Source organism: Promicromonospora sp. NFX87 (assembly GCF_048564965.1).
In the GTDB taxonomy this organism is placed as follows: domain Bacteria; phylum Actinomycetota; class Actinomycetes; order Actinomycetales; family Cellulomonadaceae; genus Promicromonospora.
The window spans coordinates 4,203,571-4,259,179 of sequence record NZ_CP183413.1 but is presented as its reverse complement, the minus strand read 5'-3'; the positions used below and the strand labels follow the sequence as shown (position 1 = coordinate 4,259,179).

Below are 55,609 nucleotides of genomic sequence, written 5' to 3'. Positions count from 1 at the left end.
CGTCCTGGCTACCTGCTCCACCACGTCGTTCCGGAGGGTGCCCGAGAACGCGACGTGCAGGTTGACGGTGCCCCGCTCCGCGGGATGGGTACGGGTGGCCTGACCTTCGACGGCGATGCGAGTCATACGCGGAGTCTGCCGACTACGCCGCCCCCTGCGCCACCCGTCAGCCGATGGTGCCCTTGCCCACCGTTCCGCGGACCAGGGTCGGCTCGAGTCCGCAGAACTCCCCGTACCGCGCCGCCTCGGCCTCGATCGCGGCCCAGACCCGCGGAGACGGCTCCTCGGTGAGCTCGACGGTGATCTCCACGCTCTGCGCCTTGAGGACCCGCGACCAGCCGCCGGCGATCATCCCGTCGACGGTCACGAGCCCCATGTACAGCCAGCGACTCGGCATGTCTTCCTGGGTCAGCGGGGGCCAGCCCTTGAAGTCGTGGCAGAAGAGCTCGTCGAACACCGACAGCAGGCGGACCGTGCCCTCCGGAGCGGGTTCCGGCAGGTCGCCGTCGGTCCAGAGGGTCATGCCGGCCAGCTCGTGGCGGGTCAGCCCGGCGTCGGCCACCGCCGCGCGGGCCGCCGTCTTGGTGAGAGTGGCCCACCATGCGGCGTCCTCGGCGCGGCACGGGCCGTGTCCCCGCACGTACGCGCGCACCAGATGGATCCGCGCCTCGTCCTCGTCCCAGGCCTTCTGCTCGGGAAGCAGCCGGTAGGTGGCCTGCTTGCCCTGCATGGGACCGCTCGCGACCAGCAGGTCGAGCTCGGCGTGCATCATGACCTGGCCCAGGTGCCAGCTGTCCACCGGCGCCCCCTCCGCCTCGGCGAGCGCCACGCCGATCTCCTTGCGGGTCAGCGGGCCGACCGCGAGAGCCTCCGCGACCACCGCGTGCCGGCGGGGGAGCAGCGAGTGGTCGAAGTCGCGCGGCCGCTCCGCCGACAGCATCGCCCGGCGCACCCGGGGCGCCGTGACGGTCATCAGGGGCGCGAGGTCGCCGGGGACGACGTAGTGCCAGGTGGGACGCAGGATGTGCGTGCGGAGTATCGACCCGTCGGCGAGCGCGGCCTGTACCCCGGCGAGCGTCGCCGGTGTCGCCAGCCGCTGCGCCACGCCCCACGCGGAGGAGTGCAGCTCCTGCGACTGGACGGCGCCCAGCCGGGCGACGACGGCTGGGACGCCGCCCGCGTCGTCGGGCGGCCGCAGCGTGCCCAGGCCCACCGAGGTGAGCCGGGCGCGCTGGATCTCGCGGATGTCAGACGTAGTAGGCATCGTCGCCGCCGTGGCCCGCCGCTCGGGCGCGGCGATGCTTCACCAGGCTTCGGATCAGCATGATCGCCCCGATCACGAACAGGATCATCACGGGGATGATCGCCAGCGGGGCGAGGACGGACAGGAAGCCGAGACCGATGCTCGTGACGTCCTCCGCGGCGCTGACCACCGGCGCCGCGGTGCCACCGGAGACGGTGTTGGCCACGACCCGCCCGCCGGCCTTCGCGGCATGCGTGCCGAGCGCCAGGACGATGCCCGAGACGATCGGGATCCACTGGCCCGACTGCACGAACGTGCTCGGGTCCGTGACCGTCGCCGTCTCCGACATCGAGCCGGCACCGAAGGCGATACCACCGGCGGTGGGCCGGATGACCGTCTGCACCACGTCGTTGATGGAGTCCAGCACGGGGATCTTGTCCGCGACGAACTCCAGCACCAGGAGGACGGTCAGGATCGCCAGGACCCAGCCGTTCTCCAGCCACGCCCAGCTGCTCGGCAGCGTCACGAGGTCCGTGAAGCGCGAGAGCACGCCGAGGAAGATGAGGGGGATCCAGGCGTTGAGGCCCGCCGACAGGGCGAGTCCGGTTCCGGTGGCAAGTTCGAGCATGACTCGAAGTGTTCCACGGCACACCGACACTCCGGGGCTCGAAAGTGTCCGGTGTGCCCGATCTGTTACCAGAGTGCAGCCCGGGGCGGCAGACCCGGCGGGTCGATCACGGACGTGCGTGCGTAACACCTGGAAGATGCGGACCCCGCGTGGAAGAGTTGCTGCTTCACCGCACTGGTGCGCTGCCCGGGAGGCACTTGATGGTCTGGACGATCTTCGCCGTGGCGTCGGTGGTGCTGCTGGGGCTCTCGGCGGGCGTGTTCTACGGGTTCTCGTCGTTCATCATGGGCGGCCTCGCCCGTGCCTCGGACGAGGCCGCCGGAGCCGGCATGAGCGGCATCAACGAGACGGCACTCCTGCCCCCGTTCATGAGCGTCTTCTTCGGCGCGCTCCTCGTCCCGGTGGGTACCGGCATCTGGGGCCTCGTCGAGGGGCACGACGGCGGCGGCTGGGTCCTCGCTGGTGCCGCCGTCTACCTGGTGGGCACCTTCGGCGTCACCATGGCCCTGAACGTGCCCCTCAACAACCGGCTCCTCGCCGATCACGACAAGGCCGCCGGCTGGCGCGCCTACTGGCGGCCGTGGACCGCGTGGAACCACGTCCGCACGGGTGCGGGCGTCGTGGCGACCGTGCTCGCGGCGGTCGGTCTGCTCTGACCGGTCGGCCTCCGGTGGGGGCGTCGGGGACAATCGAGCACATGCCCGCCATCGACTTTCACCGCACCCTGCCCGGATACCAGCCGACACCGTTGCGGGACGTGCCCGCGCTCGCGGCGGAGCTCGGTGTCGGACGGGTGCTGGTGAAGGAGGAGTCCAGCCGGCTCGGGCTGCCGTCGTTCAAGGTGCTCGGCGCCTCCTACGCGACGGCGCGTGCCCTCGCGGAGCGGTTCGGGCTGCCCGCGGCCACGCTGGACGCGGTGCGCTCCGCCGTCCGAGGCAGCGCCGTCCGGCTGTACGCGGCGACGGACGGCAACCACGGCCGCGCCGTCGCGCACGTGGCGGCCCTGGTCGGTGCCGCCGCGACCATCTACTACCCGCCGGGCATCACGGAGGCCGCCAAGAAGGCGATAGGCGCGGAGGGCGCGCAGGCGGTCGAGGTGGACGGGACGTACGACGACGTCGTGGCTCGCGCGGCGGCCGATGCGGCTGCCGACCCGGACGCGGTGCTGGTGCAGGACACCGCCTGGCCCGGGTACACGGAAGTCCCGCAGTGGATAGTCGACGGCTACGCCACGCTGTGCCTCGAGACCGACGACCAGCTCGCCGCGCTCGGCGTCGCCGGGCCCGACCTGGTGGTCGTGCCGGTCGGCGTCGGCTCGTTCGCGCAGGCAGTGGTGAGCCACTACCGCGGAGCGGGGTCCGACGGCGGCACGCTGCTCGCCGTCGAGCCCGACCGGGCCGCCGGGCTGGTCGCGTCGCTGCGCGCGGGCAGACCCGTCACGGCCCCGCCCGGCGAGACGATCATGACCGGCCTCAACTGCGGCACCGTCTCGGCGCTCGCGTGGCCCGTGCTGCGGGAAGGGCTGGACGGCGCGGTCACCGTCTCCGACGACCAGGCGGCCGCCGCCGTCGACGACCTGGCGCGCCTCGGCGTCGACTCCGGACCCTGCGGCGCGGCGACCCTCGCGGCCGCCCGCCTGGTGCTGGGCCAGTCCGGCTGGCGCGAGGCCATCGGCCTGCGGTCCGACGCCGTGGTGCTGCTCCTGTCGACGGAGGGCCGGGCGGCGAACCCCGTTCCCGAGGGTCGGGTCTGACCCCGTCCGTCCGCCCCCCCATCGCCCGCCAGGAGTGTGCTCGTGCCCGTTTCCCTTCCCGCCGCTCTCGAACCGATCCTGCCGCTGCTGCGCTGCCCGTCGTGCGGCGCCGAGCTGTCGCCCGCCGACGGGGCGCTGCGCTGCCCGCAGCGGCACAGCTTCGACCTCGCCCGGCACGGGTACGTCGGCCTGCTGACCGGCGCTCGCGCGACCAGCGGGGACGACGGGCCGATGGCGCGGGCCCGGCGCGACTTCCTGGCCGCTGGGCGGTACGCGCCCGTCCGTGACGCGGTCGCTGAGCTCGCCGCCGAGGCGGATCTCTCCGGTCGCCCAGGCCGCCAGGCGGGGCCGGCCACGGTGGTCGACGTCGGCTGCGGTACCGGCTACTACCTCGCGGGAGTGCTCGACGCGCTGCCCGACGCCGTCGGCCTGGGCCTGGACACCTCGGCCCACGCGCTGCGGGTGGCGGCCAAGGCGCACGAGCGGGCCGCGGCGGCGACATGGGACGTCTTCCGGCCGTTCCCGATCGCGTCCGAGCAGGTCGACGTGGTGCTCGACGTGTTCGCGCCGCGCAACCCGGCCGAGTTCGACCGGGTGCTGCGCCCGGGCGGTGTCCTGGTCGTGGTGCGGCCCTTCGGTGGGCACCTGGCCGAGCTGCGCAGCCAGGTCACGCAGATGGTGACCGTCGACCCGGACAAGGAGCGGCGCCTGCACCAGGCCCTGGACCCGTACTTCGAGCCCGCGCGCACGGTGGAGGTCGAGTACACGACGCCGCTGACCCGGCAGGAGGCTGTTGACCTGGTGCTGATGACGCCGAGCGCGCGCCACGTCACGGAGGCGGAGCTGGCCGACGACGGCGAGCTGCCTGAGCAGGTGACGGTGTCGGTGCTGGCCACGGCCTATCGCAGGCGGTGACCCTGTGGTGTGCTCCGTCGTCCCTGGCTCACGGTCCGGTCTGGTCCGCGGCGGTGGAGGGTAACGGTGACGGCGCCGCGTCGCAGCCGTTCGGTGGCTGTGAGTCGGACGGCTGCCCGGGCCTCTCCGGCCCCGGCGTCGGTCGCGACGCACGCGCCGATGACGCGCACTCGCGCGGACCGGGGGTCGGTCCGGTGCTCGGCGTGCTCGTCGGCATGGTGGGGGTCGGCGCGAGCGAGGCCGGAGCGCCTGGCATGACTCCGCCCGGTTCTGGCCACAGCAGAGCCGTGCCGATCCCGGCACTGCCGAGCAGAACCACCGCGGCCGCCAGCGCCCACACCGCGGAACGACGGCGGGGGAGTGCCGGCCGCTCTCCGTACCGGAGGATCTCCACCCCGGACGACGAGGCGTCGTCCGGCTCCGGCCCTGGCGCCGGCTGCGCGGCGGTACGGGACCGGGTGCGCACCAGGGCGTCGGAACGCGTGCGGGTCAGGTCCAGCTCAAGGTCGACCTGGCTCAAGGCACGCCGCGCGCGGGTCAGGGTGTCATCCGGCTTTCTCATCAGGTCTCCTGACCTTCGGTCACGGTGCGGTAGGCGGCGCGCAGCCGACGTCGTGCCCGGTACACGCGGGTGGCGGCCGACGCCGTCGTGCAGCCGAGCACCTGGGCGATCTCGGCGGTGCTCAGCTCAGCGGCGGCCAGCAGCTCGACGACCTCACGGTCGGTCGGGCGCAGGAGCGCCAGCGCGCGGTGGAGGACGTCGAGCTCGTCCACCAGGCGGGCGTCGTCCGGGCCGGGAGCCCTGGGGTGGCGCAGCGTCCGCTCGGCGAGGGCCGTCCGACGCCGCTCGGCCCGGACCTGGTTGGCCAGCACCCGCCGGGCGATGGCGAACAGCCAGGCCCGCGGGTCGTCGGGAAGCTCGCCCTTGCGCCAGGCGATCGCGAAGACCTCTGCCACGACGTCCTCCGCCTCGGCCGCGGCGAGCCGGGTTCGCGCGTACCTGTGCACCGCGCGTGCGTGGTCGGCGAACAGCGACTCGGTCTGGTCCGGCGTGAGCGGACCGGAAGAGACGTCGCGTGGCTCGGTATGGGTGGACAGGACGTCTCCCGGGGGTGCGGCAGTGGGACGGGTGCGGGCTGCTGCGGGCCTGCGAAACGGTCGGTGTCCGGGAGCGGGCTCGCCATGACACCCGGTCGGTGTCGTCCACGTCACATCACTGCGCGGTGATGGCGTGCGTCCCTGCTCACACTCACCGCGGCGCCACGCATCGCCCCGCTATTCGAACGTTACGAAAGCACGTACGCTATGTTCGATACCTGATGAAGGAGTCGTGATGAGCGCAGACATGGTGACGCACACCTATGTGCCAGAGGGATCGGAACCGGAAGCGGCTGAGGTGCTCAGCTTTCTGGCGGCTCATGCGGAGAAGCGTGGGGCCGAGCCCGTACGCCGGTTCCTGCTGGTCGGCAGTGGTGAAGGTGAGCAGATCGAGCTGCCTGGAACCGTGTACCGCGCCCTGCTGCAGGTGGTCGAGGCGCTCGCTGCGGGTAAGGCCGTCACGGTCTCTCCGACCGAGCCGCAGTTGACGACCCAGCAGGCGGCAGACCTGCTGGGCGTATCGCGTCCGACGGTGGTGCGGATGGTCGAGTCGGGTGAACTGGCTGCGGAGCGCAACGGGAACCGGCGTCGACTGCTGCTGGGCGATGTGCTCGCTTACCGTGAGCGACGTCGGGCGCGCCAGTACGCGATGCTCGAGGCGACGGCGGTGGACCTGGACGACGAGGACGACCCTGCCGAGATGATCGAACGATTGCGTGAGGCGCGAAGCGCGGCTGCAGCGTACCGGCGAGGGTGATCGAATGTTCACGGCGTTGCTGGACACATCGGTCCTGTGGCCGAGCCTGCAGCGGGACTTCCTGCTCAGTATGGCCGCTGAGGGTCTGTATCGGCCGATCTGGTCCCAAGCGATCCTTGACGAGCTGGTGCGGGTCGAGGCGGACAAGCGGGTCCGCCGCGGTGCCGAGCCGGAGCAGGCAGGCGGGGCAGCCCGTCGCCTGATCGACCAGATGGGTTGGGCCTTCGATGACTCGTGCGTCGAGGGTTGGGAGCCGTTGGAGGGCTCCTACGGTCTACCTGACCCGGACGACGAGCATCTTGTCGCGGCAGCGGTCGTAGGCGGTGCCGGCGTGATAGTCAGCGACAACGTCAAGGACTTGCCGGCAAAGCTCCTGCCGGACGGGCTGACGGTGGTCCGCGCAGCTCGGTTTGCGGCGGACTCGGTCTCGGTGTCACCGGAAACCGCTGTGCGGGCACTGGGCAAGATCAGCGCCAGGTACTCCAGTCCGCAACGCACTATCGGCGATCTGCTCGACCTTCTGGACTCACGCTATGGCATGCAACAGGCGACAGCGATGATTCGCGAAGCGCACTGAACTCGGCGTTGCGGGCGGTTCAGCGACGGGTGTCTCTCAGCCTGCTGCCTTGGCTGCGGCCTTCTGGGCCTTCTTGAAAGCGCGGACCTCCAGCAGCGCCTCGGCGCTGGTCACGTCGGCGATCGAGCGGTGGGAGCCCTCTTCGCCGAACTCGCCTGCTGCCTCGCGCCAGCCCTCAGGCTGGACCTCGCGCTGCTTACCGAGCAGGGCGAGGAAGATCTTGGCCTTGCGCTCCCCGTAGCCGGGCAGGGCGTTGAGCCGCTTGAGCACCTCGCGACCGGTCGGGGCTCCGCCGTCGGCGCCGCGCGCGGTCCAGATCTTCGCGGCGTCGCCGTCGTACTCCTCGACGATCGTGCGGGCGAGCTCCTGCACACGACCTGCCATGGACCGGCCGTAGCGGTGGATCGCCGGGGGTGTGGTCGCCATGGTGGTGAACTCGTCAGGGTCGGCCTCCGCGATGGCGTGCACGTCGAAGGAGCCCATGCGGTCGCGGATCTTGGCGGGGCCGGCGAACGCATGTTCCATGGGGAATTGTTGGTCCAACAACATGCCAGTGAGGAGAGCGAACGGGTCCTCGCTCAGCAGCCGGTCCGTGTCGGGGTCGCCGGTGATCCAGAGCTGGGTGGCCATAGCTCCATCTTGACGGCGATCAGTCACTCAGGCCAACTGCGAGAAAACGCCCCGCGGACGTCGGCAACTCGCCGAGCGGCACAAACGCTCAGTCCACTGATCGCTTTCGTGACCAGCGCGCCCGACGTCGCGACACCCGGTCGGCGCCTACGATCAGACAAGAACGACAATTAGGCAGCGAGACCCGGGCAGTTCTCACGGTGGAAGCGGCTGTCGCCGCATCAGAGAGAGGTACTCGACTGATGGGTTCGGAGACGGTTCGGAAGACGGTCGACGCTGTCGACGAGGAGGGCGAGCGGTACCTGCGGGCGCTCTGCGACGAGCACGGCGTGACGGTCGAGCGGATAGGTGTCCGGACTCCGGACCCAGTTCTGCTCCTGGCGCTCGTCGGGCTCCTGCCCGTGGTCTCGTTCGTGATGGAGCGCTGGCACGACCGGTACCTCGGCGGGCAGATCATCGACCTGCGGCCTGGTGCGGAGCAGCTGGCCCGTCGCGATCGCGGGCTCGCGTACGGGTACGTGATCGTCCACGCGGTCGACGGCTCCGTGACGGTTCACGTGCAAGAGCTGCCCAACCAGACGTTCGAGATCGTCAAGGCCGTCGTCGATGCCATCGGTGGGATGGCGGGCAAGGGCGTGCAGGAGATCGCCCAGATCGCCAGGAACCAGGTTGGCGGCCAGGCCTCGGTGGAGATCGAGGACAAGGGCGCATGAGGTATCCGGGCCTGGAGCCGGTCGGCTCCGGCCCGGCTGCATCGGGCTGGGCACTGGCCGGGACCGACCTCGCCGAAGCGGAACGGGTCCTGCGTCGTCAGGGAACCGAGACGATCAAGCTGATCGAAGTCCTGCGAAGGCGTGGGTGCCTACCTCAGGCCGCACAGGTTCTTCAGGCTGCCCGCCGTGCTGGCCCGGAGCACGTGCTGCTGACCTTTGCCGAGGCGAACCTTCGATGGAACGAGAGCGACCTGCAGCGGGCGAAGGCCTGCTACAGCGCTGCCTTTCACGCGTGGGACCAGGCCGGGAACCAGGACGGACGCCTTGCCGCGCAGCTCGGCTACGCGCGCTGCGAGCGGATCACGGTGGGACGGACCGAGCGGTCGACGCTCGACGCCGCGCAGCGGACGGCAGCCGAGGTCCACGACGAGGACCTGCTTGCCGACCTGCAGCGAGAGCGCGCGGCGTGGGCGCTGATCGACGGCGAGCACGATGCCGCTCGACGACTCGCGGGTGGGGCGTCGGAGACTCATCGACGGACCGGTGATCTGTATCTTGCGGGACAGGCCGATGTTCTCGTGGCGCGGGCGTGGAACGCGGGCGGCGACGAGAACCGGGCGATCGCCTTGCTGCAAGAGGTCCGCGAACGGTCCGTCGAGATCGGTTCGGTCGACCTGCGGCTGCTGTCCGTCGTCTTTCTCGGGCAGATCCTCCAGCGTGGTGCCGCGCCCGACTCGGACCGTTGGCAGGCTGCCGAGGCGATGCTGGCCGAGGAGGTCGATGGCGCGCACGACCCGATCACGCGCGCCGAGATACTGCTTCCGCTCGCTCATCTCCACCTGGCGGCAGGAGCGTTCGACCAGGCGGCCGATGAGCTTGACGAGTACATGGAGCTGTACACGGCGGCAGGTGGGAACAGGGTCAGCACGGGCAACTACTACAAGGCGCGGGCGCGGCTCGCGCTGGCTCGTGGAGGTGGTGGCGGGGTCATCCGCTCGGTTCGGCACACCCCTCGCCTGATCGCTGCGGTCAGCGCTGCACGTCGAGACCTGCGTCGCGCGGCACGTTCCTATCGCGACGCGGGACTCGAACCCGGCCGGCGCAGCATCGAGTGGCACATCGGCGTGCTCGACCTGATGGCTGCGGGACGGCCCTTGAAGCGTCGGGCGTCGGCCGACGTCGCGAACCAGTTCGACATGGCCCTGGAGAAGCTCGTCCAGGGAGAGAGGTTCCGGACGACAGGGCGGTGGAAAGCCGCCCGGGCCGCCTATGTCGAGGCCGAGTCCAGGGCGATCGCCTGCGAGGCGACCGCGATGGCGGTGGCCGCGACGGCGTGCCGCGCGGAGGCCGCTTATGCCGCGGGTGCCGCGGACGAGGCGCTGGATGCGATCCGATCGATGTTGCGTCACTCGGAAGCGATCAGGGGAGCTGTCTCGCAAGGTTCCGCCCGAGGGAACGTGGGACTCGTTGCCCGTTCCAACTACGAACGGGCGGCGGTGCTCGCGGCCCGGCTGGGTGATGCGGACCTTGCCCTCGAGCTCGTCGAGCGTCTTCGCACCGAACGGCTGGCGGGGCTGCTACGCAGCGATAGCCAGGCGCTGCCCGACGACGTGCGAGAACTGCTCGCCGAGATCGACCGTGCGAGTTCGGCGCTGCTGGGCGCCATGCCTGGCGCGACCGTCGTTCGCTCCGTGCGGTCCGCGGAGGTCGAAGGAGCATGGACTGGTCTCTCGGCGGACGCGCTGACTGAACGGCTGGAGTCTCTCTACGCTGAGCTGGGACGGCGTACGTCTGATCTCTTCGCCTCTGCAGTGGGGGCGGTCCCGGTCGACTGGGAAGCAATCGCAGCGGTAACGCAGGACGTCCTGGCACTGGTGACCGTTCCTGACGACACGGGAGATGTGGTCATTGCTGTCTGGCGCTCGTCCGAGGGGAAGACTGCCGTCGCCGTCACCGAGGTCGACGAGGACCTGCTGCTTCTGCGTGACACGCTCGTGCGCCCGGGAAGCCAGGGCCTAGTAGATCGAGTCGGTCTCACCGCCTCCGATCTGCACGCCGTGGGTCGCCTTCTGCCGCCGGAGTTCGCCGCGGCGTTGGGGAACGCATCGTCACCCGTCAGGTTGGTCATCGTCCCGACGTCCTGGATGTGGGCTGTTCCGTTTGCTGGAGTGCCGATCGGTGGGGAAGGCGCCGGTCTCCTCATCGACAGGGCTGACATCGTCCTTGCGCCGTCGATCCGCTTCTTCATCGAGCTCGCGAGGCGCCGCGCGGCGGGCGCCGAGCACGGCACCGGTGCCGTCTCCTGGCAAGCGCCCGGCTCGGGGATCGTTGCGCCGGAGGTTGATGCGCTCCGACACCATGGCGGGGAGACTGTCGAACTGAGCAGTGCAGCTGAGGTTCGCGAGGCGTTCGTCCGCGGAGGTCACCGCTACCGGACCGCGGTTCTGGCGGCACACGGGAATCGCAAGCCCGGCATGGCGCAGGCCGTACTGGACGGCGATCGACCGGTGCTGTCAGCTTCCGACTACCTGGACGGCGAGCGAATGCCGCCACGCTTCCTGTCGCTCGCCTCGTGCCACAGCGGCTACCCAGGTGGAGACGATCCGCATGAACCCCTCGGCCTCGCTCTCGCGGCACTGACGGCGGGAGTCCAGCAGGTGGTGTCGTCGTCGTTCGAGATGGATGCGTACGAAGGCCCGGCGACGGACTGCCTCAGGCGCCTCTACACGGAGCTCGCGCACAACAGCGACGCGCCGGCTGTGCTCTCCCGGATCCTCCGCGAAGGCAGACACAACGAGGAGCCGCTGTACCGGTGGGCCGTCCTGTCCGTCATTGGAGCCCCGGCAGGCTGACTGGGAAGTGGCACGCCCACGCGTCCCACCTGAATCAGAGGATCAACCGGTCCACGATCTCCAACGTGTCCGACGTGAAGTGCCCGTCGTCGCGCACCACCAGCGTCCCGCCGAGCCTGTCGAACATGGCCCGCCCCTGGTCGGCGTCGCAGCCGAACTCGTCCTCGACCGAGTTGAGGAACACCAGGTCACGGACGTGCGACCGGATCGCCTCCCAGTCGTACGAGTCCTGCAGCACCGGCTCGGCATTGTCGTTCGGCACCGTCGAGTACCCGGCCACGAGCACCGCCTGCGCCACCGTGACGTCCAGATGTTCGAGGACCGCCAGCAGCAGGGCGGCCCCGCCCGAGTGCCCCACCAGAACGGTGTCCTCGGAGAAGGTGTGCGCGGCGAGCACCCTCGGCAGGAGCTCGGCAACCGGCTCCACGTTGATCCCGGGGTGGTGCGGCGTCTCGACGTCGTACCCGCGGGCACGCAGCCGGCCCGCGAGCCACGGGTACCAGATCCACTCCGGCCGAGCGCCGGTCCCGTGAAAGATGATCGCCCTGCGTCCCATCAGCCCTCCCTCGACACGGCTGACGTCTCGGGCACCACACCGAGGTTGACCTGGTCCAGCACCGGCTCGAACCCGATCGCCGCGTACACCTTGTTCGACACCGGGTTGTTCCGGTCGGTGTAGAGGCAGACCCGGTCGCCGGCGTCGAGCACGCGCTGAGCCACCTCGGCGACCATCGCCCGCGCGTACCCGCGCCCACGGTGCTCGGCCGGCGTGTAGACGGGGCCGATCCGGACCACGCCGAACGCCGGCGGCCGCATGCCCGTCAGGTGCACCACCTCGCCGTCGACGTCCCACAGCCAGAGGGTGCCGTCCTCGATCCAGCGCTGCGCGCCCTCGATCCGCAGCGGTACGGCCTCCGGCGGGCGCCCGGCCTGGGCGTCGGCCTCCGGGTGGAACTCGGCGAACCATGCGGTGACCAGGTCCAGGTCGGCCAGCGTGGCCGGGCGCGCTCTGCCGGACGGCGCAGGGTCCGGCCCGGTGACGCGCTTCGCCTCCCAGAGCCGGTCGGGGCGGTCCTCGAACACCGTCCCGCCGGTGGACCGCAGCACCTCGTCGGTGAAGATGCGAACGGCGGGCATCGGGCCGTTGGCCGAGATCAGGGGTGGCTCGCCGGACCGCGCCGTGTGGTCGAGCGCCGTGCGGGCCAGCAGCCGTGCCGCGTCGTCGGGCAGCGCCGGGACCCATACGGTGTGCGGCGCGTGCGGCATGGTGCGCATCGACACGGCGACCACCGCGTCGTCCGCGTCCCGCACGACCGCCCACCACATCGGGTGCTCCGGACGCGGCCCGCCGGGCGCGAAGGTCCGCGCGGCGTGGTGCGTGACCGACGCGACGACGCTCCAGAGCACAGGCTCGGCGGCCAGGAGGTCACCCGCCGCGGCCAGGACTGCCGCCGGATCATCGAGGAGCTCGACGCTGTGTGCGGTGGTCATGCCGAGATCCTGGCACGCGCGGCCCGCCCGATCGAGCTGTTTCGCGGGCGACCGTTCCCGGCGCGCCCCCGCGCAGCAGCTACCGGACCAGCCGCACCTCGAGCACGTCCGTGTCCGGGTCGGTGACGGTGACGCCGTCGGGCAGGAAGCCCGCGCGCTGGAAGAACTTGCGCGCCCGCGGGTTGGTCGCGTACGTCCAGAGCTGGGCCGACGTGCCGGGCGGGAGGATGTTCTCCAGCAGGGCGTGACCGACGTTGGTCCCGTGGAAGTTCGGGTCGACGTACAGCTCGTGCAGCTCGATGGCGCGGGCCGGCGGGTGGCCGAGGTGCGGGCCGGACGGGTTCTTCATCGCGAAGCCGACGATCTTGTCGCCGACCTCGGCGACGAGCGCCTTGTTGCCCGCGGCGAGGATGCGCATCCAGCCCTCCGTGCGGGTCCCGAGCGTCTCGGTTTTCCAGTGCTCGGCCGACAGGAGCTCGCCGAAGACCGCGCGCCGGGTGGTCCAGTGCACCGCGGCGATACCGACGGCGTCGTCCGGGATCGAGGCGCGGATGTGGAAGTCAGACATGAGTCGAACCGTAACCCGACTATCTGACCATCCGTACCTCGGCGAGGTCGGCGGTGGTCGTGTCGACGACCCGCGTGCCCTCCATGACGAACCCGTTGCGCTCGTAGAAGCGCTGGGCGCGCGGGTTGTCCTCCGCGACCCACAGCTGCGCGCCCGTCCCGGGAGGCACGACGGCGTCCAGCAGGGCCTGGCCGACGCCGGTCCCCTGGTGGGCCTCCAGGACGTACAGCAGGTACAGCTGCCGGTTACGCATGGGCAGCACGTCCTCCTGCTCGACGGCGTCGCCGGACATCGCGATGCCGACCACCTCGCCACCCACCTCGGCGAGGACGGGCGCCGCGCCGTTCGCCAGCCACCGCTCCCAGGTCTTCGTGCGCCGCTCGAGCGTGGCAGTGGCCCAGAACTCGGGCGGAAGGATCTGACCGTAGGTGGTGACCCAGGTCGTGTGGTGCACCCGGGCGACGGCAGCGGCGTCGGACAGCTTGGCTGTGCGCAAGTTCACGACGCGAAACATACTCCCGCGCCGGGGCGGTCGATGACACGCGACCGCCGCAGGGACGTCAGGCGGGGTGCAGCGTCCCGACCAGGCAGTCCTCGATACCGACCGCGGACAGGAGCTTCGACGGCACCGAGCCGAGCCACCCGACCGCCTCGTACGCCGGCACGAGCCGGACGTCCTTGACCAGGAAGTCGGTGCCGGCGCGCGTCAGCCGCACGGTTCCGGCGCTCATCGTGTTGCGGGCCCAATCGGTCCCGGAGCCCCACGGGAGCGGCAGCACCGCGACGATCTCCTGCTCGGGCCGGGCCGCGAACGCGACCAACGGGGTGCTGTATTCCTTCCCGGACTTGCGTCCGACGTGGTGCAGCACCACCCACGGCGAGACCTGCCCGGCGATGCGGAGCATCCACGGGTTGACGAGCTTGCCTGCCTTGACGACGAGATCCGGTGCGGCCATGGCTCCCATCATCGTTCAGGTACGCGGATCCGTCAGCATGGGGGCGCTACCCGCGCGCCGCCGGACCCTCAGTCGCGGTCGAAGGAGAGCACCGGCCGTCCCGTCCGCGGATGCGTCAGCACGTCGACCCGCACCCCGTACACCGGCTCCAGCACTGCCGGGACGAGCACATCGGAGACCGGGCCCGCCGCGACGACCCGGCCCTGGTCCAGCAGGACCAGGTGGTCGCAGGTCGAGGCCGCGAGGTTCAGGTCGTGCAGGGCGGTGACCACGGTGACGCCGTCCGCCGCGAGGTCGCGCAGCACCCGCATGGCGTGCAGCTGGGCGGCGATGTCGAGGTGGTTGGTCGGCTCGTCGAGCAGGATCAGCCGCGGCTGCTGCGCCAGGGCGCGGGCCATGTGGACCCGCTGGCGCTCGCCGCCCGACAGGGTGCCGACCTCGCGGTCGCCGAGCTCGGCGGCGCCCGCCGCGGCGAGGGCCGTGTGCGCGGCGGCGCGGTCGGCGTCCGAGTCGCCCGCGAGCAGGGAGCGGTGCGGGATGCGGCCCAGGAGCACCGCGTCCAGCACGGACAGCGGCAGGTCGGTGCCGGCGTCCTGCTCCACCAGGGCGAGCAGCCGGGCGCGCTCGCGGCGCGGCATCGCGCGCAGGTCGGCGCCGTCGAACGCCGTCGCCGGGTCCGTCGCGGGTTCCGGGGCCGACGACGGCGCGCGCACCCCGCCGTCGGACGGCGACGTGGCGCGCCCCGCCTGCTGCACCCCGGCGAGAACACGCAGCAGCGTGGACTTGCCCGAGCCGTTCGGCCCCAGCAGCCCGGTGACGGCGCCGCCGGGGGCGACCACCCCGACGTCGTCCAGCACGACCCGCCCGCTGATGTCCCAAGACACCTGTCCAGCCCTCAACCCTCGTTGAGTGCTGGATATCTGCCCTGTCGGAGGCGTCTGGGTGGACAAATATCCAGCACTCAACGGTTTCCCTTCCAGAGCAACAGGGCGAAGATCGGGGCGCCTATGGCGGCCGTGACGATGCCTACCGGGAGCTCGCGGGGCTCGAAGACGGTGCGGGCGAGGGTGTCGGCCCAGACCAGGAACGATGCACCGGCCAGCGCGGACAGCGGCAGCAGCAGGCGGTGTCGGGCCCCGGTGAACAGCCGCACCGCATGCGGCAGGATCAGCCCGACGAACCCGATGGACCCGCTCTGCGACACGAGCGCCCCGGTCAGCAGCGCGACGCCGATCAGCAGGATCCAGCGCGCGCGGTTCACGGGCACGCCGAGCGCGGCTGCGGCCGTGTCCCCGAACGTGAACGCGTCCAGCACTGAGCCGGTCAGCGCCAGCAGCGTGCCGAGCACGAGAACCGCACCGCCCGCGATCGCCACCGACGTCCACGTCGCCGACGCGACCGAGCCCATGAGCCAGGACAGGACCTCGCGGAACGCGTCGCCCTTGGCGGACCAGAAGATCACGAACGACACGGCCGCCGCGCAGAGCTGGCTGATCGCGAGCCCCGCCAGCACGGTGCGCGTCGGCGTGATCGTGCCGAGCGCGCCCGCCAGCCCGAGGGCCAGGGCCAGCGCCCCGACGGCGCCCACGAATGCCGCGACCGGCAGCAGCAGCGGGACGCCTGCGAGCAGCACGAGCACCGCGCCCAGCGACGCGCCCGACGACAGCCCCAGCAGGTACGGGTCCGCGAGCGGGTTGCGGGTCAGCGACTGCATCACCGCGCCGCACAGTGCGAGCCCCGCGCCCACGGCGGCGGCGGTGAGGATGCGGGGCATCCGCAGCTGCCACACCATGCCGTCGCGCAGGGCAGAGAGCGGCTCGAGGCCGAGCGCGCCGCCCAGACCGAGGTGGGTCGCGACCGAGCGGCCGACCTCCGACAGGGCGAGGTCGGCCGGACCGATCGTCACCGCGACGCCGATGCTCAGGACGAGCGCGAGGGTCGCGACCGGTAGGGCCAGGCCGGGTCTCGACAAGCGGGTCCTGAGCCTGTCGAAGGGCGACCACCGGAGGCTCACAGGTCGAGGTCCGCCAGCTGGTCCACCACCGAGGCGACGGCGTCGACGTTCCGGACGCCGGCCTCGGTCGCCGGGAACGGCACCACGACGTAGCGCCCCTCCTTGACCGCCGTCATCTCGCGGGTCGCCGGGTTGGACTCCAGCGTCTCGATCTTGGCGTCCGCGGGGTTCCACGCGGCGTCGACCAGCACCAGGACGTCGGGGTCGGCCTCGACGACGTTCTCCCAGCCGAGCGAGGTCCAGGTGTCGTGGACGTCGGCCGAGACGTTGGTCAGCCCGGCCGCCTCCATGATCATCTGCGGCGCGCCGATGCCGGCGCCCACGTACGGGGTGTCGTCGCCCGAGGACCACCACAGCGCCGTCAGCCCGCGGTCGTCCGGCTCGATGGCGTCGAGCGCCGCCTGCTGCTCCTCGACCAGCTCGGTCGCGGCGTCCTCGGCGTCGAACAGGGAGCCCACCTCCGCGATCTCGTCGAACACCGTGTCGAAGGTGAGCGGGTCCGGCATGTACCCCTCCTCCTTGCAGGCCGCGGGGGAGACGTACGTGGCGACGCCGAGCTGGGCGAGGGTCTCGCGGTCGCCGGCGGTCTCCGCGGTCAGGTTGGACTCCCAGCCCGCGTAGACGAGGTCCGGCTCCAGCGCCAGCGTGGCCTCGGAGCCGGGCGCCTCGGCCGCGAACGGCTCCTCGACGGCGGGCACCGACTCCAGAGAGTCCGGCACGGGACCGTCGAGGAACGCCGAGCCGACGATCCGGTCGCCCAGGCCGAGCGCCAGCAGCGTCTCCGTGGTGGACGACTTGATGGTCACCACGCGCTCCGGCGGCGCCTCGACCACCGCCTCGAAGCCGCAGTTGTCGAGGGTGACGGGAAAGCCGCCCGACGCCGGCGACGCGCCCCCGGCGTCCGGCTCACCGGAGGCAGGGGCCGAGCAGGCAGCGAGGGCGAGCGCCGCGACGGCGGCGATCGCGGGCAGGACGACAGCACGGGACGGACGGACGCGAAGGGGGTGCACGCGAGGGCTCCAGGGGTCGACGAACATCCCACAGCGGGAGAGCCATGGGGTGAGCAGCGACGCGCCATCTCGCGTCCAGGCGGGAAGCGGCTCACACTGAGAGCCACGTCAACGAGCCAAAGAAGGCTCGCGACCCGCCGTCACGATACACCGGCCCGATTCGGCCCTCACGGCCGTTTCGCTGTCGGCGTCGTCTCCGGTCCGGAGTGGACCAAACGCCTGTGCCAGCGGCAGGCACCGCCGGAACAAACGTCACGTCCCGGAAACGGGTAGGGGCTCGCAGCGGAAACAGGCCCCGGCTTTGCTAGGTCACCTGCTGAGGCGAGGGAGTTTGCATGAGCACCGTGCGAGTTGCGTTCACACAGGCACGCTGGACCGGCGACAAGGAATCGATGATCGCCCTGCACGAGGCGTGGGCCCGGGAGGCCGCGAGCCAGGGCGCGCAGGTGATCGCGTTCCAGGAGCTCTTCTACGGCCCGTACTTCGGCATCACGCAGGACCCGGCCTACTACCGCTACGCCGAGCCGGCGGACGGGCCCACCGTCGAACGGTTCGCGGCGCTCGCGGCCGAGCTCGGCATCGTCATGGTCCTGCCGATCTACGAGGAGGCGCAGCCGGGCGTCCTGTACAACACGGCGGTCGTGGTCGACGCCGACGGCACCGTGCTCGGCAGCTACCGCAAGCACCACATCCCGAACCTCGACAAGTTCTGGGAGAAGTTCTACTTCCGGCCCGGCAACCTGGGCTTCCCGGTCTTCGACACGGCCGTCGGGAAGATCGGCGTCTACATCTGCTACGACCGGCACTTCCCCGAGGGCTGGCGTGAGCTGGCGCTGAACGGCGCGCAGATCGTCTTCAACCCCAACGCGACCAAGCCGGGGCTGTCCAACCGGCTCTGGGAGATCGAGCAGCCGGCCGCCGCGGTCGCCAACGGCTACTTCGTCGTGGCGAACAACCGGGTGGGCCTGGAGGACAACGAGTACGGCTCCGATGCCGTGAACTTCTACGGGTCCTCGTACGCCGTCGGGCCGGACGGGAACTACGTGGGGGAGGTCGCCTCGTCCACGAGCGACGAGCTCGTGGTGCGCGACCTCGACCTGGACCAGGTGCGCGAGGTCCGCGAGCGCTGGCAGTTCTTCCGCGACCGCCGCCCGGACGCCTACACGGCCATCACCGCCCCGTAGCGGACACGCAGGCGAAGTAGAGCGTGCGTCCGGACATGCGCTCTACCCCGCGGCAATGCGGACGGCGAAGTAGAGCGTGCGTCCGGACACACGCTCTACTTCGCGGCAGATGCGGGACCGGCATCCCGGACCGAGATCCCAGACCGACATGGAGGGCACGATGACGACACTCATCACCGGCGGGACGGTCGTGAACGCGACGGGCACGGTAGTGGCCGACGTGCTGATCGACGGCGAGAAGGTGGTCGCCGTCGTCCTGCCCGGAAGTACCGCCCTGGGGGCGGACCTGGCCGCCACCGCGGACCGCGTGATCGACGCGACCGGCAAGTACGTGGTGCCCGGCGGTGTCGACGCCCACACGCACATGGAGCTCCCGTTCGGCGGCACCGCCGCGAGCGACACGTTCGAGACCGGCACGACGGCGGCGGCGTGGGGCGGCACCACCACCATCGTCGACTTCGCCGTGCAGAAGCAGGGCGAGCGCGTCCAGGACGGCCTGGAGGCGTGGCACAAGCGCGCGGCCGGCAACTGCGCCATCGACTACGCGTTCCACCAGATCATCGGCGGGGTGGACGACGACTCGCTCGCCGCGATGCGCACCCTCGTCGACGAGGGCATCACCAGCTACAAGATGTTCATGGCCTACCCCGGCGTCTTCTACGCCGACGACGCCCAGATCCTGCGCGCCATGCAGGTGGCCCGGGACGAGGGCCTGCTCACGATGATGCACGCCGAGAACGGCCCGGCGATCGACGTCCTGGCCGCCCAGCTCGTCGCGGCCGGCAAGACGGACCCCTACTACCACGGGCTCGCGCGCCCCTGGCAGCTCGAGGAGGAGGCGACGCACCGGGCGATCATGCTCAGCGACCTCACCGGCGCGCCCCTGTACGTGGTGCACGTCAGCGCGAAGCAGGCGGTCGCCCAGCTCGCGGCCGCCCGGGACGCGGGCAAGAACGTGTTCGGCGAGACCTGCCCCCAGTACCTGTACCTGTCGCTGGAGGAGCAGCTCGGGGCCTCCAGCGAGGAGTGGGGCTCCTTCGAGGGCGCCAAGTGGGTGTGCTCGACGCCGCTGCGTGCGCGGGCGGAGGGACACCAGGACGCGATGTGGCAGGCCCTGCGGACCAACGACCTGCAGGTGGTCTCCACGGACCACTGCCCGTTCTGCATGACGGACCAGAAGGAGCTGGGGCGGGGCGACTTCCGGGCGATCCCGAACGGGATCGGCAGTGTGGAGCACCGCATGGACCTGCTCTACCAGGGCGTGGTCACCGGTCGGCTGAGCCTGGAGCGCTGGGTCGAGCTCTGCTCGGTGACCCCGGCGCGGATGTTCGGCATGTACGGCACCAAGGGCGTCATCCAGCCGGGAGCCGACGCCGACATCGTCGTGTACGACCCGGCGGGGCTCACCACCCTCGGCGTCCGCACGCACCACATGAACATGGACCACTCCGCCTGGGAGGGCGTCGAGATCGACGGGCACGTCGACGTCGTCCTCTCGCGCGGCGAGGTGGTCGTGGACGACGGCGGGTTCCACGGCCGGGCCGGTCACGGCCGGTTCGTGAAGCGCGGCCTGAGCCAGTACCTCGTTTAGGGCTTGGCCATCGGTAAGGGGAGCAACATGGACTTCGGGATAGTGCTGCAGAACGACCCGCCCGCCACGCGCGTGGTGGACCTCGCCCGCCAGGCCGAGGAACAGGGCTTCGACTACGTGTGGACGTTCGACTCGCACCTGCTGTGGCAGGAGCCGTTCGTGATCTACCCGGCGATCCTGGCGGCCACCGAGCGGGTGATCGTCGGCCCGATGGTGACCAACCCGGCGACGCGCGACTCGACCGTGCTGGCCTCCATGTTCGCCACGCTCAACGACACGTACGGCAACCGGACGATCTGCGGCATCGGCCGCGGCGACTCCGCCGTGCGCACGCTGCACGGGCGGCCGGCCAGCCTGGCGACCCTGCGGGAGTCGGTCACCGTGATCAAGGACCTCGGGAACTCGCGCGAGGCCGACGTGGGCGGAAGCCCCGTGCGCTTCGCCTGGTCGCACGGCTCCGAGCTGGACGTGTGGGTCGCGGCGTACGGGCCCCGGGCGCTGGCGCTGACGGGCGAGGTGGGCGACGGGTACATCCTGCAGCTCGCCGACCCGGACATCGCGGCGTGGATGATCGGCGCAGTCCGCGAGGCGGCGGAGGCCGCGGGCCGGGACCCGGACGCGATCAAGTTCTGCGTGGCCGCGCCCGCCTACGTGGGCGAGGACCGGCCGCACATGCGCGACCAGGTGCGCTGGTTCGGCGGCATGGTCGGCAACCATGTCGCGGAGATCGTGGCGCGGTACGGGAGCTCGGGCGGGGGCGCCCGGATCCCGGCCGCCCTCACGGACTACATCGAGGGCCGCAAGGGCTACGACTACGCCGAGCACGGCCGGGCGGGCAACAGCCACACCGAGTTCGTGCCGGACGACGTCGTGGACCGGTTCTGCCTGGTCGGCACCCCGGACGAGCACATCGCCCGGCTCAAGGAGCTCGAGGCCCTCGGCTGCGACCAGTTCGCCGTCTACCTGCAGCACGACTCCCAGGAGGAGACCCTGCGGGCCTACGGCGAGACGATCATCCCGGCCCTGCAGGGCCGCGCCGGGGGAGCCGGATGAGTCGCCCCTCCCGCTGGTCGAGCCTGTCGAGACCCCGCCTGTCGAGACCCCGTACCTCCGGACTCCTCGCCGGCGCGGCCGGCGTCCTCGCCCTGGCCGTCGCCTGGGAGTCGTACAAGGCCTTGATGCCCGACGACGGCTGGATGCTCGGCGAGGTCCGCGTGCTGCCCCGCACCACCGACGTCGCGATGCCCCACCTGTGGGACATGTTCGCCCGCGCCGCCGAGCCGCTGACCTCGGCCCCCGACTCGCCGCCGCTGTGGTTCGCGACGCTGCAGGGCGCGGGGTTCACGCTGGGCGTCTCGGCCGTGGGCTGGGTGGCCGGGGTCGTGTTCGGCCTGCTCGTGGCGGTGCTCATGGCGCGGTTCGTGCCGGCCCGCGCGGGGCTGCTGCCCTGGGTGGTGCTGAGCCAGACCGTGCCCCTGATCGCCATCGCGCCGCTGGTCAAGCGGTGGGGCGCCCAGCTGGAGGTGGGCACCTTCGACTGGCAGGACTGGATGTCGGTGGCCGTGATCGCGTCGTACCTGGCGTTCTTCCCGGTGTCGGTCGGGGCGCTGCGCGGGTTCACGTCCCCGGACGCGTCCGCCGACGGCGTCCGCCTCGACCTGTTCCGCGCCTACGGCGTCGGCTGGTGGACGACGTTCTGGCGGCTACGGGCGCCGTCGTCCGTCCCGTACCTGCTGCCCGCGCTGCGCCTGGCCGCCGCGAACGCCGTGGTCGGGACCGTCGTGGCGGAGGTGTCCACGGGCCTGCGCGGCGGGCTCGGCCGGATGATCGTCGAGTTCGGCGCCTCCGCGAGCGCGGACCCGGCCAAGCAGTGGTCGCCCATCGCGGGCGCCGTGCTCGTAGGACTCGCGGCGACGGGCCTGGTGGCGCTGGTCGCCCTGGGCCTGCGCCGGTACCGCGTGGAGGAGACGGCATGACGGCAGTGGTGGTGTCCGGCGCGCGCCGGGTGTTCGACGGCGGTTCCGGCGCTGGTTCAGGCGCGGGCACGGTGGCCCTGGCCGACGTCGACCTCACGGTCGGGGAGGGCGAGCTGGTGTCGCTGATCGGTCCGTCCGGCTGCGGCAAGTCGACGCTGCTGCGGCTGATCGCCGACCTGGACACCCCGACGTCGGGCAGCGTGACGGTGTTCGGCAAGACGGCGGAGCGGGCGCGCAAGGACCAGGACTACGGGATCGCGTTCCAGCAGGCGGGGCTGCTGCCGTGGCGCTCGGTGCGGGCCAACGTGGAGCTGCCGATGCAGCTCCGCGGGGCAGGCGGGAACCGGGCGGACCGGGCTCAGCGTGCGGCCCGGGCGACGGAGCTGCTCGCGCTCGTCGGGCTCGCGGACTTCGCCGACCACCGGCCGCACCAGCTCTCGGGCGGCATGCAGCAGCGGGTAGCCATCGCGCGGGCGCTGGCCCGCAGTCCGCGGCTGCTGCTGATGGACGAGCCGTTCGGCGCGCTCGACGAGATGACGCGCGAGCGGCTGCAGGACGAGCTGCTGCGGGTCCGGGCCACGACCGGCGCGGCCGTCGTCTTCGTGACGCACTCGATAGCGGAGGCCGTGTACCTGTCGGACCGCGTGGTGGTGATGTCGCCCCGGCCCGGCCGTGTGGTGGCGACCATCGACGTCCCGCTCGGCGACCCGGCCGACCGGGCGGCGCGCGGCATCGAGCTGCGCGAGGACCCGGCGTACTTCGAGCGGGTCTCGGCGGTGCGCGAGGCGCTGCACTCCGGCGAGGCCGCGGCCAGCGCGCCCGAGGCGCCGACCGCCACCGACCGGGTGCCGTCGTGACCCGGACCCGGTGGTTCGCGTTCGGCGCGCCCGCCGTCGTCGGCCTCGTGGCGGTCGCGCTCTGGCAGGCGGTGGTGACCGGGCTGGGCGTCGAGCCGTTCGTGGTCCCCGCGCCGTCGGACATCGCCGCGGAGCTCGGCGCCAACCTGGGCGTCGTCACCGAGGCGGCCCTCGCCACGGCGACCAACGCCCTGCTCGGCCTCGTGCTCGGGACGCTGCTCGCCCTGGCCGGCGCGGGGATCGCGGCCGCGTGGCGGCCCGTCGCCGACGCGGCGAACCCGCTGGTCACGGCCACCGCCGTCGTACCGATCGTGTGCCTGGCGCCCGTGTTCTACACGATGTTCGGCACCGACGCGCAGACCACGCGCGTCGTCGTCGCGGCGATCGCCGTGTTCGTCCCCGTGTACCTCAACACCCTGCGCGGGCTGCGCACCGTCGAGCCCGTGCACCGGGACCTGCTGCGCGCGTACGCCGCGACGCCCTGGGAGGCCACGCGGCACGTCACCCTGCCCGGCGCGCTGCCCTTCTTCTACACGGGGCTGCGGGTCGCGTCGTCGCTCGCCGTCATCTCCGCCCTGGTCGCCGAGTACTTCGGCGGGCCCGTCGACGGCCTCGGCAAGGCCATCACCTCGGCCGTCTCCTCCAGCCGCTATGCCCTGGCCTGGGCGTACGTGCTGGGCGCCGTCGCCACGGGGCTCGTCTTCTATGCCGTCACCGCTGTGATCGAGAGGAACAACCATGCACGGTAAGAATGTGCTGCGCACGTCACTGGGCCTGGCCGCGGCCGTCGCGCTGGCCGGCTGCGCACCAGCGGCCGGCGAGCCCGAGCCCGGCGCCGCCACGCCCGTCGTCCTGCAGCTCCAGTGGGTGGCGCAGGCGCAGTTCGCCGGGTACTACGCCGCCGTCGACCAGGGCTACTACGCGGACGAGGGCCTGGACGTCACCATCCAGGAGGCCGGCACCGACACCGTGCCGATCGACGTGCTCGCCGCGGGCGACGCCGACTACGCGATCTCCTGGGTGCCGAAGGTGCTCGGGTCGATCGAGCAGGGCACGAAGGTCACCAACGTGGCGCAGGTGTTCGAGCGCTCGGGCACCCTGCAGGTCGCCTTCAAGGACGCCGGGATCACCGAGCCCGCCGACCTCGCGGGCAAGAAGGTCGGCTCCTGGGGGTACGGCAACGAGTGGGAGCTGTTCGCGGGCATGCAGGCCGCCGGGATCCAGACCCCCGACGACATCGAGCTCGTCCAGCAGGCGTTCGACATGAACGGCTTCCTCGCCGGCGACATCGACGCGGCCCAGGCCATGACGTACAACGAGTACGCCCAGATCCTGGAGACCGTGAACCCCGACACGGGCGAGCTGTACCAGCCCGAGGACCTCGAGGTCATCGACTGGAACGACCACGGCACGGCGATGCTCCAGGACGCGATCTGGGCCGACGCTGCCCGGCTCGCCGACGACGAGGCGTACGCGGACACCACCGTCGCCTTCGTGAAGGCGTCGCTGAAGGGCTGGGCGTACGCGCGCGACAACCCCGAGGAGGCCGCCGGGATCGTCACCGCGGCGGGCTCCACCCTCGGCGCCTCGCACCAGCTCTGGCAGACCAACGAGGTCAACAAGCTGATCTGGCCCTCCACCAGCGGCATCGGCACGATCAACGCCGACCAGTGGGACCAGACCGTCGAGATCGCCATGGGCACCAAGAACGAGACCGGCGCGACGGTGATCTCCGCCGAGCCGCCCGAGACCGCCTACACCAACGAGTACGTGGAGCAGGCCCTCGCCGAGCTTGCGGAGGAGGGCGTGGACACCCAGGGTGAGGAGTTCCAGGCACTCGACGTGCAGCTCACCGAGGGAGGCAGCTGATGGCCGACGACGACGTCCGCGCGATCGCCGGGGCCCGCGACCTCCTGATGCAGTCCTGGTCGCCCACCTCCGCGACGCCGTCGGTGGTGATCGCCGGCGGCTCCGGGTCCCGCGTGTGGAACCACGCGGGCGACGAGTGGCTCGACATGTCGTCGATGCTGGTGAACACCAACATCGGGCACCAGCACCCGCGCGTGGTCGAGGCGATAGCGCGCCAGGCGGGCGACCTGGTGACGGCGTCGCCGGCGCTCGCGGTGCGGGTGCGGGGCGAGGCGGCCGAGCGGGTGCTGGCCCGCGCGCCGTTCGGGCCGGGCGGCAAGGTGTTCTTCACCAACGGCGGGGCGGACGCCATCGAGAACGCGATCCGCATGGCCCGCGTGCACACGGGCCGGGACAAGGTGGTGTCGCTCTACCGCTCGTACCACGGCAACACGGGCGCGGCGATCGTCGCGACGGGGGACCGGCGGCGGGTGCCGAACGAGTACGCGACCGGGCACGTGCACGCCTTCGGGCCGTACCTGTACCGGTCGGAGTTCTGGGCGTCGTCCACCGAGGAGGAGGGCGAGCGGGCGCTGCACCACCTGGAGCGGGTGATCCAGGCCGAGATCCCGGACACCGTCGCGGCGCTCCTGCTGGAGACCGTGCCCGGGACCGCCGGGATCCTCGTGCCGCCGCCCGGCTACCTGGCGGGCGTGCGGCGGATAGCCGACCGGTACGGGATCGTGCTGATCCTGGACGAGGTCATGGCTGGTTTCGGCCGCACCGGCTCGTGGCTCGCGCTCGACCAGCACGACGTGCGCCCCGACCTAATCGTCTTCGCGAAGGGCGTGAACTCCGGATACGTGCCGGCGGGCGGGGTGATGGTGTCGCCAGAGGTCGCGGCGACCTTCCAGGATCGGGCGTTCCCCGGCGGGCTCACCTACTCGGGCCACCCGCTCGCCATGGCGGCGATCGTCGCCACGCTCGACACCATGGCGGACGAGGGCATCGTCGAGAACGCCGCCCGTATCGGGGCCGACGTGCTGGGCCCGGGCCTCGCCGCGATCGCCGAGGCCAACCCGCTGGTCGGGGAGGTGCGCGGCCTCGGCGTCTTCTGGGCGGTCGAGCTGGTCGCGGACCCCCTGACCAAGGAACCGCTCGGTGCGCCCGCCATGGCGGCGATCAAGAAGAACCTGATCGACGGCGGTGTCCTGCCCTTCGTCGCCGACAACCGGGTGCACGTGGTCCCACCCTGCGTCATCACCCCGGACGAGGCACGCGAGGGCCTCGCCGTGCTCGCCGGCGTGCTCGCGGACGCGAAGTAGAGCGCTTGTCCGGACACACGCTCTACCTCGGCGTTCCCCAGTCGGCGAAGTAGAGCGACTGTCCGGACAGGCGCTCTACTTCGCGGGGGATGGAAGTCTGACGGCGGAGCCGTGGGTCCCGCGCGCGACCGGGAGCGCGGGTGCCTACGGTGAAGGGACCCCGACGGTAGGGAGACCCACCATGACGAAGGATTCGGAGAACCCGGCGGCGCACAACCCGGACCCCGAGCCGGACGGCCGCACCATGCCGCTGAGCGGCAACCTCCAGCCGGGCGAGACACCGCCCGAGTCGAGCCAGGTGAGCGCGCCGCAGGGCCATGAGGAGCACGGTCCGCCGCGCTGGGTGCCGTGGGCCTGGATCGTCGCGATCCTGGTCGTGGCGGGACTGGTCGCCGCGCTGTTCGGCGGCTACGCGGCGGGGCTGCTGCGCTGAGGTATGCGTCGAGGTAGAAGCATTACAGTGCGGCCATGAGCGACAGCACCGCCCCCGTGACCCGTCCCGAGACCCGTCCCGAGACCATGCAGAACCGCCGCGCCCTGGTGACCGGGGCGTCGTCGGGCATCGGCGCCGCCACCGTGCGCCGCCTGCGTGCCGACGGCTGGGACGTCGTGGCCGCCGCGCGCCGCGCCGACCGGCTGGAGGCGCTCGCCGCCGAGACCGGCTGCGAGGTCTACGCCGTCGACCTGACCGACGACGACGCCGTGGCCGCCCTCGCGGACCATCTCACCGCGACCGGCGGGCTCGACGCCGTCGTGAACAACGCGGGCGGCGCGTTCGGCCTGGACCGGGTGGAGAACGCCGACGTCGACGACTGGCGCCGCATGTACGAGATCAATGTGCTCGGCACGCTGCGCGTCACCAAGGCCGTGCTGCCCCTGCTGCGCAAGGCGGGCGCGACCAAGGGTGTCGCCGATGTGGTCAACGTGACCTCGACCGCCGCCCAGGGCGCCTACGAGGGCGGCGCGGGCTACACGGGTGCCAAGCACGCCGAGCACATGCTGTCCCAGACGTTGCGCTGGGAGATCGCCGGCGAGCCCGTGCGTGTCATCGAGATCGCCCCGGGCGCCGTGGCGACCGAGGAGTTCTCGCTGGTGAGGTTCGGCGGCGACGCCGAGAAGGCCGCCGCCGTCTACGACGGCTACACGCCCCTGGTGGCCGACGACATCGCGGACACCATCGCCTGGGCCGTGTCCCGCCCGGACCACGTCAACATCGACCTGGTGACGATCCGGCCGCGCGCGCAGGCCCACAACTCGAAGATCGTGCGCGGCACCGGGATCTGACCCACCGGCCTGCCGGGCACATCGCGACCGGGCAGTTTCGTGGCGTGGGCCGACGGGGAGTGCTACCCATGGTCACGGTGCTGCTGTGCGCCGTATGTTGCCAGCGGGCATTCCGGCGAAGGGGCGCAGACATGATGTACGGGTCAGACATCGAGGCGCTCCGCCGCCTCGGCGTGGCGCTCCAGCAGAACGCCGAGGCGCTCGAGAGCCAGCTCACCGTGATCGGCGCACAGGTGAAGGGCGTCCCCTGGTTCGGCCCGTCGGGCGAGATGTTCGAGGACGAGTGGGCATCCCTGCACCTCCCCGGGATGCGGGCCGCCGCACTAGGTCTGCGCTCCGCCGGCGAGGCCGCCGTCCGCAACGCGGACGCGCAGGAGACGACCAGCTCGGACCTCGGCAGCGCGGGATCGAGCGGTTCGGGCAGCACGGGCTCGGGTTCGGCCGGAGGGGGTCCTCTCGCGTTCGCCACCACCGGTGACGGCTCCGGCTCGGGTTCGGGCTCGGGCTACGGGTCGGACGGCGACGCCGACAACGAGACCCCGGAGCCGGGACCGGTGCCGCTCGAGGACCGGAAGCCGACGGGCGAGATCCTGGACCAGTACCAGGTCTCGGACGCCGAGCTGATCGAGTGGGAGCCGGGGTGGCCGGCGAGCATGTTCACCGATCCGGTCAGCGTCACCGAACGTGAAGGGCAGATGCTGGACGACCTGTCGCTGGGTGAGAAGAGCGACTTCAGCGACATCAAGGACGACGCGTTCGCGGCGGCCGATGACCGGTTCCCGTCGGACGACCAGAACGACGACCAGAACGACGCGTTCCGGCACGCCTACTGGAACGCCTTGATGGCCTCCCGCTACGGCGGGGAGTGGGCGGAGGACTACGGCACCGCGCACGAGCAGAGGCCGGGGAACCCGGCGTCGCGCGAAGCCATGGACCTGTACAACAACGAGGTGGGCCGGCGTATCGCCTCCGAGAACCCCGACGCGAGCCCCGAGGAGCTCGCCGGTCTCGTGGAGCAGGCGGTGCGGAACGGGGAGATGGTAGTCGTGGGACCGGACGGGCAGTCGCTCGTGTACTCCGACCAGATCGCGCCGGGAGAGACCGGCGACGCGGGCAACGACGAGCCCGCCGAAGGCCAGGATCCCGACTTCAACGATGCGGACGCCGAGTCATGACCCTCCGCAGGACCACCGCCGCCGCGCTCGCAGCCGTGCTGGCCGGCGCACTGACCAGCTGTTCGATCCTCGGAGGAGACATGCCCGATCTGACGTTCGACGACACCGTGAACGATGCGGTCCTGCAGGTCGCCCGGGACGGTGCGACGGTACCGGTGAGCGAGGTGGTCGACGTCGCATGGGACGAGGCCGCGCTCTTCGCCGAGGGACAGACGGTGGAGGCGATCGAGGAGGTCGTCGGCGAGACAGGGCTGAAGGGAAAACGCTATGTCTCGTCGCCCAGCCTGATCGTGCTCCGCAAGGACGGCGAGGTCGTCAGCCTGATCGGAGCCACCGCCGACGTCTTCGACGGGGAGTACGGCGTGCTGCTCGGCTCCGACGCGGTCCTCGCGCCCGAGGAGCGTGGCGTCGGACTGGTCGTCCTGACCACGGGGCCGTGACGCACCTTAAGAAGTTGTGACGGTCCGGAGCCAGAGCCCCTGTCGCGTCGGAACCCGTGCCACGCTGAGCGTATGACCCAGGCAACCGAGACCCCGGCGACCCCGCGGGCCGACCGCTCCCCGCACGACGCGCTATGGGCGGCCCTCGCCGGCATCCTCGCCGGTGCCGCGGGCCTGGCCGTCGCCGAGTTCGTCGCCGCCCTCGTCGCCCCCGGCGCGAGCACCCTGTTCGCGGGCGGCGCCGCGGTGATCGACGCCGTTCCCGGCTGGCTCAAGGACTTCGCCGTGCAGGCGTTCGGCACCAACGACAAGGCGGTCCTGCTCGGGACGATGGGCGTGGTGCTCGCCCTCGGTGCCGCGCTCGCGGGCCGGCTGGAGCTGCGTCGTCCGCCGTCGGGCGCGCTGCTGATCGGAGTGGTCGGAGTGGTCGGAGCGGTTGTCGCCATGCTGCGCCCGGACGCGACGCCGCTGTGGGCGCTGCCCAGCATCGTCGGGATCGGCGCCGCGGTACTGCTGCTCCGGTCGGCGATCGCTCGCCTGCGGCCCGCGGCCGACCTGCGGGCCGAGGCCGGCACCGCCCTGGACCGGCGTGGCTTCCTGGTCGTCACGGGGATCACCGCGGGTGTGGCGGTGCTGGCGCTGGCGGGCGCCCGCGCCGTGTCGGCGGGCTCGGCGGTGGTGAGCGCCGTGCGCGACAAGATCCGCCTGCCGTCCCCTGCCGAGACGGCGCCCCCGGTCCCCGCGGGCGCAGACCTGGAGCTCGACGGCCTGGCCCCGTACGTCACGCCGAACACCGACTTCTACCGCATCGACACCGCGCTGCGGGTGCCGCAGCTCGACCCGGCCGAGTGGTCGCTCAGGGTGGAGGGCATGGTCGAGGAACCGTTCACCATCACCTGGGACGAGCTCCTCGCCCTGCCGCTCGAGGAGCACCACGCGACGCTCGCCTGCGTGAGCAACCCCGTGGGCGGCGACCTCATCGGCAACGCCCTGTGGCTCGGCTACCCGATCCGTGCCCTGCTGGAGCGCGCGAAGCCGCAGGCCGGTGCCGACATGGTGCTCTCGCGCAGCGACGACGGGTTCACCGCCGGGACGCCGCTGGAGGTGCTCCAGGACCCGGACCGCGCCAGCCTGCTCGCCGTCGGCATGAACGGCGAGCCGCTCCCCGTCGACCACGGTTTCCCCGCGCGGCTCGTGGTCCCAGGGCTGTACGGCTACGTGTCCGCCACCAAGTGGGTGACGTCGCTCAAGGTCACCACGTTCGCCGCCGACCAGGGCTACTGGACCCCGCGCGGCTGGTCCGCGCTGGGGCCCATCAAGGTGCAGTCGCGCATCGACGTGCCCCGCGGGTCGGTGGCGGCCGGTGCGGTGACGGTCGCCGGCATCGCCTGGGCCCAGCACACGGGCATCGGCAAGGTCGAGGTCCGGGCCGACGACGGCGACTGGGTCACCGCCGAGCTCGCCGAGACCGTCGGCACGGACACGTGGCGGCAGTGGCGGGTGTCCCTCGACCTGGACGCCGGGGACCACACGCTCGCGGTGCGGGCCACGGACAGCGACGGACTGGTCCAGACCGACGCCGAGGCTCCGCCCGCCCCGGACGGAGCCACCGGCTGGCACACGGTAGGCGTGTCGGTGGGCTGACCCTCAGGCTCGCGTCGCCGTCAGGAGCAGGTAGTCCCAGCCCATGGCGCCGTCGGCGTCCTGGAACCGGGCGGCCAGGTCCAGGAGGGCCTGGTCGAGGGCGGCGGTGCGCTCAGCGGAGTCGGCCACGTTGCGGTAGACCGCGATGGTCGGGCCGTACACGGCCTTGAAGAAGTCGCGGAACTCCGTGCCGGAGGAGAACCGGGCGACGGGCAGTGTGCGCACCTCGGCGTGCAGGTCCGTGACACTGTCGCCGAACAGGGCGCGGACGTGCGCCTCGTCGCCCCACAGCGGCGGCGGCTCGGCGCCGGGCGGCGGGGGCGGCGCGTACGGCTTCATCGTCGCGAACATCTGGCCGATGAACCCGGCGGGCGTCCACGCGATGAGACCGATCGTCCCGCCGGGGCGGGTGACCCGCAGCAGCTCGTCGGCCGCCGTCCCGTGGAACGGGGCGAACATGACCCCGACGCAGGACAGCACGCGGTCGAACGCCGCGTCGTCGAACGGCAGGGAGTGGGCGTCGGCCTCCGCCCACGTGAGCTCGGCGCCGCTGGCAGCGGCGGCGGCCCGGCCGGCGTCGAACAGCTCGGGCGTGAGGTCCGAGGCGATCACGTGCGCGCCCGCGAGCGCGGCGGGGATGGCGGCGTTGCCGGAGCCCGCGGCGACGTCGAGCACGTGGTCGCCCGGCCGCACGCCGGTGGCCTCGACCAGGACGGGCCCGAGGGCGGGAATCACCTCCGCGGCGAGCACGGGGTAGTTGCCGGCCGCCCACAGGGCGCGATGCTTGGTGCGGACGGCGGTGAGGACATCTGGCGGGACGACGACGGTGTCGGTCATGGGACTGCTCCTTGTCGGGAGGTTCTGGGCCGGGAGGTTCTGGGTCCGGAGGTTCTGGGCCCGGAGGGTCTGGGAGTCCCACTGTCCGCCCGGGAGACGCGGGCCATCCAGTGCTGCGTCTGTACCGGGTGAGGTTCTCGTTCTGTACTGGTGCGCCGTCCCGGCCGGGCGTTGACTGGACGAGCGAGGACTCGGCGAGGAGGCTTCATGACGACGTACGGCCAGTTCTGCCCGGTGGCAAAGGCCATGGAGGTGCTCGACGAGCGGTGGACGCTCCTGGTGGTCCGCGAGCTGCTCGCGGGCAGCACCCGGTTCAACGAGCTGCGGCGCGGCGTCCCGAAGATGTCCCCCGCGCTGCTCGCGAAACGGCTGCGCTCGCTGGAGCGGGCCGGCGTGGTGCGGCGCTACGAGGCCGAGGGCCATCCCGGCTACCGGCTCACGCCCGCGGGCGAGGAGCTCCGGCCACTCGTGGAGGGTCTGGGCATCTGGGGAGCGCGCTGGGTCGGCGGGCTCGGTGAGGCCGACCTGGACCCGCACCTCCTCATGTGGGACATGCGGCGCACGGTGCCCGTCGACGCCTGGCCGCGCGAGCGCACCGTGGTCGCGTTCCGGCTCGACGGCGTCCCCGCGCCCGTAGCCCGCTGGTGGCTCGTGGTCCGCGACGGCGAGGTCGACGTCTGCGACTACGACCCCGGGTTCGAGGCCACGGTGACCGTGTCCGCCGCACTGCGCACGCTGGTCCGGGTGTGGCGGGGCGACCTGTCGTGGCAGGGGGCGCTGCGCGGTGAGGTGGTGAGCCTGGACGGGACCGCCGAGGCGCGCCGGGAGCTGCCGGTGTGGCTGGGGCAGTCGGCGCTCGCGGCGGTACCGCGGCCGTAGCGACCGGCCTTGGCGCGGCCGTGGTGCGGTGCCGCCGCCGATGAGTTTTGGTCGCGTGCGTCGTCGACATGATGACGCCGAGGTGCGGGCCACGGCTTGACCTCAACCATTGTTCAGGTACTGGAGTACTCCCATGAGCACCGATCCACCCGTCACCGACGACGCCCCGCGTCTCCACCTGTCCGACCCGACCGTCCGGACGTTCGCCCAGCTGCTGGTGAACGTGCTGCTCGCGGGGGTCATCAACTTCACGGTGTGGTTCGCCATCACCTTCTTCGTGTTCCTGCAGACCCGCTCGGTCTTCGCCACCGGCGTGATCGCCGGCCTGTTCCTCGTGGCGATGGTCAGCACGGGGGTGTGGTTCGGCAGCCTCGTGGACCACCACCGCAAGAAGACCGTGATGCAGGCGTCCGCTCTGGTCTCCATCACCTTCTACGTGACGTGCCTGGTCATCTACCTCGTCACCCCGGCCGAGGAGTGGACAAACCCGGGCAGCGTGCGGCTGTGGGTGCTCATCGTGCTGCTCATGTGCGGCGTCATCGCCGGCAACCTCCGCTCGATCGCGCTCCCGACGGTCGTCACCGCCCTCTTCGACGAGACCCTCCGGGACCGTGCCAACGGCCTGGTGGGGACCGTCACCGGCGTCTCGTTCCTGGTGACGTCGGTGATCAGCGGGCTCCTCGTCGCGTTCGACGGTATGCGGACCTGTCTGATCCTGGCGATCGGGGTCCTGGCCGTGGCGCTGGTGCACCTGCACTTCGTCAAGGTCCCGGAGGTGCTGTCGCACGCGGCGGCGGAGGGGGAGCCGCGGAAGGTCGACCTCAGGGGCACCATGAAGGTCGTCGGACGCATCCCCGGCATGTGGGCGCTCATCGCCTTCACCGCGCTGAACAACGTGCTGGGCGGCGGGTTCATGGCGCTCATGGACGCGTACGGGCTGTCGATGATGTCGGTGCAGGCGTGGGGCTTCGTGTGGGGCGGGCTCAGCGCCCTGATGATCGTGGCGGGCCTGCTCATCGCCCGCACCGGCCTCGGGTCCAACCCGGTGCGCACCATCCTGCTCGTCAACCTGGGGTTGTGGGCCGTCACTGTGGTCTTCCCGATGCAGGCGTCGGTGGTCTGGCTCGTCGCGGGGCTCGCGGCGTACATGATCGCGATGCCGTACGTCGAGGCCTCCGAGCAGACGGTGCTGCAGAAGGTGGTCCCGTACGAGCGCCAGGGCCGGGTCTTCGGTTTCGCCCAGTCGCTGGAGCAGGCCGCCTCGCCGCTGACGGCGTTCCTGATCAGCCCGCTCACCCAGTTCTTCTTCATCCCCTTCATGCGCGAGGGAGGCACGGGCGCCCGCTGGATCGGCGACTGGTTCGGCACGGGCGACGCCCGCGGGATCGCGCTGGTGTTCATCCTGATCGCGGTGCTCGGCCTGGTGCTGACGGGCTACGCCCTGTCGAGCAAGTACTACCGCCTGCTGAGCCGCCGCTACCAGGAGGCCCCGGGCGACCCGACGCCGTCCGACGGCCCGGACGCCGACCCGGCCGCTGAGCCGGCCGACGGTCCGGCCGCCGTCCGACCCGTCGCCTGACCACAAGATGACCATGCACTTGCTGCCAGATCCGGGCTCGGCCTGGCAGCAAGTGCATGGTCATCTTGTTCCGGCTGCCCGACGGCGGGACGGCCGCGGCGGCAGCTCCCGGCCGGGCCGCCAGCCCTCCTGGCGCAGGATCTGGGCGACCTCGCCGGCGAAGTGGCCGCCGGTCACGTGACCCGGGAAGAACCGAAGGACGATGTTCTGCCCCTCGCCGACCAGCCCGTTCTGCCGCGTCGCGTCCCGCCGTACCTGGCGATCCGCCCCGTGGAACTCGTGCGAGTCGATCTCGACGATCAGCCAACGTCCGTCGCCGAGGTACCAGACGAGGTCAGCTCGGCCAAGAAAACGCCCCCGGGCGTCGAAGAAATCACGCTGCAGGTCGTCGGGCGCGATGCCGGCGTCGTGGCACCGCAGCCGGGCGTGGCTCTCGGGCGGTGATTCCGCGCGGCCGTCGGTCAGGGGCAGCACAGCGATCACTGCGAGGGATCCCTTGCGGTTCACGAGCTGACCGCGGATCCTCGCGAGGTCCTCCGTCCGGATCAAGCCCTGGTTCAGCGCACTGTCCAGGCAGGCCACCGCCTGGTCGCGGGTCAGTGTCGGTAGCGCCTGGACCAGCGCGAGCACCACCGAGACCACCTCGCGGCCGGAGACCTCGACGGTCTCCAGCCCGGTTCCGTACTGCCGGAAGGCGATCCCGTCCCGGGACCTGCGCGCACCACCGCCCGGGAAGGCCGCCTCGGGGGCGATCCGGCGGGGTAGGCCCTTGACGCCGTGCAACACCAGGGCGCACGCGCCCACCGCGATGGCCCGGCGGTTGGTCAGCAAGGCCGTCCATGCCGACCGGAGCCGATCAACGTCGTAGGCGTGCAGGCCGGTCGGGGCGTCTCCCGTGTCAAAGACTCCGCGCGTCACTCGCCGCCACGATCCGCCAGCGACGAGGTTGCGGCGCCTCGACGGTCCGACACCGAAGGCGTCGCACTGCAGGGACGACACGAGGCCGGCCTGCTCGCGCGCCAGCCTCAGCAACCTCGGTGGGACGGGAATCTTCTTCGGCACGTCATCGATTACACCTGATGGCCATGGTTGCTAACCCTTGTTGTCCACAGGCGCAGAGATGACCATGCAGTTGCTGCCAGGACGGGACCGGTCTTGGCAGCAAGTGCATGGTCATCTTCATCAGCTCAGGGTGAGCGTGGCCAGGAATTCCTCGACGAACACAGGGTCCGCCTTCGGCAGGTTCATCGTGATGGTGTACCGGTCGGGCCCGTCCTCGCGGTGGACGAGGATCCTGACCAGGCCGCGGTCGGGGTCTGCCTCCGGGAATCCTGCGCTCTCGCTCAGCTCCGCGCTGACATCGACGGTCGCGACACTCGCGCCGGGCAGATCGAACGACGTGGCATCGGGTCCGGGCGTCTGGGTCAGGCCGGCAGCCTTCGTGTCGTAGAACTCGTAGTCGGGAGTGACATGGGCGATCCGGAGGAACGGCGGGGCGTCGGGGTCCTCGCTGCCGTGCCACATGTCGGACGTCTCGCCGGGCTCGTCCTGGACCGGACCGCTGGTGACGATCTCGGGAGGCAGCGCGTAGGTGAGGCCCTCCAGCTCGTGTGCGTGCCATCCGTCGGGCACGTTCGTCGCCTGCTCCAGTGCTTCCCGGGCTGCCAGCTCCACCTCCCTCGCCCGCTGCTCCTCCGCCGACATCGACGTCTCCGCCGACGCCGACCCACCCGGCAGGAGCACGCCCGCCGCCGTCGGGCCGCCGAGGGCGAACGCCGCCCCCGCGACCGCCGCGACCGTCAGCATGCCGCCACCGGTCGCGAAGACCGCACGGCGGGTCCGGGTGCGGCGGATCGCCACGCGCGACATGACATGGGGATTGGCCGACGTCGGCGGCGCGACGCCGGTGCTGAGGTCGCGCAGGTGCGCCACCCAGCTCTCGTCGACGGGCTTCGTGGTGGAGTGGTCGTTCATGCGTCCTGTCCTTCCGAGAGCAGCTCACGCAGGCGGGCGAGGCCGCGTGCGCCTTGGGACTTCACGTTTCCGATGCTGACGCCGAGCTCCTCGGCGACGTCGGCCTCGGACCGGTCGAGCAGATGCCGCAGCACGACCACCCGGCGCTGGCCGGGGCCGAGCCTGCGCAGCGCACGCACCAGACGCTCCCGCTCGGCGATCTGGTTCCCGCTGTCGAGCGCGGGGGAGCGGCTCGCCTCCTGCGCGACGACGACGTCCTCGGGCGACTGCAGGACCTCGCGGCGGGTGCGCCGCCAGCCGTCGATCCGTGCGGTGGCCAGCACCCGCCGGGCGTAGGCGAACGGGTTGCCGTCCTTGAGCCGGGACCAGTGCCGGTAGGTCCGCTCGAGCGCGATCTGGGTGAGGTCGTGGGCGCGGTGGTCGTCGCCGCACAGGAGGTACGCGATGCGGTGCAGCGCGGCCGTGCTCTCGACGGCGAAGAGCCGGAACTGCTCCTCCGCCGACACCCCGGTGCGGACCACCGAGAACTCCGGTGCACCGGCCGCGGCGTCCGTGGCGGCTCCGGGCTCCGGCACCGCCCGCAAGGTGGCGCCGACCGGCGGGCCGATCGCTTGGCTGATTGCGTTCATGCCCCCTGGACGCACGCGGGGCACGATCAGGTTGCACGCCGGACTTTTCCGGTTGCCGCCGCCCGGTACGATTGCCCTACAGGCATCGACCCGGCTATCACCGGCGAGCCTCCGGAAGAACAGGTCACCCCACCGCCGCCAGGCAGCGGGAACCCCAGTAGAACCGGACGGGTAGGCCCGTCACAGCCGTCAACGAGCGGCCGCGCGCGGGAGCGAGCGGCAAGCGGGGTGGTACCGCGGCGCACCCAGGTGCGGCGTCCTCGCAGCAGAAGCACCAAGAAGTCCACCTGCTGCCGAACCGCTGAACCGCCAGGAGCCAGAAGAACCATGGCCTATCCGCTGCACCGTCCGAGCGACGCCACCCCCGTGCCCGCATCGCCCAGCCTGCCCGACCTCGAGCGCGACGTCCTCGAGTACTGGGAGAAGGACGACACCTTCCGCGCGTCCGTCGAGGCCCGACCGGCCGGCGAGAACGGCAGCAACGAGTTCGTCTTCTACGACGGCCCGCCGTTCGCGAACGGCCTGCCGCACTACGGCCACCTGCTGACCGGGTACGCCAAGGACGTCGTTCCGCGCTACCGGACCATGAAGGGGCAGCGGGTCGAGCGCCGCTTCGGCTGGGACACGCACGGCCTGCCCGCCGAGCTGGAGGCGATGAGCCAGCTCGGGATCAAGACCAAGGACGAGATCGTCGCGCTGGGCATCGACAAGTTCAACGAGGCGTGCCGCTCCAGCGTGCTCAAGTACACCGACGAGTGGCGCACGTACGTGACGCGCCAGGCCCGCTGGGTGGACTTCGACAACGACTACAAGACGCTGAACCCGACGTTCATGGAGTCGGTGCTCTGGGCCTTCAAGTCGCTGTTCGACAAGGGCCTCATCTACGAGGGCTTCCGCGTGCTGCCCTACTGCTGGAACGACCAGACCCCGCTGAGCAACCACGAGCTGCGCATGGACGACGACGTCTACCAGCAGCGGCAGGACCCCGCGGTGACCGTCGGGTTCGCGGTGACGGAGGCCCCGGCGAGCTCGGCCACAGGCGACGACGCGCTCCGCGTCGGCGACCACCTGCTGATCTGGACCACCACGCCGTGGACGCTGCCGTCCAACCTGCTCGTCATGGTCGGCCCGGACGTCGACTACGCGATCGTCGAGTCGTCCTTCACCGGCACGCCCCAGCGGTACGTCCTCGCGGAGGCCCGCGTGGACTCCTACGCACGGGAACTTGGCGCCGAGGGTCCTGATGGTGAGCGAGTGGCGCCGAACGTCGTCGGACGCCTCAAGGGCAGCGACCTCCTGGGCGCCGCCTACGCGCCGCCGTTCAACTACTACGAGGGCCACACGGGCGCGCACCGCGTGGTCGAGGCCGACTTCGTCACGACCACCGACGGTACGGGCCTCGTCCACAACGCCGGCGCGTTCGGTGAGGAGGACAAGCAGGTCAGCGACCGCGAGGGCGTGGAGCCGGTCATCCCCGTCGGGGCCGACGGGCGCTTCACCTTCCCCGTCGAGGAGTACACCGGGCTGCAGGTCTTCGACGCGAACGCGGCGATCATCGACCACCTCAAGGCCCGCACGCGGGGTGCGGCCGACGACGAGGCGGGGCGGACGACGTCGGGCACCGTGCTGCTGCGCCGCGAGCAGTACGCGCACTCCTACCCGCACTGCTGGCGCTGCCGCCAGCCGCTGATCTACATGGGCGTGTCCTCGTGGTTCGTCGAGGTGTCGAAGTTCAAGGACCGCATGGTCGAGCTGAACGAGCAGATCACCTGGGTGCCGGACCACATCAAGCAGGGCCAGTTCGGCAAGTGGCTGGAGAACGCGCGCGACTGGTCGATCACGCGCAACCGCTTCTGGGGCTCGCCGGTGCCGGTCTGGAAGTCGGACAACCCGGCCTACCCCCGCATCGACGTGTACGGGTCGTTCGCGGAGATCGAGCGTGACTTCGGCCGGGTGCCGCAGGACAAGGACGGCAACCCGGACCTGCACCGCCCGTTCGTCGACGACCTGACGCGGCCCAACCCGGACGACCCGACCGGGCAGTCCACCATGCGCCGCGTCGAGGACGTACTGGACGTCTGGTTCGACTCCGGCTCGATGCCGTACGCGCAGGTGCACTACCCGTTCGAGAACGCGGACTGGTTCGAGCACCACTACCCGGGCGACTTCATCGTCGAGTACATCGGGCAGACGCGCGGCTGGTTCTACACGCTGCACGTGCTGGCCACCGCCCTGTTCGACCGGCCGTCCTTCCAGACGGCGCTCTCGCACGGCATCGTGCTGGGCTCCGACGGCCGCAAGATGTCGAAGTCGCTGAAGAACTACCCGGACGTCAACGAGGTCTTCGACCGTGACGGGTCCGACGCGATGCGCTGGTTCCTCATGTCGTCGCCGATCCTGCGCGGCGGCAACCTCGTGGTCACCGAGGAGGGCATCCGGGACGCCGTCCGCCAGGTGCTGCTGCCGCTGTGGAGCACGTACTACTTCTTCACGCTGTACGCCAACGCCGCTGGGGACGGCGCGGGCTACGCGGCGCAGCCGCTGACGCCCGAGCGCGTGGCCGGGCTGCCGGTCATGGACCGCTACCTGCTGGCGCGCACGCGCGGGCTGGTCGCCGACGTGACCGAACAGCTCGACGGCTACGACATCGCCGGCGCCTGCGACTCGGTGCGCCAGTACCTCGACGCCCTGACCAACTGGTACGTGCGCACCCAGCGCGACCGGTTCTGGGCCGAGGACGCCGACGCCTTCGACACCCTGTCGACGGCGCTCGAGATGCTGTGCCGCGTGATGGCGCCGCTGGCGCCGCTGCTCACGGAGGAGGTCTGGCGTGGCCTGACCGGCGGGCGCTCGGTGCACCTGGCGGACTTCCCGGTGGCCGAGACCCTGCTGGCCGACGACGCCCTCGTCGCCGCCGTCGAGTCCGCGCGGGCAGTGGTGTCGCAGACGCTGGCGCTGCGCAAGGCGAACAAGCTGCGCGTGCGGCAGCCGCTGCGGTCGCTCGTCGTGGCCGTCGCGGACCCGGACGGCGTCGCGCCGTTCACCGGGCTGATGGAGACGGAGCTGAACGTCAAGGAGGTGCGGCTGGTCGCCTTCTCGCCGGAGGTCGCCACCGAGTACGGCATCTCCGAACGCCTGGCGGTCAACGCGCGTGCCGCCGGCCCGCGGCTCGGTCGCGGTGTGCAGGCAGTGATCAAGGCGGCCAAGTCGGGCGCCTGGTCCAAGACCGACGCCGGTGCCGTCGTGGTCGCGACGGAGGGCGGCGACGTCGAGCTGCTCGAGACCGAGTACGAGCTGACGACGGTGGTCGCGCCCCGGGACGCGGCCGACGCGGGTGCCGAAGCCGTGGAGACCGCTGCGGCGGTCCTGGCCGGGGGCGGCTTCGTCGTCCTCGACCTCGCGCTCGACGACGCGCTGCGCGCCGAGGGCTACGCCCGCGACGTCGTCCGCGACGTGCAGGACGCCCGCAAGGCCGCCGGTCTGCAGGTTGCCGACCGCATCGCGCTCGAGCTGACGGTGCCCGCCGAGTGGGTCGCCGCCGTCGAGGAGCACCGCGAGCTGGTGACCCGGGAGACGCTCGCGACGTCGCTGGCCGTGACGGCCGGGGCCGAGCGGACGGTGTCGGTGACGAAGGCCTGATCCGCTTCCGCGAAGTAGAGCGCCTGTCCGAGCCTCCTCGGACAGGCGCTCTACTTCGCGGAATAGCAGTCAGCTGTCGAGGCGCGCGTCCCAGGCGTTCAGGATGTCCACCATCGGGATGCCGTATATGTACGAGAAGCACCGCGTGGACACCGACGTCTTGCCGCAGCTGCGCTGGTTCGAGCCGCCGTCGATCATGCCGCGGGCGTAGGCCCGCCCGTTGATGACCGCGTAGATCGGGCCGCCGCTGTCGCCGCCGCCGACCACCACACCGCCGTCGTCCCGGCTCGCCCGGAACCCGTGGCAGGTGCGGTCACCGCAGCTCCACGCGACGTTGGTGGCGCGGACCCGGGCGCCGCAGTGCTCACCGGTCACCGCCCCGGAGGCGCAGATGACCTGACCGACGGCGGGCCGCTGCACCCCAGCGATCGGGAACCGGTAGCGCGAGCTGCCGGGGGTCGCGTTCCACGGCCCGCCGAACACCGCCGTGCGTGATGTCCGCTGGGATTCGAACGGGGCGATGGCCTGGGCGTCGATGGCCGGGGAGTGGTGCGTGACCTTGCCCAGCGGCTCGCCGGCGCCGTCGCGGACGACCGACCCGACGCCCTTGTTGCAGTGCGCGGCGCTGATGATCCGGTGCCGTTCCGCGGAGTCGATGATCGGGAAACCGGTCGTGCAGTAGTCGGTCCCGTCCTGCGAGGCCATGGCTCCGCCGGCGTGCCACGGCGCGTCGTCGTTGCGCCGCGTCGTGGAGGTGGGATGGACCTCGGTGTTCACGACCTCCACCCGGACCGGCACCCCCGCGGCCCGCTGGAGCTTGCCCGCGAGCCAGCTCGTGCGGGCGGGGCTCGCGCCGTGCCCGATCTCGGCGACGAGGCCGGCGTAGTCCTCGGCAGGAAGGGCGGCGATCACGACCTCGGGCCCCTGCAGCGCCCGCTGGCTGTCCATCAGCCGGGTGCTCGCCATCCGCAGGTCGGCCTCGCTGAGGGCCGCCTGCTCGACGTCGACCGTCACGCCGTCGGGCGCCTGCGCCTCCAGCTCGTTGATCGACGGCGGGACCGCGCCCTTCCAGGAGACGGTCACCTTCGCGGAGCCGTAGTCGACGGCGACCCCGGCGAAGCCCGGAGCGGACGCGAGCTCCGTTGCGGCGTCGGCCGTATCGTCGACGGCGGACTGGAGGGCTGCTTGTCTCTCCGGGGAGAGCTGCTCGGCTTTGTTCGTATCGGCTTGGCTGACGGCGGTGGTGGCAGCCGTCGACGGCACGGTGAGCGCGGTGGCCAAGGCCATCGTTCCGATGATGATCGCGCGCTGTACCGTGCTGCTTCGCGTCATGCTGCCGATTCCCCCTGATGGACCGAGCACCGCCGGCCGACGGTGCCGTGACATCGTTCTTCACCGGGTGAAAGGCCGCAACACGTCCCGTGATGTGCGCGGGACGGAAGGGGCGTCGGCTCCGGGCCCCGCCGGCCCGCCTGAACGTAGGCCTGGTCGCACTCACGAGCCGAAGGTAGGAGTGGTCGCCTCACCAGGGCCGATGACCCGACTACTCCTACCCTCGACCAAGCCGGACGGCGGGCTCACCGGTCCGTCGTCAGGGCGGCGGTGTGAATGCCCGTTCGGTTGCCACGTCCAGCACGTCGAGCGCGATCGCCACGTAGGACTGGGTGCCGATCATCAGGCATCCGCCGCCCTGTGCGCGCGCGATCTCCAGACCCCGAGCGAGCGCGGTCCGCGCGTCCGGCACATCGTCGTACAGGGCCTCGGCCTTCGTGAACGCCAGGTAGTCGTCCGCTCGCGAGGGGATCACCAGCTCAAAGCCGCGCAGCTCCGCGAAGCACGCGGCGACGTCCTTGGTGTCCGGGAAGCTGGCCACCACCGTGTCCAGGCGGCCGTGCCATCGGAGGTAGTCAGCCACGGTGGCAGCGACACCCTCGGGCGAGATTCCGCCGTCGACCATCACGGACACGTCGCCGAGTATGTGCCGACTCATCCGGCCCGGAACCTGCACGCTCGCCAGCGCGGCGGCGGCGCGGGCATCATCGACGCGCCAAGCGAGAGCGGAGGCCACCGCACGGGCAGCAGTCTCCCCGGCCGCGGCATTCAGCCGGGTGATCGGCGCAAGACCTGCCGGCGCCGACGTCGGCGAGTCCGCGGTCACGGTCACCAGCTCGGCGCCGAACCTCGCGGCCGTCTCCTCGACGATCGCCGTCACCTCGGCGTCCTGCGCGACCGTCACGATCGTCCGCGTCCCGGGGCCCACGACGCCGAGCAGGTCGCGCGCCACGTCGTCGAGCGTGGGGCCCAGCAGCTCGCCGTGCTCGTAGAACACCTTCGTCACCGCGACGACGAGCGGCTCGAACAGGCTGACCTCGTCGGACCGTCCCCCGAGCCCCTCCTCCAGCACGAGCACGTCAGCGCCCCGTGCGGCGGCCCAGGCCGCACCCGTGATCGTGAACGACCCGGTGGGCGAGAGATATCCGTCGTCCGACGGCGGGACGGACTCCCGGGCTCGGTCCAGCGCCTGCGAGACGCGCTCGTACTCGTCGAGCGAGATGGCCTGACCGTCGAACCGCATCCGTTCCCGGTTCGTCCGCAGGCCGGGGGAGGAGACCAGCCCCACGTGGGCCTGACGGTTGTTCTCGACCAGAGCCGCGGAGAGTGTCGCGGCTGCGTGCACCGCCGTCGTTCCCTTGCCCTTCGAGCCAACCACCGCGAGCACGGGAGGCGTGGCGTCCCACGTGCCCATGGCCTGGCCCACCGCGCGGGCGCGGGCCAGGGACCGGCGCGTGCCGGGCTGCTTGGTGCTCCACTCCTGGAAGAAGGGTGCGTCTCCGGGAAGGTGCTGGGCGGTCACCCGCCTACCTTCTCACCGCCTCGACCGGCTTCGGGACCATGTGCTTCGACAGGGGCAGGCATCTGTTCGACCCAGTTCTTGTCCACTCGCGCCCGGCTCCGCGGTTGCGGGATGCGTAGGCGGGCCAGCGCGAACACGGACATCAGGGCTGTGCCGAGCCCCAGGGCGGGCCAGTGCGGGTCAGGCAGGGCGGCACCGGCGAGCACCAGGCTCGCCAGCGGCACGACCAAGGAGTTCAGGTTCCGCACCAGTACCGGCCGCAGGCGTCGGCGGACCGTGACGACTGTCGCGACCGGTGCGCCCAGCTGGTCGCGCAGGCGCGTCGACATGCGGACCGTGGTGTGTGGCGAGATCCCGTCCGGAAGATCCGGCCAGAGCCGGTTGACCCGCTGCACCTTCTTCATCGCGTCGGTGAGGGAACCCGTCATCGGCGGGTCGTGGTCCGCGACGGCCAGCGCGACCACCTCGCGGCCACCCCATCGGACCAGCACCTGCTGGCCTGACTCGACGCCGATGCGGTCGAAGACCGCCGGGTGCAACGTGACGATCGGCGCCCCGTCGTCGCCGGCGTGTGCCTGGATCACCCGGGCCGAGAACTCGGGCGCTCGGAAGAGGGCGCGCCACAGCCGCTCCATGGCGCTGTCCACGGCTTCGCTCGTTCGTTGGACCCGCTTGGCGGGCAGCCGGTGCCTGATCACTGCAGGCTCCGCGGCGACGAGGGCGACGAGCGGGTTGTCCGTCGCGCCGTCCGAGGCGGTGAGAAGGCGCAGCTGGTAGGCGAGCCGGACGGTGCCCGGCCGGACATGATCGCGCGCCACCGCATGTACCCACGCTGTGACGCCACCCTGCACCAGCAGATAGGTGCCCGGCTTGATGTCCTCCGGATTGACCTGTACCTCGTCAGCGGCCGGCATGTCATCGACCAGGGCGGAATAGGTCCGCAGCTGGGTGATCGGCGGCACCCGCACCGACACCGACGTAGCACCGCTCATGGCCGCGCGCAGCCGGCGGCTCACGCCGACCTCGCCGAGGGAGATGCCGCGGGCAGCGTCCGGAATTCCGTCGGCAGCCGCGCTCCAGGCCCACGCCACGATGGCGTGGTGGTCCGCGACGACCGTGACGGGCACCGGCCCGTTCGTCCCGGAGAGCAGGTCCGGGTGCACGACGGCGGTCGGCAGCCCCGAGGCGATGTTGACGGGCACGGTCGTGAGATCCGACGGAGCCGGCGAAGCCAGCCGCTCGATGGCGCCGACCAGCGCCGTGACGAGGCCGGAGAGGGCCGGCTCCTTCCCCGACGGCGGTCGCAGGTGCGCTCCGATCTCCACCTGCACGGCCGGGATGCCGAGCTCCTGCGCGAAGGCTGTGACCGTGGTCGGACGCATGGCGTCGAAGACCGCGTTCGTGGTGACACGCAGTCCGCTATCGGTCATGGCCGCGACGACGGCCGACGGGGCAGGTCCCGTGCCGGTCCCGAGGTCGACGTCGGACTCGGTGCGACTCCGCATGCCGTGTACGTCGATGACCGCTGCCGGCTGCAACTCGGCGAGGCGTTCCTTGAGCGGGTGCTCCTGGTCGTAGTTCGCGTCTCCACGGGTGCTCAGTGCGACGAGCGCCGTGCACCCGGTGACCTGGGCGAGCAGGATCGCGAGCCCGCCCGTCCCTCGGTCCGCAACCTTCGTGGTCCCGGCACGCTCATGGTTGGTGGCATGCGCCGCGGTCACGACGACATGCGGGTGTATGGATCCGGTGATCTCGAGCAGTCCGGGTGTCGGCTCCGACACACTCCTGGCGATCGGCGAGGGCAGGATCGGGTGCCCACCCTCATACCCGTTCTGGCTGAAGATCTCCTCCAGCGCCAGCCACCGGGCCGCGAGGCCATCGGTCGTGTCCGCCGTCTGCTGCTCGTCCGACACCTGCTGAGCCCCCGCACGAGATCGGCAACGTTGATTCCGGAACCCTATCCTCGTCACGTGGACGAAGCCTTTGAAGCAGTACGCCGCGAGATCGCGGCACGAGCCCCCGAATTCGACATCGACCCCACCATGGCCCGCGTGGAACGCGTCCTCGAGCTCCTCGGCGACCCCCACCGCGCCTACCGCACGGTCCACGTCACCGGGACCAACGGCAAGTCCTCCACGGCCCGGATGGTCGAGCGCCTCGTCCGCGAGCACGGCCTGCGCACCGGCCGGTTCACGTCCCCGCACCTCACCAGCGTCACCGAGCGCATCGCCGTCGACGGCGAGCCCCTCACCCAGGAGCGTTTCGTCGAGGTGTTCGAGGACGTCGCGCCCTACATCGGCGTCGCCGACCGTGAGTCCGAGGAGCAGGGCGGCCCGCGCCTGAGCTTCTTCGAGGTGCTCACCGTCATGGCGTTCGCCGCGTTCGCGGACGCACCGGTCGACGTCGCGATCATCGAGGTCGGCATGGGCGGCACGTGGGACTCCACCAACGTGGTCGACGGCGAGGTCGCCATCATCACGCCCATCGCCATGGACCACGAGCGGTGGCTCGGCTCCACGATCGAGGAGATCGCCACAGAGAAGGCCGGCATCATCAAGGACGGCGCCGTCGCGGTGATCGCGGACCAGCGCGACGCCGCCTTCGAGCCCATCCTCGCCCGCGCGCAGGCAGTCAATGCCCACCTCATCCGCGAGGGCGTGGACCTCGAGGTCGTGGACCGGCGGGTCGCCGTCGGCGGGCAGCTCGTCGACCTGCGCACGCCCGCCGGCGTCTACACCGAGATTTTCCTGCCGCTGCACGGCGCCCACCAGGCCCACAACGCGCTGCTGGCGCTCGCGGCCACCGAGGCGCTGATCAGCGGCGGGCGCGCGCTCGGTGCGGAGATCGTCGAGGCGGCGTTCGGCGACGTCGACGCGCCGGGCCGGCTCGAGGTCGTTCGGACGAGCCCCACCGTGGTGGTCGACGTCGCGCACAACCCGGCCGGCGCGGAGGCCCTGGTGGACGCGCTCGAGGAGTCGTTCAACCTGGAGCACATCGTGGCCGTCGTGGCGGTCATGGCGGACAAGGACGCCGAGGGGCTGCTGTCCGTGCTGGAGCCGACGGTCGCTGAGATCGTGGTGACCCGGAACTCCTCCGACCGGTCGGCGAGCCCGGAGGACCTCGCGGTGGTCGCCCGCGAGGTGTTCGGCGAGGAGCGTGTGCACCTGGCCAACCGGCTCGACGAGGCGCTGCAGCTCGCCGCCGACCTGGTGGAGGCCAACGACAAGCACGGCGGTGGTGTTGGCACCGGCGTCCTCGTCACCGGCTCCGTCGTCACGGTCGCGGACACGCGCATCCTGGTCGGCCGCGGCTGACCGGTCGTCGCGCCCACAACCAGGCGCCCACAACCGAAACGGGCGGGCGCTGTACTCGTGACGACGTTCTGGTGTTACATGAACTACAGGGGACTCGTGTGCGGGCCCGGCGTCAGCGCCAGGCCGGACAGCCCCGCGAGGAGGTCGCCGTGAAGAAGCTGCTGAACGATCCCGCCGATGCCGTAGCCAACTCCCTGGCCGGTTTCGCGCTCGCCCACGCCGACCTGGTCCGGCTCAGTACGTCGCCGGTGTTCGTCGTCCGTGCGGGCGGCGCGGTGACCGGCAAGGTGGGTCTGGTCAGCGGCGGCGGTTCGGGGCACGAACCGCTGCACGCGGGCTTCGTCGGCGACGGCATGCTCGACGCCGCCGTGCCCGGCGCCGTGTTCACCTCCCCGACCCCGGACCAGATCCTGCCCGCGATCCAGGCGGCCGACGGCGGGGCCGGCGTGCTGACGATCGTCAAGAACTACACGGGCGACGTGCTCAACTTCGAGACGGCGGTGGAGCTCGCGGAAGAGGAGGGCATCACGGTCGCCTCGGTGCTCGTGAACGACGACGTCGCCGTCGAGGACTCCCTCTACACCGCAGGCCGGCGCGGGGTGGCCGGGACGGTCGCCGTGGAGAAGATCGCCGGGGCCGCCGCCGACCGGGGCGCCGACCTCGCAGGCGTGGCCGCCGTCGCCGAGCGCGTCATCGCGAACGTGCGGTCCATGGGGGTGGCCCTGGCCGCGCCGATGGTGCCGCACGTGGGTCGCCACAGCTTCGACCTGGGCGACGACGAGATAGAGGTCGGGATAGGGATCCACGGCGAGCCGGGTCGCCGTCGGGTGCCGGCCGCCGACGCCGACACGGTCACGGAGATGCTGCTCACGCCCGTCGCGGAGGACCTCGGCCTGGCCCGCGGCGAACGAGTGTTGCTGTTCGTCAACGGTATGGGCGGCACTCCGCTGTCCGAGCTCTACGTGGTCTATGGTCGAGCGCGGCGCCTTCTCGAGGAGCGCGGCGTGACGGTCTCCCGTTCGCTGGTGGGCAACTACGTGACGTCCCTCGAGATGCAGGGGGCATCGGTCACCGTCCTCCGGCTGGACGACGAGCTGGAAGCCCTCTGGGACGCGCCGGTGACCACTGCAGCACTCCGGTGGTAGCTCCCTGGCAACGAGACTGGCGATGTGACACGAAGGGTTCCGGACATGGCGTTGGACGCGGACTGGGCTGAGCGATGGGTTCGCCGGACGGCGGACGCGATCGCGGACGCGAAGGACGAGCTCACCGAGCTCGACCGGCAGATCGGCGACGGCGACCACGGCGAGAACCTGGACCGGGGCTTCAAGGCGGTCGTCGCACGGCTCGACGACGCCGCGGCCGAGCCCGCACCGGCCGACGAGCGGACGGTCGGCGACGTCCTGAAGCTCGTCGCGACCACGCTGATGTCCACCGTGGGCGGCGCGGCCGGGCCCCTGTACGGCACGGCATACCTGCGGGCGGCCAAGGTGTCCGGTCGCACGCAGATCGACCCGCCCGCGGTGGTGGCGGTGCTGGAGGCCGCGCTCGAGGGCGTGTCCTCGCGCGGCAAGGCGACGGTGGGGGAGAAGACGATGGTCGATGCCTGGCACGCGGCGGTCGACGCGGCGGAGGCCGCGGCGAACGACGGCGGTTCCGAGCTGGACGTCCTGCGGGCCGCCGCGGAGACCGCGGACAAGGCGGCCACCGCCACGATCCCGATGATCGCTACCAAGGGCAGGGCCTCCTATCTCGGTGAGCGCAGCGCCGGGCACGAGGACCCGGGCGCGCGGTCCACCGCGCTCGTGCTGGGTGCGGCGCTGGCCGCGGCCCTCGCGGGACCGACGTCGGCCGACCCCCGCAGCGCGGCATGACGGCGCGGGTGGCCCTGGTCCTCGTCTCCCACTCCGCCGAGCTGGCCCGCGGCACGGCCGAGCTCGCGGAGCAGATGGCGCCCGACGTCCTGATCCGCGGTGTGGGGGGTGGGCCCGACGGCGGGCTCGGCACCTCGCTCGACGCGGTCCAGAAGGTGCTCGGGGACGTCCTGACGACGCTCGCGAACAGTGCTGCCGGCGGCGGCGTCGTGGTGCTCGGCGACCTCGGATCGTCCGTGCTCACGGTCGAGGCGGCGCTGGAGCTCGACGAGTCCCTGACCGAGCACGTGGTGCTGGCGCGCGCGCCGTTCGTCGAGGGCGCCGTCGCCGCGGCGGTGACCGCCCACGGCGGCGCGGACCTGGCCGCGGTCCTGGAGTCCGCGAACGCGTCGGTCCGGATGTTCGCCGCGGTCGAGGCGGCGCGGTCGCCCGAGGCGGGCGGCCCGCCGTCGGACGGCGAGGCCGGTGGCGAGACCGAGACCTCACGCACCGTCATCGTGCGCAACCCGCTCGGCCTGCACGCACGGCCGGCGGCACTGGTCTCGCGCAAGGTGGCCGAGCTCGGCGCCACCGTGACCATCGACGGCGTGGACGCCTCCAGCGTGCTGCAGCTCATGGCGCTGGGTGCCACGCAGGGCCGTGAGCTGCGGGTGGAGGCGACGGGGGAGCGGGCCGCCGAGGCGGTGAACACGGTCGTGGAGATGATCCACGCCGGCTTCGGCGAGGTGTGACCGCCGTCTCATATTTTTGCAGTTGATGAATTTTTGCGTGGGGTGCAAGAATTGAGGCATGGCCCCCACGACTCCTTCGCGCGCCGAGACCGCGACCGCTGACGCCGAGCCGCGCCCGGACCTGCGCGAGCTCGCCGCCGCTCTCGAGGGGACGCCCGTCGAGCAGGGCCTGCGCGAGCGGAAGAAGCGCGCCCGGCGCGCGGCCCTGATCGACGCGGCGCAGCTGCTCGTCGCGGAGCACGGCTTGGACGCCGTGACCGTCGAGATGATCAGCGCCGAGGCGGGCGTGTCGGCGCGCACCTTCTTCAACTACTTCGAGTCCAAGGACGACGCCGTGCTCGGCGCGGAGGACACGGGCCTGTCCGAGGACGTCGTCCGGACGTTCGTCGACGGCGGCCCCACCGGCCGGCTGCTGTCCGACCTGGAGACCCTGGTCGCCTCGCTGCTCACGCCGCACGCGGAGGCGCACGCCCGGGTGCGGCGGGCCATGGACCTCATGCAGCAGGAGCCCCGTCTGCTCCAGCGCCACGTGATCTGGATGGACCGGCACAAGAGCCGGCTCGTCGAGCTCTTCGATGCCCGCCGCGCCACGACGCCGTTCAGCACCGACAACGAGCTGCTGACGATGCTCGTCCTGCTCCTGATCCGGACCGCGCTCGTCGCCTGGGAGCACGCCGGGTACGCCGGCAACCCCGCCGACCACCTGCCTTCCGCCGTCTCGCAGCTGATCGACGTCGTCGCGCGCGACCTCGACACCTGACATCCGCCCCCAGCTCTACCTGATCCCCAGAAAGGCACCCTTCATGAGCCATGCCGTCACCACGGCGCCGGACAAGCCGCTGGTAGTCCTCAACCAGCGCACGATCTGGCTGATCTTCGGGGCCCTGATGGCCTCGATGTTCCTGTCCTCCCTGGACCAGACCATCGTCGGCACCGCGATGCCCACCATCGTGGGCGAGCTCAACGGCGTGGAGCACCAGGGCTGGGTGATCACCGCCTACATCCTCGCCATCGCCATCGCGATGCCGCTCTACGGCAAGTTCGGCGACCTCTACGGGCGGCGCTGGCCGTTCCTCGTCGCGGTCGCGCTGTTTGTCGTCGCCTCCGTCGGTGGCGGCATGGCGCAGACGTTCGAGTCGCTGGTGGCATGGCGGGCCGTGCAGGGCCTCGGCGGCGGTGGCCTGATGATCCTGTCCCAGGCGATCATCGCGGACATCATCCCGGCGTCCGACCGCGGCAAGTACATGGGCCCCATGGGCGCCCTGTTCGGCATCTCCGCCGTCGCCGGGCCGCTGCTCGGCGGCTGGCTCACCGACGGTCCGGGCTGGCGCTGGACCTTCTGGATCAACGTGCCCATCGGCATCGCCGCGTGGGTCATCGCGTACTTCGCGCTGAAGCTGCCGTCGCACCGCTCCGACCGGCCGACCGACTGGGGCGGCATCCTCACGATGGCTCTTGGCACCACCGGCATCGTGCTGCTCACGAGCTGGGAGTCGCTCGGCAACGACGGCTACGACTGGTCCGACCCGATGCTGCTCGGCCTGCTGATCGGTACGGCGGTCGTCGTCGGCCTGTTCGTGCTCATCGAGAACCGCGTGTCCGAGCCGCTGATCCCGCTGCGGCTGTTCAAGAACCGGACGTTCACCATCACCACGCTCATCGGCCTGGTGCTCGGCATGGGCATGTTCTCCGCGATGTCGATGCTGCCGACGTTCCTGCAGATGTCGAGCGGCGCCGGCGTCACCGAGTCGGGCCTGCTGATGCTGCCGATGATGGCCGGCGTGATGCTCACCTCGATCGTCTCCGGCATCGCGATCTCGAAGACCGGCCGCTACAAGATGTTCCCGGTGGCGGGCCTCGCGATCACCATCCTCGGCATGATCTGGCTGACGACCATCGACGGCGAGATGTCCCTCTGGCTGTTCGGGGCCATGATCTTCGTGCTCGGCGCCGGCATGGGCCTCATCATGCAGACGATCGTGCTCGCCGTGCAGAACTCGGTGGACCCGCATGAGCTGGGCACCGCGACGTCGTCGAACAACTTCTTCCGCGAGATCGGCGCGGCCGTTGGTACCGCCGCGTTCACCACCGTGTTCACGTCGCGCCTGTCGGAGAACCTGGAAGGCGTCTTCGCTGGTCTCCCGGAGGGTGCGGCGCCCGCGGGCGGCGGTTCGGGCCTGACGCCGCAGATCGTGGACCAGCTGCCCGAACCGCTCCGCAGCGGTGTGGTCGACGCGTTCGCGAGCTCGCTGGCCCCGGCGTTCTGGTACCTCGTGCCGCTGGTCGCCGTCGGTCTCGTGCTCGCGCTCTTCCTCAAGGAGGTCAAGCTGTCCAACGAGGCGGGCATGATCGCGCGCGGTGAGGCGGTCATGGAGGATGCCGCTGCGGAGGGCGCTGCGGACGGCGCTGCAGACAGCCCCGAGGGCGCCGCGGGGGATGACGCCGGGCGCGCTGCGAGGGATGCCGCCGAGGACAAGGAGACGGATACCCTGGTCCGGTGAGCAAGGATCAACCCGCCCCCGGTGACCGCATCAAGCCCAAGAAGTCCGCGCTGGTGCAGTTCACGTCGACCACGCTCCTGCTCGAGGTCTTCCTCGTGATCTTCGCGACGCTGGCGGTGTGGGGTCTGCGCAACTCGGAGTTCGGCCGCGGGCCACTCCAGATCGAGTCGAGCGGGGCGATCTGGGCGCTCGGTGGCGTCCTCGCCGTGGTGCTCCTGATCCTGTCCCGTGCCCAGGGCTCGGCCGCGGGCCGGGCGGCGGGCACCGTCGCGCAGGTCCCGGTGCTCGCGATGGGCCTGCTGGTGCCGATGATGTTCCTGGTCGGCGGGGTCTTCGTGGTGCTGTGGATCTACGCCCTGCGCCTCGGGACCCGCGTGGACCGGGAGCGTGCGGAGTACGACGCGGCCCACCCGGAGACGGCCCCGAACGAAGGCTGACCCTCGTCCTGTGGGTTGGGTATGTCGAAGTAGAGGGTGTGTCCGAGTCCGCACGGGGTAACCCCGTGCGGACTCGGACACACCCTCTACTTCGACATACCGACCCGCGTCGGTCCGCGGTCATTCGGCGTCTGTCGCCCGGATAGGGTTGTTCCATGACCGACGTCGCAGAGAAGACCCTGCCCACGGAGGCCTCGACGCAGCCCGTGGCCGAGCGCACCCTTGTACTCGTCAAGCCGGACGGCGTCCGCCGCGGCCTGTCCGGCGAGATCCTGCGCCGCATCGAGGCCAAGGGCTACACGCTGCGGGCCGTGGAACTGAAGAGCGCCACTACTGAGCTGCTCGCCGCGCACTACGCCGAGCACGAGGGCAAGCCGTTCTTCGGCCCGCTGCTCGAGTTCATGATGTCCGGCCCGGTCCTGGCCGTCGTGGCCGAGGGGCAGCGCGTCATCCCCGGCTTCCGCTCGCTGGCGGGCGCCACGAACTCGACCGACGCCGCCCCCGGCACCATCCGTGGTGACCTCGGCCGCGACTGGGGCACCCAGGTGCAGCAGAACCTCGTGCACGGCTCGGACTCGCCGGAGTCCGCGGCGCGCGAGATCGCCCTCTGGTTCCCCGAGCTGGGCTGACCCGACCTGCTCCTGCCGGATAGAACTGCGGCGAGGAGGTCTCGACAAGCTCGACCACCGCTGGTCGAGCTTGTCGAGACCTCCTCGCCATAGTTCTACTTGCCCTGGTTCTATCTCGCTGCAGTTCTACTTCGGCGTATACCCGCCGTTCGTCCGACGTTCAGCACGTATGCACAGTTAGGCTCACCCAGTGCACCTCAAGACGCTCACGCTCCGGGGATTCAAGTCCTTCGCGTCGGCGACCACCCTCGAGCTGGAGCCGGGCATCACCTGCGTGGTGGGCCCCAACGGCTCCGGCAAGTCCAACGTGGTCGACGCGCTCTCCTGGGTCATGGGCGAGCAGGGTGCCAAGTCGCTGCGCGGCGGCAAGATGGACGACGTCATCTTCGCCGGCACGACCGGCCGCGCGCCGCTGGGCCGCGCCGAGGTCGCCCTGACGATCGACAACACCGACGGCGCGCTGCCGATCGACTACACCGAGGTCACGATCTCCCGCACGCTGTTCCGCAGCGGCGGTTCCGAGTACGCGATCAACGGCAACAGCTGCCGCCTGCTGGACATCCAGGAGCTCCTGAGCGACTCCGGCATCGGGCGCGAGATGCACGTCGTGGTGGGGCAGGGCCAGCTCGACGCCGTCCTGCGCGCGACGCCGGAGGAGCGGCGCGGCTTCATCGAGGAGGCCGCGGGCGTCCTCAAGCACCGCAAGCGCAAGGAGAAGGCGCTCCGCAAGCTCGACGCGATGCAGGGCAACCTCGCGCGCCTGGGCGACCTGACCGCCGAGCTGCGCCGTCAGCTCGGCCCGCTGGGCAGGCAGGCCGAGGCGGCGCGCAAGGCGCAGACCGTGCAGCGCGAGCTGCGCGACGCGAAGTCCCGCCTGCTCGCCGACGATCTCGCGCAGCTCACCGCCCAGCTCGAGCAGGAGCGTGCGGACGAACGGTCGCTCAAGGAGCGTCAGGCCGAGACCGAGGCAGCGCTCACCGAGGCACGCGGCACGCTGGCCCGCCTGGAAGCGACGATGTCCGCGGAGTCGCAGCAGGTCAACCAGGCCGGCGACACGGTCTTCGCGCTGTCGCAGACGCGGGAGCGCCTGCGCAGCCTGCAGTCCCTGGCCGGCGAGCGCGCCCGTCTCCTGGGTACCGCGGAGCCGACCCGCCAGGGCCAGGATCCGGACGACCTCGAGGCGCAGGCGGCACGAGCCCGCGCGAGCGAGGAGGAGCTGGTCACCGAGGTCGAGATGGCCCACGAGGTCGTCGAGACCGCCGTCGACGCGCGGGCCGAGGCCGAGGCGGCCGCGCAGGCCGCCGAGCGTTCGCACGCCGCGCTGCTGCGCGCCGCCGCGGACCGCCGCGAAGGCCTGGCCCGCCTGGCCGGCCAGGTTGCCGCGCGGCGCAGCCGCGTCGAGGCGGCGCAGTCCGAGCTGGACCGGCTGCGCGAGGCCCTGCTCGAGGCGGAGCAGCGGGCGGAGAGCACGTCGCGCGAGCTCGGGGCGCTCGAGACCGAGGTCGGCGTGGGCGGCGGCGAGGACGGCGCGGAAGGGCTCGACGTCGCGCACGAGGCGGCTGCGGGGGTGCTCGAGCTGGCCAAGGCCGAGGTGAGGCACCTCCAGGAGCAGGTGACCACCGCTCAGCGTGACCGCAGCTCGGCGGCCGCGAAGGTCGAGGCGCTGGAGCTGAGCCTGGACCGCAAGGACGGCGCCGGCACGCTGCTGGCCGCCGACCAGGCGGGAGTCCTGGGCTCGGTCGCGGCGCTGCTGGGTATCGAGGCAGGTTTCGAGGACGCGGTGGCCGCCGCGCTCGGCCCGGTGGCGGACGCCGTCGCGGTCGCCGGCGTCGACGAGGCCGTGGACGCGCTGCGGCTGCTCCGTGACGAGGACGCCGGCCGCGCCAGCCTGGTCGTCGGCTCGGACCGGCCGGCCACCGTCGGCGCCGACCGGCCGACAGTGGATCTCCCCGCCGGAGCCCGGTGGGCGACGGACGTGGTGCAGGTCGCCGGCCCGGCGTCGGCGGCACTGCTGACGATCCTGCGTGACGTGGTGGTCGTGGACGACCTCGCCCGGGCCCGTGCCCTGGTGCGTGACCAGCCGGTGGTCGCCGTGACCAGGGCAGGCGACCTGCTGGGTGCCACGCGCGCCTGGGGCGGGTCGGCGGCCGCGCCGAGCGTGCTGCACCTGCAGTCGGCGCTGGACGAGGCCAAGGCCGCCCGCGATGAGGCCGCGGCCCGGGAGGCCGACGGGACCGCGCACCTGGAGCGAGCGCGGACCGAGCGGACGGCGGCGCAGGAACGGTATGACGAGACGCTCGCCCGGCTCGGGGAGGCGGACGCCGCGCGCGCCGCTGCCGCGGAGCAGCTCGGGTCGCTGGGCGCGGCCGCACGCGCCGCCCAGGCGGAGGCGGACCGCCACCGCGCGGCGCTGGAGCAGGCGCAGTCCCGCCGTGCGGAGGACGAGATCGAGCTCGAGGCGCTCGTCGAGCGCATGACGATCGCCGAGGAGGAGCCCTCCGACGGCGAGGGGTCGATCGACGACCTGCAGGCCCAGCGGGACGAGGCCGCGGCGGCCGCCACCGCGGCCCGGGCGCGCGAGACCGAGGCCCGGCTGGCCCTCCGGACCGCCGAGGAACGGGCGCGTGCCGTGTCAGGCCGCGCGCAGGCGCTGACGGCGGCCGCCGAGCAGGAGCGCGAGGCTCGTGCGCTGGCCGCGGAACGCGAGGAGCTCCGGCGTCGGGACGCCGAGCGCGCGACGCTGGTGCAGCAGGCGGTGGCCGTGGCGCTCGAGGCGATAGCGCGCTCGCTGGACCGGGCGGTGGCCGAGAAGGCGGCCGCGGAGGAGGCCCGGGCCGCCGGCTCGGAGCAGCTGCTCGCCGTGCGGGGCACCGTCGAGTCGCTGACGGGCCAGCTGCGGGAGCTCACCGACGTCGCGCACCGTGACGAGGTGGCCCGCGCGCAGCAGGTGCTGCGCCTGGAGCAGCTCCAGTCGCGCGCCTCCGACGAGCTGGGCATGGACCCCGACGTGCTCATGGAGGAGTTCGGCCCGCACCAGCCGGTCCCGGTGTACGAGGGCGACGCCGCCGTCCGCGGGCGCAAGCGCCGTGCCGTCGTCGAACGTGACGACGAGGGCAACCCCATCCGCTACGAGGGGGACCCCACGCTGCCGCGCGGCGCGGCCGCGCGCGAGGACGCGCTCATCGCCCGGACGCGCGCGCTGC

53 protein-coding genes (2 of these 53 running past the window's edge) are annotated in these 55,609 nt (G+C 71.7%); 32 read left to right on the top strand and 21 right to left on the bottom strand.

Annotated elements, in window-relative coordinates:
• The 3 genes in view from ACNYC2_RS19100 to ACNYC2_RS19090 are tightly spaced (at most 40 nt apart) and all read right to left on the bottom strand, a layout consistent with a single transcriptional unit that may run on beyond the window.
• On the bottom strand, nt 1–126 hold the start of the coding sequence (locus tag ACNYC2_RS19100; RefSeq protein WP_419703307.1) for an SIMPL domain-containing protein. 564 nt of this gene lie to the left of the window's left edge; 126 of the gene's 690 nt are visible here — the first part of the coding sequence; the start codon lies at nt 124–126; its stop codon lies beyond the left edge, outside the window.
• Between the two features lie 40 nt (nt 127–166).
• Nucleotides 167–1,264, bottom strand: coding sequence for a winged helix DNA-binding domain-containing protein (locus tag ACNYC2_RS19095; protein WP_419703306.1), 1,098 nt, complete (start codon nt 1,262–1,264; stop codon nt 167–169).
• On the bottom strand, nt 1,248–1,871 hold the full coding sequence (locus ACNYC2_RS19090; RefSeq protein ID WP_419703305.1) for a DUF4126 domain-containing protein: 624 nt from the start codon (nt 1,869–1,871) through the stop codon (nt 1,248–1,250). The genes ACNYC2_RS19095 and ACNYC2_RS19090 overlap by 17 nt, the downstream gene beginning before the upstream one ends.
• 200 nt (nt 1,872–2,071) lie before the next feature.
• Between ACNYC2_RS19090 and ACNYC2_RS19085 the strand changes: the two genes are divergently transcribed.
• The 3 genes from ACNYC2_RS19085 to ACNYC2_RS19075 are packed head-to-tail and all read left to right on the top strand — an operon-like array spanning nt 2,072 to nt 4,539.
• Entirely contained in the window at nt 2,072–2,527 is a 456-nt protein-coding gene (locus ACNYC2_RS19085; RefSeq protein ID WP_419703304.1) for a DUF1772 domain-containing protein, read from the top strand.
• 41 nt (nt 2,528–2,568) lie between these two features.
• Entirely contained in the window at nt 2,569–3,624 is a 1,056-nt protein-coding gene (locus ACNYC2_RS19080) for a diaminopropionate ammonia-lyase (RefSeq protein ID WP_419703303.1), read from the top strand.
• 42 nt (nt 3,625–3,666) lie between these two features.
• The gene (locus ACNYC2_RS19075; protein WP_419703302.1) at nt 3,667–4,539 is read left to right on the top strand and encodes a putative RNA methyltransferase; all 873 of its coding nucleotides are present in this window, start codon (nt 3,667–3,669) and stop codon (nt 4,537–4,539) included.
• Nucleotides 4,540–4,567: 28 nt separating this feature from the next.
• Here the strand turns inward: ACNYC2_RS19075 and ACNYC2_RS19070 are convergent, their stop codons facing one another.
• Nucleotides 4,568–5,101: a hypothetical protein gene (locus tag ACNYC2_RS19070; protein WP_419703301.1), complete on the bottom strand. Its 534-nt coding sequence runs from the start codon at nt 5,099–5,101 to the stop codon at nt 4,568–4,570.
• Nucleotides 5,101–5,547, bottom strand: coding sequence for an RNA polymerase sigma factor (locus ACNYC2_RS19065; RefSeq protein ID WP_419703300.1), 447 nt, complete (start codon nt 5,545–5,547; stop codon nt 5,101–5,103). Before ACNYC2_RS19065 ends, ACNYC2_RS19070 begins: the two co-directional genes overlap by 1 nt.
• A 325-nt stretch (nt 5,548–5,872) precedes the next feature.
• Between ACNYC2_RS19065 and ACNYC2_RS19060 the strand changes: the two genes are divergently transcribed.
• Nucleotides 5,873–6,394: a helix-turn-helix domain-containing protein gene (locus tag ACNYC2_RS19060; protein ID WP_419703299.1), complete on the top strand. Its 522-nt coding sequence runs from the start codon at nt 5,873–5,875 to the stop codon at nt 6,392–6,394.
• 4 nt (nt 6,395–6,398) lie between these two features.
• Nucleotides 6,399–6,971, top strand: coding sequence for a PIN domain-containing protein (locus ACNYC2_RS19055; RefSeq protein WP_419703298.1), 573 nt, complete (start codon nt 6,399–6,401; stop codon nt 6,969–6,971).
• Nucleotides 6,972–7,007: 36 nt separating this feature from the next.
• On the opposite strand, the gene ACNYC2_RS19050 is transcribed toward ACNYC2_RS19055, so the two are convergent.
• On the bottom strand, nt 7,008–7,601 hold the full coding sequence (locus ACNYC2_RS19050; RefSeq protein ID WP_419703297.1) for an HhH-GPD-type base excision DNA repair protein: 594 nt from the start codon (nt 7,599–7,601) through the stop codon (nt 7,008–7,010).
• Nucleotides 7,602–7,843: 242 nt separating this feature from the next.
• Between ACNYC2_RS19050 and ACNYC2_RS19045 the strand changes: the two genes are divergently transcribed.
• Nucleotides 7,844–8,314 carry a hypothetical protein gene (locus tag ACNYC2_RS19045; RefSeq protein WP_419703296.1) on the top strand — a complete coding sequence of 157 codons (471 nt, stop codon included), beginning with the start codon at nt 7,844–7,846 and terminating at the stop codon, nt 8,312–8,314.
• The gene (locus tag ACNYC2_RS19040) at nt 8,311–11,166 is read left to right on the top strand and encodes a CHAT domain-containing protein (RefSeq protein ID WP_419703295.1); all 2,856 of its coding nucleotides are present in this window, start codon (nt 8,311–8,313) and stop codon (nt 11,164–11,166) included. The genes ACNYC2_RS19045 and ACNYC2_RS19040 overlap by 4 nt, the downstream gene beginning before the upstream one ends.
• 34 nt (nt 11,167–11,200) lie before the next feature.
• Here the strand turns inward: ACNYC2_RS19040 and ACNYC2_RS19035 are convergent, their stop codons facing one another.
• The 8 genes from ACNYC2_RS19035 to ACNYC2_RS19000 all read right to left on the bottom strand — a co-directional run bounded on the left by ACNYC2_RS19035 (nt 11,201) and on the right by ACNYC2_RS19000 (nt 17,205).
• A complete protein-coding gene (locus ACNYC2_RS19035) occupies nt 11,201–11,722 on the bottom strand; it encodes an RBBP9/YdeN family alpha/beta hydrolase (protein WP_419703294.1) in 522 nt (173 codons plus the stop codon).
• Entirely contained in the window at nt 11,722–12,657 is a 936-nt protein-coding gene (locus tag ACNYC2_RS19030; protein WP_419703293.1) for a GNAT family N-acetyltransferase, read from the bottom strand. The genes ACNYC2_RS19035 and ACNYC2_RS19030 overlap by 1 nt, the downstream gene beginning before the upstream one ends.
• Before the next feature lie 79 nt (nt 12,658–12,736).
• Nucleotides 12,737–13,225 carry an N-acetyltransferase family protein gene (locus ACNYC2_RS19025; RefSeq protein ID WP_419703292.1) on the bottom strand — a complete coding sequence of 163 codons (489 nt, stop codon included), beginning with the start codon at nt 13,223–13,225 and terminating at the stop codon, nt 12,737–12,739.
• Between the two features lie 19 nt (nt 13,226–13,244).
• The gene (locus ACNYC2_RS19020; RefSeq protein WP_419703291.1) at nt 13,245–13,727 is read right to left on the bottom strand and encodes an N-acetyltransferase family protein; all 483 of its coding nucleotides are present in this window, start codon (nt 13,725–13,727) and stop codon (nt 13,245–13,247) included.
• 58 nt (nt 13,728–13,785) lie between these two features.
• Nucleotides 13,786–14,181 (bottom strand): nitroreductase family deazaflavin-dependent oxidoreductase, encoded by a 396-nt coding sequence (locus ACNYC2_RS19015; RefSeq protein WP_419703290.1) that lies wholly within the window; start codon nt 14,179–14,181, stop codon nt 13,786–13,788.
• 68 nt (nt 14,182–14,249) lie between these two features.
• The gene (locus tag ACNYC2_RS19010) at nt 14,250–15,065 is read right to left on the bottom strand and encodes an ATP-binding cassette domain-containing protein (protein ID WP_419703289.1); all 816 of its coding nucleotides are present in this window, start codon (nt 15,063–15,065) and stop codon (nt 14,250–14,252) included.
• A 77-nt stretch (nt 15,066–15,142) separates the two neighbouring features.
• Nucleotides 15,143–16,153: a putative F420-0 ABC transporter permease subunit gene (locus ACNYC2_RS19005; protein WP_419703288.1), complete on the bottom strand. Its 1,011-nt coding sequence runs from the start codon at nt 16,151–16,153 to the stop codon at nt 15,143–15,145.
• A 38-nt stretch (nt 16,154–16,191) separates the two neighbouring features.
• On the bottom strand, nt 16,192–17,205 hold the full coding sequence (locus tag ACNYC2_RS19000; RefSeq protein WP_419703287.1) for a putative F420-0 ABC transporter substrate-binding protein: 1,014 nt from the start codon (nt 17,203–17,205) through the stop codon (nt 16,192–16,194).
• A 335-nt stretch (nt 17,206–17,540) separates the two neighbouring features.
• On the opposite strand from ACNYC2_RS19000, the gene ACNYC2_RS18995 reads away from it, so the two are divergent.
• The 13 genes from ACNYC2_RS18995 (at nt 17,541) to ACNYC2_RS18935 (ending at nt 30,529) form a co-directional block, all read left to right on the top strand.
• Nucleotides 17,541–18,389 (top strand): nitrilase-related carbon-nitrogen hydrolase, encoded by an 849-nt coding sequence (locus ACNYC2_RS18995; RefSeq protein WP_419703286.1) that lies wholly within the window; start codon nt 17,541–17,543, stop codon nt 18,387–18,389.
• Nucleotides 18,390–18,549: 160 nt separating this feature from the next.
• Nucleotides 18,550–19,980 carry a dihydropyrimidinase gene (gene hydA, locus ACNYC2_RS18990; protein WP_419703285.1) on the top strand — a complete coding sequence of 477 codons (1,431 nt, stop codon included), beginning with the start codon at nt 18,550–18,552 and terminating at the stop codon, nt 19,978–19,980.
• Between the two features lie 27 nt (nt 19,981–20,007).
• On the top strand, nt 20,008–21,033 hold the full coding sequence (locus ACNYC2_RS18985) for a TIGR03842 family LLM class F420-dependent oxidoreductase (RefSeq protein WP_419703284.1): 1,026 nt from the start codon (nt 20,008–20,010) through the stop codon (nt 21,031–21,033).
• Nucleotides 21,030–21,956 (top strand): ABC transporter permease, encoded by a 927-nt coding sequence (locus tag ACNYC2_RS18980; protein WP_419703283.1) that lies wholly within the window; start codon nt 21,030–21,032, stop codon nt 21,954–21,956. Before ACNYC2_RS18985 ends, ACNYC2_RS18980 begins: the two co-directional genes overlap by 4 nt.
• Nucleotides 21,953–22,813, top strand: a complete 861-nt coding sequence (locus ACNYC2_RS18975) for an ABC transporter ATP-binding protein (protein ID WP_419703282.1) — start codon at nt 21,953–21,955, stop codon at nt 22,811–22,813. Before ACNYC2_RS18980 ends, ACNYC2_RS18975 begins: the two co-directional genes overlap by 4 nt.
• Nucleotides 22,810–23,562, top strand: a complete 753-nt coding sequence (locus ACNYC2_RS18970; protein WP_419703281.1) for an ABC transporter permease — start codon at nt 22,810–22,812, stop codon at nt 23,560–23,562. Before ACNYC2_RS18975 ends, ACNYC2_RS18970 begins: the two co-directional genes overlap by 4 nt.
• Nucleotides 23,552–24,682, top strand: a complete 1,131-nt coding sequence (locus tag ACNYC2_RS18965; RefSeq protein ID WP_419703280.1) for an ABC transporter substrate-binding protein — start codon at nt 23,552–23,554, stop codon at nt 24,680–24,682. Before ACNYC2_RS18970 ends, ACNYC2_RS18965 begins: the two co-directional genes overlap by 11 nt.
• Nucleotides 24,682–25,986: an aspartate aminotransferase family protein gene (locus ACNYC2_RS18960; RefSeq protein WP_419703279.1), complete on the top strand. Its 1,305-nt coding sequence runs from the start codon at nt 24,682–24,684 to the stop codon at nt 25,984–25,986. Before ACNYC2_RS18965 ends, ACNYC2_RS18960 begins: the two co-directional genes overlap by 1 nt.
• Nucleotides 25,987–26,167: 181 nt before the next feature.
• Nucleotides 26,168–26,419 (top strand): DUF6480 family protein, encoded by a 252-nt coding sequence (locus ACNYC2_RS18955; protein ID WP_419703278.1) that lies wholly within the window; start codon nt 26,168–26,170, stop codon nt 26,417–26,419.
• Between the two features lie 35 nt (nt 26,420–26,454).
• Entirely contained in the window at nt 26,455–27,270 is an 816-nt protein-coding gene (locus ACNYC2_RS18950; RefSeq protein ID WP_419703277.1) for an SDR family oxidoreductase, read from the top strand.
• A 131-nt stretch (nt 27,271–27,401) separates the two neighbouring features.
• A complete protein-coding gene (locus ACNYC2_RS18945) occupies nt 27,402–28,445 on the top strand; it encodes a DUF6973 domain-containing protein (protein WP_419703276.1) in 1,044 nt (347 codons plus the stop codon).
• Nucleotides 28,442–28,885 carry a hypothetical protein gene (locus ACNYC2_RS18940; protein WP_419703275.1) on the top strand — a complete coding sequence of 148 codons (444 nt, stop codon included), beginning with the start codon at nt 28,442–28,444 and terminating at the stop codon, nt 28,883–28,885. The genes ACNYC2_RS18945 and ACNYC2_RS18940 overlap by 4 nt, the downstream gene beginning before the upstream one ends.
• Before the next feature lie 72 nt (nt 28,886–28,957).
• A complete protein-coding gene (locus tag ACNYC2_RS18935) occupies nt 28,958–30,529 on the top strand; it encodes a molybdopterin-dependent oxidoreductase (RefSeq protein WP_419703274.1) in 1,572 nt (523 codons plus the stop codon).
• A gap of 3 nt (nt 30,530–30,532) precedes the next feature.
• On the opposite strand, the gene ACNYC2_RS18930 is transcribed toward ACNYC2_RS18935, so the two are convergent.
• Nucleotides 30,533–31,366 (bottom strand): class I SAM-dependent methyltransferase, encoded by an 834-nt coding sequence (locus tag ACNYC2_RS18930; RefSeq protein WP_419703273.1) that lies wholly within the window; start codon nt 31,364–31,366, stop codon nt 30,533–30,535.
• Nucleotides 31,367–31,573: 207 nt separating this feature from the next.
• Here ACNYC2_RS18930 and ACNYC2_RS18925 point away from each other — a divergent pair, with 207 nt between their 5' ends.
• Both ACNYC2_RS18925 and ACNYC2_RS18920 read left to right on the top strand, forming a co-directional pair.
• Nucleotides 31,574–32,245, top strand: a complete 672-nt coding sequence (locus tag ACNYC2_RS18925; RefSeq protein ID WP_419703272.1) for a winged helix-turn-helix transcriptional regulator — start codon at nt 31,574–31,576, stop codon at nt 32,243–32,245.
• A gap of 133 nt (nt 32,246–32,378) precedes the next feature.
• On the top strand, nt 32,379–33,824 hold the full coding sequence (locus ACNYC2_RS18920) for an MFS transporter (RefSeq protein WP_419703271.1): 1,446 nt from the start codon (nt 32,379–32,381) through the stop codon (nt 33,822–33,824).
• Nucleotides 33,825–33,884: 60 nt separating this feature from the next.
• Here the strand turns inward: ACNYC2_RS18920 and ACNYC2_RS18915 are convergent, their stop codons facing one another.
• The 3 genes from ACNYC2_RS18915 to ACNYC2_RS18905 form a co-directional block, all read right to left on the bottom strand.
• Nucleotides 33,885–34,655, bottom strand: a complete 771-nt coding sequence (locus tag ACNYC2_RS18915; RefSeq protein WP_419703270.1) for a hypothetical protein — start codon at nt 34,653–34,655, stop codon at nt 33,885–33,887.
• Nucleotides 34,656–35,006: 351 nt separating this feature from the next.
• A complete protein-coding gene (locus ACNYC2_RS18910) occupies nt 35,007–35,798 on the bottom strand; it encodes a hypothetical protein (RefSeq protein WP_419703269.1) in 792 nt (263 codons plus the stop codon).
• Nucleotides 35,795–36,427 carry a SigE family RNA polymerase sigma factor gene (locus ACNYC2_RS18905; protein WP_419703268.1) on the bottom strand — a complete coding sequence of 211 codons (633 nt, stop codon included), beginning with the start codon at nt 36,425–36,427 and terminating at the stop codon, nt 35,795–35,797. The genes ACNYC2_RS18910 and ACNYC2_RS18905 overlap by 4 nt, the downstream gene beginning before the upstream one ends.
• Nucleotides 36,428–36,754: 327 nt before the next feature.
• Between ACNYC2_RS18905 and ileS the strand changes: the two genes are divergently transcribed.
• Entirely contained in the window at nt 36,755–40,066 is a 3,312-nt protein-coding gene (gene ileS, locus ACNYC2_RS18900; RefSeq protein WP_419703267.1) for an isoleucine--tRNA ligase, read from the top strand.
• A 69-nt stretch (nt 40,067–40,135) separates the two neighbouring features.
• Here the strand turns inward: ileS and ACNYC2_RS18895 are convergent, their stop codons facing one another.
• The 3 genes from ACNYC2_RS18895 to ACNYC2_RS18885 all read right to left on the bottom strand — a co-directional run bounded on the left by ACNYC2_RS18895 (nt 40,136) and on the right by ACNYC2_RS18885 (nt 45,007).
• Nucleotides 40,136–41,353 carry a hypothetical protein gene (locus ACNYC2_RS18895; protein ID WP_419703266.1) on the bottom strand — a complete coding sequence of 406 codons (1,218 nt, stop codon included), beginning with the start codon at nt 41,351–41,353 and terminating at the stop codon, nt 40,136–40,138.
• Between the two features lie 304 nt (nt 41,354–41,657).
• Nucleotides 41,658–42,920 (bottom strand): hypothetical protein, encoded by a 1,263-nt coding sequence (locus ACNYC2_RS18890; RefSeq protein WP_419703265.1) that lies wholly within the window; start codon nt 42,918–42,920, stop codon nt 41,658–41,660.
• Nucleotides 42,917–45,007 carry a hypothetical protein gene (locus ACNYC2_RS18885; protein WP_419707931.1) on the bottom strand — a complete coding sequence of 697 codons (2,091 nt, stop codon included), beginning with the start codon at nt 45,005–45,007 and terminating at the stop codon, nt 42,917–42,919. Before ACNYC2_RS18885 ends, ACNYC2_RS18890 begins: the two co-directional genes overlap by 4 nt.
• On the opposite strand from ACNYC2_RS18885, the gene ACNYC2_RS18880 reads away from it, so the two are divergent.
• The 9 genes from ACNYC2_RS18880 to smc all read left to right on the top strand — a co-directional run.
• Complete coding sequence (locus ACNYC2_RS18880; RefSeq protein ID WP_419707860.1) at nt 44,963–46,234, top strand: bifunctional folylpolyglutamate synthase/dihydrofolate synthase; 1,272 nt, start codon at nt 44,963–44,965, stop codon at nt 46,232–46,234. The two genes, ACNYC2_RS18885 and ACNYC2_RS18880, sit on opposite strands and share 45 nt — an antisense overlap.
• 149 nt (nt 46,235–46,383) lie before the next feature.
• Nucleotides 46,384–47,379: a dihydroxyacetone kinase subunit DhaK gene (gene dhaK, locus ACNYC2_RS18875; RefSeq protein WP_419703264.1), complete on the top strand. Its 996-nt coding sequence runs from the start codon at nt 46,384–46,386 to the stop codon at nt 47,377–47,379.
• 45 nt (nt 47,380–47,424) lie between these two features.
• A complete protein-coding gene (gene dhaL, locus ACNYC2_RS18870; protein ID WP_419703263.1) occupies nt 47,425–48,108 on the top strand; it encodes a dihydroxyacetone kinase subunit DhaL in 684 nt (227 codons plus the stop codon).
• Nucleotides 48,105–48,839 carry a dihydroxyacetone kinase phosphoryl donor subunit DhaM gene (gene dhaM / locus ACNYC2_RS18865; protein WP_419703262.1) on the top strand — a complete coding sequence of 245 codons (735 nt, stop codon included), beginning with the start codon at nt 48,105–48,107 and terminating at the stop codon, nt 48,837–48,839. Before dhaL ends, dhaM begins: the two co-directional genes overlap by 4 nt.
• A gap of 58 nt (nt 48,840–48,897) precedes the next feature.
• Nucleotides 48,898–49,599, top strand: a complete 702-nt coding sequence (locus ACNYC2_RS18860; protein ID WP_419703261.1) for a TetR/AcrR family transcriptional regulator — start codon at nt 48,898–48,900, stop codon at nt 49,597–49,599.
• A 43-nt stretch (nt 49,600–49,642) separates the two neighbouring features.
• Nucleotides 49,643–51,340, top strand: coding sequence for an MDR family MFS transporter (locus tag ACNYC2_RS18855; RefSeq protein WP_419703260.1), 1,698 nt, complete (start codon nt 49,643–49,645; stop codon nt 51,338–51,340).
• A complete protein-coding gene (locus ACNYC2_RS18850; protein ID WP_419703259.1) occupies nt 51,337–51,777 on the top strand; it encodes a DUF4233 domain-containing protein in 441 nt (146 codons plus the stop codon). The genes ACNYC2_RS18855 and ACNYC2_RS18850 overlap by 4 nt, the downstream gene beginning before the upstream one ends.
• Before the next feature lie 155 nt (nt 51,778–51,932).
• A complete protein-coding gene (ndk, locus tag ACNYC2_RS18845) occupies nt 51,933–52,406 on the top strand; it encodes a nucleoside-diphosphate kinase (RefSeq protein WP_419703258.1) in 474 nt (157 codons plus the stop codon).
• 190 nt (nt 52,407–52,596) lie between these two features.
• On the top strand, nt 52,597–55,609 hold the 5' portion of the coding sequence (smc, locus tag ACNYC2_RS18840) for a chromosome segregation protein SMC (RefSeq protein WP_419703257.1). 824 nt of this gene lie beyond the right edge of the window; the window shows 3,013 of its 3,837 coding nt (coding positions 1–3,013); its start codon is at nt 52,597–52,599; the stop codon falls past the right edge of the window.

Bases quoted from the DNA above. Each gene is read 5' to 3' on its own strand.
- ACNYC2_RS18950 (WP_419703277.1), top strand. From the start codon at position 26,455: ATGAGCGACAGCACCGCCCCCGTGACCCGTCCCGAGACCCGTCCCGAG.
- ACNYC2_RS19080 (WP_419703303.1), top strand. From the start codon at position 2,569: ATGCCCGCCATCGACTTTCACCGCACCCTGCCCGGATACCAGCCGACA.
- ACNYC2_RS18965 (WP_419703280.1), top strand. From the start codon at position 23,552: ATGCACGGTAAGAATGTGCTGCGCACGTCACTGGGCCTGGCCGCGGCC.
- ACNYC2_RS18855 (WP_419703260.1), top strand. From the start codon at position 49,643: ATGAGCCATGCCGTCACCACGGCGCCGGACAAGCCGCTGGTAGTCCTC.
- hydA (WP_419703285.1), top strand. From the start codon at position 18,550: ATGACGACACTCATCACCGGCGGGACGGTCGTGAACGCGACGGGCACG.
- ACNYC2_RS18880 (WP_419707860.1), top strand. From the start codon at position 44,963: ATGGCCCGCGTGGAACGCGTCCTCGAGCTCCTCGGCGACCCCCACCGC.
- ACNYC2_RS18905 (WP_419703268.1), bottom strand. From the start codon at position 36,427: ATGAACGCAATCAGCCAAGCGATCGGCCCGCCGGTCGGCGCCACCTTG.
- ACNYC2_RS18920 (WP_419703271.1), top strand. From the start codon at position 32,379: ATGAGCACCGATCCACCCGTCACCGACGACGCCCCGCGTCTCCACCTG.
- ACNYC2_RS18940 (WP_419703275.1), top strand. From the start codon at position 28,442: ATGACCCTCCGCAGGACCACCGCCGCCGCGCTCGCAGCCGTGCTGGCC.
- ACNYC2_RS19095 (WP_419703306.1), bottom strand. From the start codon at position 1,264: ATGCCTACTACGTCTGACATCCGCGAGATCCAGCGCGCCCGGCTCACC.
- ACNYC2_RS18860 (WP_419703261.1), top strand. From the start codon at position 48,898: ATGGCCCCCACGACTCCTTCGCGCGCCGAGACCGCGACCGCTGACGCC.
- ACNYC2_RS18935 (WP_419703274.1), top strand. From the start codon at position 28,958: ATGACCCAGGCAACCGAGACCCCGGCGACCCCGCGGGCCGACCGCTCC.
- ACNYC2_RS18945 (WP_419703276.1), top strand. From the start codon at position 27,402: ATGATGTACGGGTCAGACATCGAGGCGCTCCGCCGCCTCGGCGTGGCG.
- ACNYC2_RS19025 (WP_419703292.1), bottom strand. From the start codon at position 13,225: ATGTCTGACTTCCACATCCGCGCCTCGATCCCGGACGACGCCGTCGGT.
- ACNYC2_RS19085 (WP_419703304.1), top strand. From the start codon at position 2,072: ATGGTCTGGACGATCTTCGCCGTGGCGTCGGTGGTGCTGCTGGGGCTC.
- ACNYC2_RS19045 (WP_419703296.1), top strand. From the start codon at position 7,844: ATGGGTTCGGAGACGGTTCGGAAGACGGTCGACGCTGTCGACGAGGAG.
- ACNYC2_RS19040 (WP_419703295.1), top strand. From the start codon at position 8,311: ATGAGGTATCCGGGCCTGGAGCCGGTCGGCTCCGGCCCGGCTGCATCG.
- ACNYC2_RS19050 (WP_419703297.1), bottom strand. From the start codon at position 7,601: ATGGCCACCCAGCTCTGGATCACCGGCGACCCCGACACGGACCGGCTG.
- dhaM (WP_419703262.1), top strand. From the start codon at position 48,105: ATGACGGCGCGGGTGGCCCTGGTCCTCGTCTCCCACTCCGCCGAGCTG.
- ACNYC2_RS18910 (WP_419703269.1), bottom strand. From the start codon at position 35,798: ATGAACGACCACTCCACCACGAAGCCCGTCGACGAGAGCTGGGTGGCG.
- ACNYC2_RS18985 (WP_419703284.1), top strand. From the start codon at position 20,008: ATGGACTTCGGGATAGTGCTGCAGAACGACCCGCCCGCCACGCGCGTG.
- ACNYC2_RS19030 (WP_419703293.1), bottom strand. From the start codon at position 12,657: ATGACCACCGCACACAGCGTCGAGCTCCTCGATGATCCGGCGGCAGTC.
- ACNYC2_RS18925 (WP_419703272.1), top strand. From the start codon at position 31,574: ATGACGACGTACGGCCAGTTCTGCCCGGTGGCAAAGGCCATGGAGGTG.
- ACNYC2_RS19090 (WP_419703305.1), bottom strand. From the start codon at position 1,871: ATGCTCGAACTTGCCACCGGAACCGGACTCGCCCTGTCGGCGGGCCTC.
- ACNYC2_RS18960 (WP_419703279.1), top strand. From the start codon at position 24,682: ATGGCCGACGACGACGTCCGCGCGATCGCCGGGGCCCGCGACCTCCTG.
- ACNYC2_RS19070 (WP_419703301.1), bottom strand. From the start codon at position 5,101: ATGAGAAAGCCGGATGACACCCTGACCCGCGCGCGGCGTGCCTTGAGC.
- ACNYC2_RS18930 (WP_419703273.1), bottom strand. From the start codon at position 31,366: ATGACCGACACCGTCGTCGTCCCGCCAGATGTCCTCACCGCCGTCCGC.
- ACNYC2_RS18975 (WP_419703282.1), top strand. From the start codon at position 21,953: ATGACGGCAGTGGTGGTGTCCGGCGCGCGCCGGGTGTTCGACGGCGGT.
- ileS (WP_419703267.1), top strand. From the start codon at position 36,755: ATGGCCTATCCGCTGCACCGTCCGAGCGACGCCACCCCCGTGCCCGCA.
- ACNYC2_RS19015 (WP_419703290.1), bottom strand. From the start codon at position 14,181: ATGGCCGCACCGGATCTCGTCGTCAAGGCAGGCAAGCTCGTCAACCCG.
- ACNYC2_RS19035 (WP_419703294.1), bottom strand. From the start codon at position 11,722: ATGGGACGCAGGGCGATCATCTTTCACGGGACCGGCGCTCGGCCGGAG.
- ACNYC2_RS19060 (WP_419703299.1), top strand. From the start codon at position 5,873: ATGAGCGCAGACATGGTGACGCACACCTATGTGCCAGAGGGATCGGAA.
- ACNYC2_RS18955 (WP_419703278.1), top strand. From the start codon at position 26,168: ATGACGAAGGATTCGGAGAACCCGGCGGCGCACAACCCGGACCCCGAG.
- ndk (WP_419703258.1), top strand. From the start codon at position 51,933: ATGACCGACGTCGCAGAGAAGACCCTGCCCACGGAGGCCTCGACGCAG.
- ACNYC2_RS18980 (WP_419703283.1), top strand. From the start codon at position 21,030: ATGAGTCGCCCCTCCCGCTGGTCGAGCCTGTCGAGACCCCGCCTGTCG.
- dhaL (WP_419703263.1), top strand. From the start codon at position 47,425: ATGGCGTTGGACGCGGACTGGGCTGAGCGATGGGTTCGCCGGACGGCG.
- ACNYC2_RS18895 (WP_419703266.1), bottom strand. From the start codon at position 41,353: ATGGCCTTGGCCACCGCGCTCACCGTGCCGTCGACGGCTGCCACCACC.
- ACNYC2_RS19055 (WP_419703298.1), top strand. From the start codon at position 6,399: ATGTTCACGGCGTTGCTGGACACATCGGTCCTGTGGCCGAGCCTGCAG.
- ACNYC2_RS18995 (WP_419703286.1), top strand. From the start codon at position 17,541: ATGAGCACCGTGCGAGTTGCGTTCACACAGGCACGCTGGACCGGCGAC.